At 44.3% G+C, this 40,643-nt stretch carries 37 protein-coding genes and 2 pseudogenes (1 of these 39 only partly in view); 30 read left to right on the top strand and 9 right to left on the bottom strand.

Going from position 1 to position 40,643, the window contains the following annotated elements; all coding sequences use genetic code 11:
- The coding region (locus ACE4RR_RS13510) for an IS3 family transposase (RefSeq protein WP_375535955.1) at positions 1-612 on the bottom strand (612 nt) is incomplete at its 3' end.
- Entirely contained in the window at positions 609-932 is a 324-nt protein-coding gene (locus ACE4RR_RS13505) for a transposase (protein ID WP_375535954.1), read from the bottom strand. The genes ACE4RR_RS13510 and ACE4RR_RS13505, both read right to left, overlap by 4 nt.
- A gap of 337 nt (positions 933-1,269) precedes the next feature.
- Between ACE4RR_RS13505 and ACE4RR_RS13500 the strand changes: the two genes are divergently transcribed.
- Entirely contained in the window at positions 1,270-2,505 is a 1,236-nt protein-coding gene (locus ACE4RR_RS13500) for a S1C family serine protease (protein ID WP_375535953.1), read from the top strand.
- Positions 2,506-2,996: 491 nt separating this feature from the next.
- Positions 2,997-3,191, top strand: a complete 195-nt coding sequence (locus ACE4RR_RS13495) for a YwbE family protein (protein ID WP_375535952.1) — start codon at positions 2,997-2,999, stop codon at positions 3,189-3,191.
- Between the two features lie 140 nt (positions 3,192-3,331).
- Here ACE4RR_RS13495 and ACE4RR_RS13490 read toward each other — a convergent pair whose 3' ends face one another.
- From ACE4RR_RS13490 to ACE4RR_RS13480, 3 genes are all read right to left on the bottom strand, one after another.
- Complete coding sequence (locus ACE4RR_RS13490) at positions 3,332-4,420, bottom strand: collagen-like protein (RefSeq protein ID WP_375535951.1); 1,089 nt, start codon at positions 4,418-4,420, stop codon at positions 3,332-3,334.
- 865 nt (positions 4,421-5,285) lie between these two features.
- A complete protein-coding gene (locus ACE4RR_RS13485; protein WP_375535950.1) occupies positions 5,286-6,128 on the bottom strand; it encodes an alpha/beta fold hydrolase in 843 nt (280 codons plus the stop codon).
- A gap of 87 nt (positions 6,129-6,215) precedes the next feature.
- Positions 6,216-6,662 (bottom strand): MarR family winged helix-turn-helix transcriptional regulator, encoded by a 447-nt coding sequence (locus ACE4RR_RS13480; RefSeq protein ID WP_375535949.1) that lies wholly within the window; start codon positions 6,660-6,662, stop codon positions 6,216-6,218.
- 92 nt (positions 6,663-6,754) lie between these two features.
- On the opposite strand from ACE4RR_RS13480, the gene ACE4RR_RS13475 reads away from it, so the two are divergent.
- The 9 genes from ACE4RR_RS13475 (at position 6,755) to ACE4RR_RS13435 (ending at position 17,243) form a co-directional block, all read left to right on the top strand.
- Positions 6,755-7,693 carry an ATP-binding cassette domain-containing protein gene (locus ACE4RR_RS13475; protein ID WP_375535948.1) on the top strand — a complete coding sequence of 313 codons (939 nt, stop codon included), beginning with the start codon at positions 6,755-6,757 and terminating at the stop codon, positions 7,691-7,693.
- 13 nt (positions 7,694-7,706) lie between these two features.
- Positions 7,707-8,531, top strand: a complete 825-nt coding sequence (locus tag ACE4RR_RS13470) for an ABC transporter permease (RefSeq protein WP_375535947.1) — start codon at positions 7,707-7,709, stop codon at positions 8,529-8,531.
- Between the two features lie 252 nt (positions 8,532-8,783).
- Positions 8,784-10,607 (top strand): sigma-54-dependent Fis family transcriptional regulator, encoded by a 1,824-nt coding sequence (locus ACE4RR_RS13465; RefSeq protein WP_375535946.1) that lies wholly within the window; start codon positions 8,784-8,786, stop codon positions 10,605-10,607.
- A 183-nt stretch (positions 10,608-10,790) separates the two neighbouring features.
- Positions 10,791-11,801 (top strand): thiamine pyrophosphate-dependent dehydrogenase E1 component subunit alpha, encoded by a 1,011-nt coding sequence (locus tag ACE4RR_RS13460; protein ID WP_375535945.1) that lies wholly within the window; start codon positions 10,791-10,793, stop codon positions 11,799-11,801.
- Positions 11,802-11,804: 3 nt separating this feature from the next.
- Positions 11,805-12,839, top strand: a complete 1,035-nt coding sequence (locus ACE4RR_RS13455) for an alpha-ketoacid dehydrogenase subunit beta (protein WP_375535944.1) — start codon at positions 11,805-11,807, stop codon at positions 12,837-12,839.
- 35 nt (positions 12,840-12,874) lie between these two features.
- Positions 12,875-14,107 (top strand): dihydrolipoamide acetyltransferase family protein, encoded by a 1,233-nt coding sequence (locus ACE4RR_RS13450; protein ID WP_375535943.1) that lies wholly within the window; start codon positions 12,875-12,877, stop codon positions 14,105-14,107.
- 16 nt (positions 14,108-14,123) lie between these two features.
- Complete coding sequence (gene lpdA, locus ACE4RR_RS13445; RefSeq protein WP_375535942.1) at positions 14,124-15,521, top strand: dihydrolipoyl dehydrogenase; 1,398 nt, start codon at positions 14,124-14,126, stop codon at positions 15,519-15,521.
- Positions 15,522-15,760: 239 nt separating this feature from the next.
- Positions 15,761-16,408 carry a futalosine hydrolase gene (locus ACE4RR_RS13440; protein WP_375535941.1) on the top strand — a complete coding sequence of 216 codons (648 nt, stop codon included), beginning with the start codon at positions 15,761-15,763 and terminating at the stop codon, positions 16,406-16,408.
- A gap of 1 nt (position 16,409) precedes the next feature.
- The gene (locus ACE4RR_RS13435; RefSeq protein ID WP_375535940.1) at positions 16,410-17,243 is read left to right on the top strand and encodes a 1,4-dihydroxy-6-naphtoate synthase; all 834 of its coding nucleotides are present in this window, start codon (positions 16,410-16,412) and stop codon (positions 17,241-17,243) included.
- 196 nt (positions 17,244-17,439) lie between these two features.
- Here the strand turns inward: ACE4RR_RS13435 and ACE4RR_RS13430 are convergent, their stop codons facing one another.
- Positions 17,440-17,937, bottom strand: a complete 498-nt coding sequence (locus tag ACE4RR_RS13430) for a small multi-drug export protein (RefSeq protein ID WP_375535939.1) — start codon at positions 17,935-17,937, stop codon at positions 17,440-17,442.
- Between the two features lie 267 nt (positions 17,938-18,204).
- Complete coding sequence (locus ACE4RR_RS13425) at positions 18,205-18,429, bottom strand: helix-turn-helix transcriptional regulator (protein WP_375535938.1); 225 nt, start codon at positions 18,427-18,429, stop codon at positions 18,205-18,207.
- 187 nt (positions 18,430-18,616) lie between these two features.
- Here ACE4RR_RS13425 and ACE4RR_RS13420 point away from each other — a divergent pair, with 187 nt between their 5' ends.
- The 11 genes and pseudogenes from ACE4RR_RS13420 to ACE4RR_RS13370 all read left to right on the top strand — a co-directional run.
- Positions 18,617-18,889, top strand: a complete 273-nt coding sequence (locus tag ACE4RR_RS13420; protein ID WP_375535937.1) for an HU family DNA-binding protein — start codon at positions 18,617-18,619, stop codon at positions 18,887-18,889.
- A 194-nt stretch (positions 18,890-19,083) separates the two neighbouring features.
- Entirely contained in the window at positions 19,084-20,601 is a 1,518-nt protein-coding gene (locus tag ACE4RR_RS13415) for an FAD-dependent monooxygenase (RefSeq protein ID WP_375535936.1), read from the top strand.
- Between the two features lie 274 nt (positions 20,602-20,875).
- Positions 20,876-21,823: an ABC transporter substrate-binding protein gene (locus ACE4RR_RS13410; RefSeq protein WP_375535935.1), complete on the top strand. Its 948-nt coding sequence runs from the start codon at positions 20,876-20,878 to the stop codon at positions 21,821-21,823.
- A 28-nt stretch (positions 21,824-21,851) separates the two neighbouring features.
- Entirely contained in the window at positions 21,852-22,901 is a 1,050-nt protein-coding gene (locus tag ACE4RR_RS13405) for a FecCD family ABC transporter permease (RefSeq protein ID WP_375535934.1), read from the top strand.
- A 5-nt stretch (positions 22,902-22,906) separates the two neighbouring features.
- A complete protein-coding gene (locus ACE4RR_RS13400; protein ID WP_375535958.1) occupies positions 22,907-23,917 on the top strand; it encodes a FecCD family ABC transporter permease in 1,011 nt (336 codons plus the stop codon).
- Positions 23,918-23,930: 13 nt separating this feature from the next.
- Positions 23,931-24,716 carry an ABC transporter ATP-binding protein gene (locus ACE4RR_RS13395; protein ID WP_375535933.1) on the top strand — a complete coding sequence of 262 codons (786 nt, stop codon included), beginning with the start codon at positions 23,931-23,933 and terminating at the stop codon, positions 24,714-24,716.
- A 166-nt stretch (positions 24,717-24,882) separates the two neighbouring features.
- Positions 24,883-26,088, top strand: coding sequence for an ROK family transcriptional regulator (locus ACE4RR_RS13390; RefSeq protein ID WP_375535932.1), 1,206 nt, complete (start codon positions 24,883-24,885; stop codon positions 26,086-26,088).
- A 66-nt stretch (positions 26,089-26,154) separates the two neighbouring features.
- Entirely contained in the window at positions 26,155-27,423 is a 1,269-nt protein-coding gene (locus tag ACE4RR_RS13385) for an extracellular solute-binding protein (RefSeq protein WP_375535931.1), read from the top strand.
- Between the two features lie 15 nt (positions 27,424-27,438).
- Positions 27,439-28,362: a carbohydrate ABC transporter permease gene (locus ACE4RR_RS13380; RefSeq protein WP_375535930.1), complete on the top strand. Its 924-nt coding sequence runs from the start codon at positions 27,439-27,441 to the stop codon at positions 28,360-28,362.
- Positions 28,363-29,205, top strand: a complete 843-nt coding sequence (locus ACE4RR_RS13375; protein WP_375535929.1) for a carbohydrate ABC transporter permease — start codon at positions 28,363-28,365, stop codon at positions 29,203-29,205. It begins immediately after the preceding gene.
- Between the two features lie 22 nt (positions 29,206-29,227).
- Positions 29,228-29,336 (top strand): annotated as a pseudogene (locus ACE4RR_RS13370) (glycoside hydrolase family 38 C-terminal domain-containing protein); the annotation flags it as partial.
- A 267-nt stretch (positions 29,337-29,603) separates the two neighbouring features.
- Here ACE4RR_RS13370 and ACE4RR_RS13365 read toward each other — a convergent pair.
- Positions 29,604-30,989 (bottom strand): annotated as a pseudogene (locus ACE4RR_RS13365) (NCS1 family transporter).
- A 262-nt stretch (positions 30,990-31,251) separates the two neighbouring features.
- Here ACE4RR_RS13365 and allB point away from each other — a divergent pair.
- From allB to ACE4RR_RS13325, 8 genes are all read left to right on the top strand, one after another.
- Positions 31,252-32,589: an allantoinase AllB gene (gene allB / locus ACE4RR_RS13360; RefSeq protein ID WP_375535928.1), complete on the top strand. Its 1,338-nt coding sequence runs from the start codon at positions 31,252-31,254 to the stop codon at positions 32,587-32,589.
- Between the two features lie 63 nt (positions 32,590-32,652).
- Positions 32,653-33,003, top strand: a complete 351-nt coding sequence (locus ACE4RR_RS13355; RefSeq protein ID WP_375535927.1) for a Na-translocating system protein MpsC family protein — start codon at positions 32,653-32,655, stop codon at positions 33,001-33,003.
- 262 nt (positions 33,004-33,265) lie between these two features.
- Complete coding sequence (locus ACE4RR_RS13350; RefSeq protein WP_375535926.1) at positions 33,266-34,609, top strand: 5'-deoxyadenosine deaminase; 1,344 nt, start codon at positions 33,266-33,268, stop codon at positions 34,607-34,609.
- Positions 34,610-34,635: 26 nt separating this feature from the next.
- Positions 34,636-35,691: an XdhC family protein gene (locus ACE4RR_RS13345; RefSeq protein WP_375535925.1), complete on the top strand. Its 1,056-nt coding sequence runs from the start codon at positions 34,636-34,638 to the stop codon at positions 35,689-35,691.
- Entirely contained in the window at positions 35,688-36,311 is a 624-nt protein-coding gene (locus ACE4RR_RS13340; protein WP_375535924.1) for a nucleotidyltransferase family protein, read from the top strand. The genes ACE4RR_RS13345 and ACE4RR_RS13340 overlap by 4 nt, the downstream gene beginning before the upstream one ends.
- Complete coding sequence (locus tag ACE4RR_RS13335) at positions 36,287-37,180, top strand: FAD binding domain-containing protein (protein WP_375535923.1); 894 nt, start codon at positions 36,287-36,289, stop codon at positions 37,178-37,180. Before ACE4RR_RS13340 ends, ACE4RR_RS13335 begins: the two co-directional genes overlap by 25 nt.
- On the top strand, positions 37,177-39,435 hold the full coding sequence (pucD, locus tag ACE4RR_RS13330; RefSeq protein WP_375535922.1) for a xanthine dehydrogenase subunit D: 2,259 nt from the start codon (positions 37,177-37,179) through the stop codon (positions 39,433-39,435). Before ACE4RR_RS13335 ends, pucD begins: the two co-directional genes overlap by 4 nt.
- A complete protein-coding gene (locus ACE4RR_RS13325) occupies positions 39,408-39,920 on the top strand; it encodes a (2Fe-2S)-binding protein (protein ID WP_375535921.1) in 513 nt (170 codons plus the stop codon). Before pucD ends, ACE4RR_RS13325 begins: the two co-directional genes overlap by 28 nt.
- Positions 39,921-40,004: 84 nt before the next feature.
- Here ACE4RR_RS13325 and ACE4RR_RS13320 read toward each other — a convergent pair whose 3' ends face one another.
- Positions 40,005-40,643, bottom strand: the 3' portion of a protein-coding gene (locus ACE4RR_RS13320) for a carbohydrate ABC transporter permease (protein WP_375535920.1). 240 nt of this gene lie beyond the right edge of the window; only the last 639 of its 879 coding nucleotides appear in the window; the start codon falls outside the window, past its right edge; it ends in the stop codon at positions 40,005-40,007.

Here is a 40,643-nt window from a genome sequence, read left to right as displayed (position 1 = left end):
GTACTCATGCGAGGCATATTGTTTGCCTCGGTCGGAGTGATGAAGCAGTCCTTCGGGCGGCTTCTTCGCTTCATGCGCGTCTTCCAGGGCATCCAGCACCAGGTGGTTTCTCATATGACGGTATAAGCGCCATCCCACCACTTCCCGGGTGTATAGATCAAGAATCGTTGCCAAATACAATCTTCCTTCCCGACAGGGAATGTACGTGATATCGGCCATCCAGACTTTGTTCGGGGCTGTTGTCTTAAATTGTTGATTTAACCGGTTGGGAGCGACTGGCTGGTTATGGTTGGCGTCGGTGGTGGCCGGCTTGAATTTCTTCACGACGCAGGAACGCAGTCCAAGCGCCTTCATGTACAGCCCTACCGTCCGCTCGGAAATCGTATACCCTTCCTTTCGCAGAAGATGGGTGATCTTCGGGCTGCCATACCGTTTCTCTGAATCATGAAAATGATACGTAATCCGTTCCTGAATCGCCTGTTTCCACTGTTCCTGCCGGCTGGGCTTATGATTCCGCCATTTGAAATAACCACTCCGGGAGACTTTTAACACCTTACACATCTTCTTCACCGAAAATGTGGAGCGATGATTTTCGATGAAACAAAACCTCACGATTTTTGGTTGCTGAAGACATGCACCGCCTTTTTTACAATGGCGAGTTGTTCCTTGTAATCATCGATTTCTCGCTCTTTCTTCTGTAATTCCCGTTCCTTTTTATGCAGCTCTTGTTCCATTTGACGAAAACGTTCTTCACTGGTCACTGGTTCATGTTCAAATTCCCTGTACAGCTTCATCCATTCGTACAGACAACTCGATGGAAGGTGCAGTTCCTCCGCAATATCTGTCATCGATTTCTTTTGTCGTTGTTCCTGGACAAATCGAACCGTTTCTTTTTTGAATTTTTCACTATAACGTTGCCGTTGTTCACCCATGTGAACCCCTCCTTGGTATGATGATGCCATTCCGTTATAGAGGTGTCTACCAATCATACTAACAGCATGACTTCCGCTATTGGCCAAAATGAATGCCAATTACCGCTCCATTTAGGCAATTAGCGAACCTAATGTCCGCCAATCATTAGAAATTATCTAATTTAAATAAATTAACGGATCTCCTGTCCGCGTCTACCACGCCGTATAAATTTTCACAGTCATTTTTTACTTTATTCACATTTTAACGAAAAAGTTTAACACCTTGTTCATAGTTTGATCATAATTAACGAGTAATCTATAAACAACGAAAGGAAAACGTACAGGAGGGGTGAGTCCCGTGGGCTATTATAATAATTATGGAGGATCAAAAAGAGAGGAAGCAGTTCAGGATAAAAAGAAAAAAAGTGGTTATTTTCTATCCAGCTTCGCAGGATTTCTAGCTGGGGCGGTAGTTGTATTTATGTTCAGCTCACAACTTCCTTTTACAGATGCTGCAGAGGACAGGAGCCCGGATCAGGAAGCGAGTGCCAACACAGAAACTGTCTCCTATGATGTGAATTCTGATGTTACAGATGCTGTAGAAAAGTCACGGGATGCAGTAGTCGGGGTAGCGAATATACAAGAAAATAATTCTCAGAACGGAATGTTTCCCGGCCAATCCCAGGATACGGAAGAAGGAGAAGGTCAGGAAGCCGGTGCCGGCTCGGGAGTCGTTTATAAGAAAGAAGGGGATTCTGCTTTTGTCGTAACGAACAACCACGTTATAGATGGAGCCGACCAGATTGAAGTTACACTGTCTGATGGAACGAAAAAAGAAGCAGAGCTTGTCGGTGCTGATGTATGGACGGACCTGGCTGTACTAAAGATGGACAGTGAGGCAGTTGGAAATGTTGCTGAATTTGGTGATTCTTCTGCCTTAACAGCTGGTGAAGCGGTTATTGCGATCGGCAACCCCCTTGGTGAGCAATTCTCAGGTTCCGTCACCACGGGTGTTATTTCCGGTACTGAGAGATCCGTACCGGTGGATGTTAACCAGGACGGAGTTGATGATTGGGAATCAGAGGTCATTCAGACAGACGCTGCCATTAATCCAGGGAACAGCGGAGGTGCTCTAATCAACTCTCAAGGCCAGGTTATCGGAATTAATTCCATGAAAATTACCGAAAGCGCCGTGGAAGGTATCGGCTTAGCCATTCCAGCTAACAGCGCGCTGCCGATTATTGAAGACTTAGAAAACGTCGGAGAGGTAGCCCGGCCGTCCATCGGAGTTCAGTTGCTAGATTTAACATCTATTCCCCAGCAATACCAGCAGCCACTGAATCTGCCGGAGGATGTGACAACCGGGGCAGTAATTCAAGGAGTACAGCCGAATTCAGCTGCATCAGAATCCGGGCTGCAGGAAATGGATGTCATTACGGAGCTGGATGGTGAAGTGATCGAAACAACCGCGCAGCTGCGTCAATATTTATACACTCATAAAGAAGCAGATGAAGAGATGGACGTCACCCTTTATCGGGATGGAGAAAAACAAAAAATAACATTGTCTTTAGGTGAAAGTGAAGACAATGCTTAAATAGATTTGTAATCTGCCGCCAGGTGCCGGGCCACCCCCTTCCCGCACCTGGTTTTTCATTGCACTATAGTAAGCGTCAAAACAAACACACTTCTTTAAGCTCTTGAAGGTGCCATACTTTACTTATCTTCAATAGATACTCTGTTATCTTTTATTGATGATTTAGAAAAATAACCGCTCGTTTTCCAAGGGCGCCGCCTCAGCTCCTCGGGAAAATCACCCGATGATCTTCGGCCGACGCTGGTCCCATAGGAGTCTCGCAGATTTTTCTACAATCAAACAATCACGTATAACAGAGCTAACTAAAAAGGAGGCGGTGGAATGCCAGATGAACATGATTCCTCTCTATCTTTTCTAGTTAGTATAAGAGATCCACATCTTCATTCAAAGGTGTGGATTTTTTGACACTTACGCACTATATGGTAAATACATTTACGAGCGTGGTATGATAACTACATACAAGAATTACAACGGAAATGAGGAAAGGCCAAGTGAATGGACAGAAGCGAAATCAGATTAAACCAGGTGATAAAGTAGACATAGTGTTAAAAAAGGATCAACAGACAGGAGAGCTAACCAGGGGTGTTGTAAAAGACCTGCTGACAAAATCGGCGAATCATCCCCACGGTATTAAGGTGAGGTTAGAGGATGGCCAGGTAGGGCGAGTAAAACATATTGTAAAATAAAAAAGCAGAACGGTAATCATAGAACTGCTTCCCACCAGTCAAGTAAAAAGCTTGAAGGATAAACAGATTTTGAATACCGAGAGTCTATGTATAGAAAAGGAGGGAGGTGAATTTCTCCTCCTCCCTATTCCTTATAATGTCTAATCTAATTTTTTGATTACAATAGAAGCGTTAACGTTTACTACTGTGCCTCCAGCCAGGGTCTGCAGCGTAACTGCAGCAGCAGAGGTGTGATTATGCAAAGTAAGAACATCACCTGCTGCTATAGTAATGATAGACTGACCGTAGTTTTGCTGAGTACCGGCACCAGAACCATAAACAGTATTTGCGACCGGTGCACCATTTAAAAATAGTGTAAACTGGTTCGGCTCTACTCCAGAAACCGAGAACGTAACTTCGTAGTCTCCCGCAGTAGTTACATTAATGTCGGAGGTGCCCGGCGTATGAGTAATTCCAGGTGTTGTTACGCCAGTCGTGTCAAAAAGCACGGGGGCTTCAAGTGCTACAACCTGTGCACTGAAATTATAAATATAACCATATTCGGTTAATCCAACAGCCGGTCCAGTCGGTCCAGTGGCCCCGGTAGCACCATCAGCACCAGCGGCACCTGTGGCGCCAGCCGGTCCAGTGGCTCCGGTAGCGCCATCAGCACCAGCGGCACCCGTGGCGCCAGCCGGTCCAGTCGGTCCAGTGGCTCCGGTAGCGCCAGCTCCCGTGGCGCCAGCCGGTCCAGTCGGTCCAGTGGCTCCGGTAGCACCATCAGCGCCAGCGGCACCTGTGGCGCCAGCCGGTCCAGTCGGTCCAGTGGCTCCGGTAGCACCATCAGCACCAGCGGCACCTGTGGCGCCAGCCGGTCCAGTGGCTCCGGTAGCGCCATCAGCACCAGCGGCACCTGTGGCGCCAGCCGGTCCAGTGGCTCCGGTAAAGCCATCAGCGCCAGCAGCTCCCGTGGCGCCAGCCGGTCCAGCCGGTCCAGTGGCCCCGGTAGCACCATCAGCGCCAGTGGCGCCAGTAGGCCCAGTAGGTCCGATTGGCCCCTGTGGTCCTTGAGGACCGCGTGGTCCACGCGGTCCTCGCTTTAAACATGAACATTTTTCAACTTCAATACACTTAGCAACCTTTTTCTTACAATTTCGTTTTCCAGAACTATATTCATGACAATTGTTACATTCTCTCTTTGAGTTATTTTTTGAAGTTCTGTAATTATTCACTGCTAATTTTCTTTTCATTGGCATATCCTCCTCTCTGTAATATATGAAACTTTAGATTGTTGGCGGCGGCTGATAAACTAGTATTCTTATAAAATCGCTGATTGTTTTTAATATAAAAGTTGAATCAATTTCATAAGTGCTTTTTTGAATATAAAACACGACATTTCGATTGTAGCGTAAGGCGACCAGGAGTCTTCGCATTTTGACTACGCATTGGATCTGTTTTCTCATTCAAAGAATGTAATATTTGTCTTTCATGAAATTGCATGAAAATGGAGTGAGGATTGGACTCATCCTCACTCCATGTTCTTATTGTAAATGACTTTTGTTACAGCCCCGTTAATAGTTAATGAAACCGTACTTCGCTGCAATTTGTGACTTGAATTTAAAACTATAGCCCAAATTTTCTTAATCCATTAGCTTCCATCGGTCCAGTAGCCCGTGAGTACCACGCGGTCCTAAACATGAACATTTTTTATATTCTATACACTTTGCAACCTTTTTCTCACAATTTTTTTTTAGAGAAGTATCTTCATAATAGTTGTGGTTACATTTTCTCTTTGAATTCTTTCTCGAACCTCTGAAATTATTTACTGCTAATTTTCTTTTCATTGGCATCCTCTCCTTTCTGTAATATATGAAACATTAAAAGGTTGGCGGCGGCTGATAAACTAGGGTTCTTATAAAATTATAGCTGTCTAAAAAAGAGAAGCCGGGTCCTTGAAAACTATGAGGTGAGCTTTTACCTGGTTGAATCTATTTCTCCAACTATTTCTTCAAAAATAAACATACTTTTTGCCACAAAAAACAAACTCCCCGCCAGGACAATCTGTCTACCTGGAGGGGAGTTCAGTTTTTATTAAGTCTGTTTGCTTCACTTGTGCTATTTTGATTCCCATAAAAATTCAGCTACCGTTTTGTCGACTCCAGGATGCTCATGAAGGCCAGAGTGAGTTGCCATTTTATCACGAAACATCTCTTCGGAATATTGATCAGTTCGGGCGATGTCCCTAATGCCAAAGGCGCTTTCCACCGTGACAAGATTGTCGGTAGCAGGCTCTATCGTTGTCTGGCCGGCAATCGCAAGGACCAGAGTTTCTTCATCAAATCGTGCTTTATTATCTACCATAGATGTCAGTGCTTCTGACTGTGGGTGCAGATCTTTCGTTGCTTCTCCATAATTCACTTCAAAATACTCTTCCATATGAATTCCTTTAAAAGGACTTCCCATGACCACAAGCTTTTCAACCTCGGGATAATTGCCATCTTCATTATTGAGTAAATAATTTGTAGAAGTAAGTCCCCCCATGGAATGACCGACAAGGTTAACTTGTTGAATATCATGGGTGCTGCGCAGCATGGTCATGGCCTCCTGCAGCCAAATGGTTTGATCGGCCAGTCTGGCACGGTTATTTTCAAAAAGGATCTGGATGGAGGGGTTTTTCTTTCCCGAAAAATCTCCTGTTACCTGTATATCTCCATCGGCGGAGATATGAAAAACCATCCCTTCCGATCCCCACTCTTTTTCTTCAAGGCGATGGATCATTGTCCCAAATGACTGCGGTCCGCCTTTAAATCCATGAACAAATACAGTCGGGGTCAGCTCGGAAGCTGACTGGGAGTTTGTGGGCTTGTCTTCAGACAGAGAAAAAAACCCTGTCATCAAGAAAAAAGCGAAACCGAGAACGATATATTTTTTCTTGATATTACGTAAAGCCGACTTCATAAACGCTTACCCCCTGCGACAATATACTTAAGTTTACCACAGTTTCACATATTCAAAAACAGCCGTACACTCTCTAAAGGTCTTTCGTCAGCTTTCGAGCTTAGAAATAATGAAACCAAGCTGCTGCACAGATTGGCTTAACGTTTCTAGATCATTGTCATCAAGAGGCGCCAGCCGAAGCTGGATTTCATCCTGCAGCATCTGTTTTCTCTCGTCTAAAAAAGCCTTTCCTTTAGCAGTCAGCTGAATATATTTAATGCGGCGATCTTTCTCGTCCGTGCAGGTTGTTACGTATTCCATACTCTTTAGTTTATTTACAAGCGGTGAGAGATTCGATTTTAAAATCGAAAGCTTTTTCCCGATTTCGGTTGTGGGAATCGCCCCGTCTCTTTCGAGTGTCTTTAAAATGAAAAAATGAGTAATATTCAAATTGCTGTCTGGCAGAGTATGAACAGGCGGAAATAGTTTTTTATTGATCAGCGGGAAAATAGCAAGCAATTCTTCAGCGATCATTCTTCTATTATTTTGTTTCATTAGTCACTCCTTAATAAATTGACATTGTTCACAGCAATGGTAATAATATAGTTATGATATCATAACTATCGAGGGGAAGCTCAGGTGATTGTATGTCTAATATTATAGAGGTCCGCGATTTAAAGAAAACGTATAAAGACTTAGATGCGGTGAAGGATATTAATTTTGAAGTAAAACAGGGGGAGATCTTTGGATTTCTGGGACCAAACGGCGCTGGGAAAAGTACCACTATTAATATGATTTGTACGATGCTTGCACCGACGAGCGGTTCCATTCACATTAATGGATATAACGTGAAAAAGCAGCGAAATGAAGTGAGAAAAAGCATCGGCATTATTTTTCAGGAAAACACGCTCGATGAAAAGCTGACAGCGGGAGAGAATTTACTGTTACACTGCCGCTTTTACAATGTACCAAAGTCGGAAAGAAGTAAACGCATCCATGAGGTGCTCGAGATTGTTGATCTTGTGGAAAATAAAGAAAAGCGGGTAGAAACGTTTTCCGGCGGGATGAAACGAAGGCTTGAAATTGCCAGGGGCCTGCTGCATTATCCAAAAGTTCTTTTTCTTGATGAACCGACTGTCGGGCTGGACCCGCAGACGAGAGCGCACATCTGGGAATATATTCTGCGCCTGAAAGAAAAAGAGGGCATTACGATGTTTCTGACTACCCATTATCTCGATGAAGCTGAAATCAGCGACCGGATTGCCATAATGGACCATGGCGAAATAATAACCATTAACACACCGCGCGAACTGAAAAAACAAGTGGGCGGTGACATCATCGAGTTAATGACAGAGGATAATAAACTAGCACTTGAGAAAATAAAGGAACGAGTCGAATATATTGAAGCATATGAAAAGGACGGTGTGATCCGGTTAAAAGTAAAAAGCAGTGACGAGGTTATTTCTACACTGATAAAAGAGCTTGAACTGCCGATTCAGAGCTTAAATATTCGTAAGCCGACACTGAATGATGTATTTCTTACGTTTACCGGCAGGGATATTCATCAAACAGAGAACGAAGGGTGAGGGGGGAAACAGCATGGAAGGTATTTATGCGATCTGGTATCGCGATATGACGAAGTTTTTTCGAGACCGGGCAAGACTATTTGGTTCATTCACAATGCCAATATTGTTTTTATTAATATTTGGCGGCGGTATGAGCGGAACGATGAAGAGCTTGATTGGGAGCGGAATGAACGGTGCGGGGGATTTTAATTACGTTGAATTTGTATTCCCGGGCATTGTAGCAATGACTCTCCTGATGACCTCCGTATTTTCCTCTTTATCCGTTATTCAGGACAAAGAGTTTGGATATATGAAAGAAATTCTTGTTTCGCCGATTTCCAGAGTGAATATTGCGGTCGGCAAGATGCTTGGAGCCTCATCTGTCGCTTTTATGCAGGGTGTGATGATGTTCCTGCTGATTCCTTTTCTCGGGATAAATTATAGTATCGTCTCTATCCTGCAGGTGCTGCCGTTTATGTTCCTCCTTGCATGTGCTCTTTCTTCTCTCGGACTGCTGATTGCGAGCTTTTTAAAATCGACCCAGGGCTTTCAGCTAATCGTACAGGTGCTGGTAATGCCTATGATTTTTTTATCAGGAGCGCTGTTCCCGGTAAACAACATGCCGTCCTGGATGAACGTCATTGTCAAAGTAAACCCTGTAACCTACGGAGTCGATGTGATGAAAAAGCTTATGATAGATGTAGAAAGTCTTTCTCCACTGGTCCGGGACGCAATGGGTTTGAATTTGAGTGTATTTGGAAGACAGGTTACGATATTTGAAGAAATTATATTCATTCTCTGTTTTACTATAATACTTATTCTTTTAGCCACCATAAGTTTTCGAAGAACCAATGCCTGAGACTGCTGCTAAATCAGATGATCCCGATGAATTGTGCGGACATGAGATCCGCTATTCTATTAAAATGAACTGTTTTCCGATCGCCCGGCAGGCTTTTACTTGCACTTCAAGGAAGTTTATTTTTAAAATGTTTGTAACGCCAGGATGCTTATCTTTTTCTTATATAAAAAGAAAGCGCTATCATTTATAATTAGAAGAAAAGCAGACTGTCTCTTCGTATCTGATGCGTTTGAAAGAGGTGACAAATCAGTAATGAATGAACAGGTTACAAAGGAAAATTGGCGGAGGTTTGTGAGGGAAGGGGCATTGGATTCCTCGCGGATGAACAAAAGAATCGCATCGTCCTGGTTTCACTGCAGAAAGCGCGGGGTGGACCCTTATAACGGAAAAGGGACAATGCTTTTGGAACAAAGCGCCCTTGAAAAACGTCGGGAAAACAATCACCGCCTGTTAAGTTTAGCGGAGCCGTTTATGGAAAAATTGTCATCAATGTATGCTGAAACAAGTGTCATACTTCTCTTAATTGACAGAGAGGGGTATGTGCTGAGGATGCTTGGACAAGCGAAAGCTAAAGCATATGCAGAAAGTATTAATTTTATGGAAGGGGTAAAATGGACCGAGGAGCAGGTGGGCACAAACGCTATCGGTACGGCACTATCGATAGGGGAGCCAATTACGGTAAACGGACCGGAGCATTTTTCAGTGGCTTCGCAGAGCTGGGGGTGTTCTGCATCACCGATCCGGGATGAAAATGGAGAAATACTGGGGGTACTCGATATTTCCAGCCAGTATGCCCCGGGTTATCATGAACATTTATTAGGAACGGTTGTCTCTGCAGCCTATGCGATAGAGCACAAATACAAGCAGATGATGAAGGATGAGGAAGTTGCCCTCCTTAACTATGTATTAAAGGAAAAGGTGAAAAACAGCTCCCCCTTTCTTCTCTGTAACCGGAATCACCGGGTTGTCTATTTTTCCCCTTATTTAGAGGACAGGCTGGACATAAAACTAAATGATAAATTGGGGAAGAATATTGACGTAGCCTGTAAAAATCCGATTTATTCGGAATATCAAAAGGACGTTATCGGCTATTGGATTCCTTATCAGCAGGCACCTGCCCTATCGAACTGGAGCGGCTGGAGAAAGAGTCTACATTATCAGGGCGTCAGCGGGCCTAGTAAAGTATTTCAAGCTGTACTGGAAAAAGCAGCACGAGCGGTCCACTCTGAGGTGACTATTCATATAGCAGGGGCTACGGGGACTGGAAAAGAAGTGATGGCACGCTCTATTCATGAAAGCACAAGCCCAGGCGCCCCATTTGTCGCCATAAACTGTGGAGCCGTACCAGAAAATCTACTGGAAAGCGAATTGTTTGGCTATGAAGCTGGCGCATTTACGGGAGCAAGAAAATATGGCTATGATGGGAAAGTGCAGCAGGCTGATGGCGGCACACTGTTTTTAGATGAAATCGGTGATATTTCTCCCTCTATGCAGGTGGTGCTTCTTAGGGTTCTGCAGGAAAAACATGTTGTCCCAGTTGGAGGTACGAAGCCCGTTCCGGTATCCTTCCGATTAATGACCGCTTCGAACCGCTCCCTTGGCGAACTCGTAAAAGAAGGAACTTTCCGGGAGGATCTTTACTATCGAATTTATGTATACCCTCTGCAGCTCCCATCTTTGCAGGAACGCAGGGAGGATATACCAGCGCTGGTGGATTACTATTTTGAAAAAAAGGGATGGGAGGCGGTGTGGAAAAAAGAGGCAGTGCTTGCGCTTCAATCCTATCACTGGCCGGGCAATATCCGTGAATTGTTTAACGCACTTGAAGGTCTTCATGCAGAATATAGGGGAGAATCTCCTTCACCGCATCGTGTTCTTAATCATGTTCAGAATCTGTCTCCGTTTGAAGATGCCAGGGAGACGAAGGTGCAATTTTCCCCGAGAGAACAGATGGAAAAAGATTATATTGAAAAAGCCCTCCGCCAGCATGGGGGCAGGGCATCTCCTGCTGCAGAGCAGCTTGGAATTCCACGCAGCTCTTTTTATCGAAAGCTGAAGAAATATGATCTCAATTAATGAAACAGTACGGGACAAAGTGAGACAATGTCTCATTTCTTATCAAGTTGATAACTAATATGTCATTCAAACGCTTACTTTGTAAGCGTTTTCTTTTTGGCATAAAACTTGCAATGATTAATAAAAGAACGAACGCGGAGGCTCACCCTCTGGTCGTTACCTATTTAAAGGAGGTTGTCACACATGGGAGTTTCGGAAGCGAAAAAACAGATGATCACGTCCGAAAAAGCCAAATGGATGTATCAGAAAATGGCAGAAATCCGCCGATTTGAGGATGAGGTGCATGAAACGTTCAGTCAAGGAGTACTTCCTGGATTTGTACATTTATACGCTGGAGAAGAAGCTGTTGCTGTCGGAGTATGCGCCCATTTAGATGACAAAGACAGCATAACAAGCACACACCGAGGTCATGGACACTGTATCGCAAAGGGCTGTGATTTAAAAGGAATGATGGCAGAGATTTACGGAAAATCGACGGGACTCTGCAAGGGAAAAGGCGGTTCAATGCATATTGCAGATGTCAGTAAAGGGATGCTCGGAGCTAATGGTATTGTCGGGGGAGGGTTTCCGCTCGCTACGGGGGCAGGCTTAACGGCCAAACTGAAAAACACAGGAGGTGTGGCTGTCTGCTTTTTTGGAGACGGAGCAAATAATCACGGAACTTTTCATGAGGGCATTAATATGGCAGCCATTTGGAATTTACCTGTTATTTTTGTCGCTGAGAATAACGGATATGCTGAAGCAACGCCATTTGAATATGCTTCGAGCTGTAAATCGATTGCTGACAGAGCTGCCTCATATAATATTCCCGGTGAAACAGTAGACGGCAAAGATACTATGGCGGTTTATGAAGCTGCCCAGCGTGCGGTGGAACGGGCGAGAAAAGGGGAAGGTCCATCGTTGATTGAATGCAGGACGTACCGGAATTATGGTCATTTTGAAGGGGATGCCCAGAAGTATAAGACGAATGAAGAGCGCGAGGAACACCTGAAAGAACTCGATGCCATCATCCGCTTTCGGCAGCATGTATTATCGAGTGAAACTGTCACAGAGGACGAACTGCATAAAATTGATGAAGACGTGCGGCAGGCGGTCGCCGATGCGGTTGAATTTGCAGAAAAAAGTCCAATGCCGGAAATTGATGATTTAACGACTGATGTGTATGTTAACTATATTTCAGGCGGGGAGGAATAAAAAATGGCGAGAGAACTTTCCTTTTCTGAAGCAATTAATGAAGCGATGAAGGAAGCAATGAGAAGAGATGAGAATGTCATTCTGCTCGGAGAAGATATCGCGGGCGGTGCGGAGGTTGATCATTTACAGAACGAAGAAGCCTGGGGTGGCGTCATGGGTGTCACTCAGGGACTCGTTCAGGAATTTGGCAGAGACCGGGTACTGGACACGCCGATTGCGGAAGCGGGTTATGTAGGAGCAGCAGTCAGTGCAGCAGCTACAGGCATGCGCCCGATAGCTGAACTGATGTTTAATGACTTTATCGGCAGCTGTCTCGATGAAGTAATGAATCAAGGCGCAAAGCTTCGATATATGTTTGGCGGCCATGCCAAGGTGCCGCTGGTCATCCGTACGATGCACGGTGCCGGGTTCCGCGCAGCAGCACAGCATTCACAGAGTCTATATGGCATGTTCACCGCGATTCCCGGCTTAAAGGTCGTTGTTCCCTCTTCGCCTGCGGACGCAAAAGGTCTATTGATTTCCGCGATAGAAGATGATGACATCGTCGTCTTCTTTGAGGATAAAACCCTGTATAACGTAAAAGGAGAAGTGCCGGAAGGGCATTATACCGTTCCTATCGGTAAGGCGGACATTAAACGCGCAGGGGAGGACCTGACGATAGTTGCAATCGGCAAGCAGGTTCAAACCGCACTTGAAGCCGCCGGAAAGCTTGCAGAAAAAGGAATTGAAGCCGAGATTGTGGATCCGCGCAGTCTCTCTCCATTAGATGAGAGTACTATTTTAAAATCAGTACAAAAAACGAGCAGGCTTATTATAATTGATGAAGCCAATCCGCGCTGCAATGCGGCGACAGATATTTCTGCAATGGTAGCAGACAAAGGGTTTGATTTTCTCGATGCTCCGATTAAAATGATTACCGCGCCGCACAGCCCTGTACCATTTTCACCATCGCTCGAGGATGCATATTTACCTTCTCCGGAAAAGGTGCTGCAAGTAGTCGCAGAATTAATAGATGATGAGTCAATTGTCGCTAGCTGACCTAATAACGCTGACACAAAAGGAGTGTGAATGGCATGGCAGAGAAAGTGGTGATGCCTAAGTTTGGAATGAGCATGGAGGAAGGCACCGTCGTGGAGTGGCTGAAGGATAAGGATGAACCTGTCGAAAAGGGCGAGCCGATCGTGACGATTAGTTCCGATAAAATAACGAATGAGCTGGAAGCACCTGCAAAAGGAGTGCTGATCGAAGTTCTTGCAGGAGTGGACGACACGATTAAAGTGGGAAGAACTCTTGCTTATATTGGAGAACAAGGGGAGACAGTGAATACCGAGAGTGATTCCGGTACAGCTTCACAAACGAAGTCTGCGCCGGAAACAGCTGTTCCCAACAGCAATTCTATTCAAAAAAAGAATAAACCGTCTGCTGCAGGTGGAAGAATAAAAATTTCACCGGCAGCAAAAAAACTTGCGAAAGCAAACGACGTAGACTATGAAACGTTGAAAGGCACCGGTCCACAGGGAAGAATTACTAAACAGGACGTAGAGCAGCATGTGGAGAATGGCTCAACCCTGGAAGAGCCGGAACAAAAGCAGTTGTCTCCTGAGACAGAAAATGCCTCGACAGTAACCTCCGTAAAGGGCATGAGAAAAGTTATCGCCGAGCGGATGCATGAGAGCCTTCAGAAAAGTGCCCAGCTGACCTTAATGAAAAAAGCAAATGTAACCGAACTATTGAAGCTGCAAAAGCAGGCAAAGCAGGAAATGCAGGAAAGAGATACGGAGTTTCCCCTTACGGTAACAGCCTTTATTGCAAAGGCCGTGGTCAATGCATTGAAAGTACATCCCTCTATAAACAGCGCTTATATCAAAGGGGAAATCCACACCTTTAAGCATATTCATTTAGGACTGGCTGCTTCTCTCGAAAACGGCCTTGTAGTGCCGGTGTTATTTCACGCGCAGAAAAAATCGGTGTTAGATTTTGCGGAAACTATTCATTCGTTAAGTAAAAAAGCGAGGGATAATCAGCTGAGCAACGATGAAATGAAAGGATCAACATTTACGATAACAAACCTCGGTTCTGCAGGAGTCGAGTATTTCACCCCAATTCTGAACCCTCCGGAAGCAGGAATTTTAGGCACAGGCTCCTTTAAGGAGGAACTGGTTATAGAGGATGGAGAAGTGCGCGCAAGGCAATTTCTTCCGCTGAGCCTGACCTTTGACCACCGCGTCCTTGATGGAGATCCAGCGAGCAGGTTTTTGAATGAAGTAGTTAATCAGCTTGAGCATCCGTACTACATGCTGCTGTAAAAAGGAGGCGTTAAGGATGACATCAACACCCCATACGGATGTTCTTGTTATTGGAGCCGGCCCAGGAGGCTATGTGGCGGCCATCCGGGCTTCACAGCTCGGAAAGCAGGTTACGATAGTAGAAAAAAAACACATCGGTGGCGCATGTCTTAATGTTGGATGTATTCCTTCTAAAGCATTAATAGAAGCAAGTCACTATGCAGCTATTGCTGAAAAATCCGGGCAGACAGGAGTTGAATTTCAGCCGCCGGCAGTAAATTTTGAAAAGCTTCAGCAATGGAAGGGGTCTATCGTAAACCAGCTGACCGAAGGAGTAAGTGGTCTGCTGCAGGCCCGGAAGATAAATATAATAACAGGGGAAGTTTCTTTTATAGACAAGCATACAGTTCAGCTGACAGGAGGAGAAAACAGAGAAATGACCTTCTCTTCCTGTATTATTGCAACCGGCTCATCTCCATTAAGTATTCCTGCTTTTCCATTTGGAGAGCAGATTTTATCCTCAACGGAGGCCCTTTCTCTCAAGGAAAGACCATCTTCACTGGCGATTATAGGCGGAGGGTATATTGGCATCGAGCTTGGTACAATGTTTGCTAACTTTGGCACTGAAGTCACAATCTTCGAAGGGCTGTCTTCGATATTGCCAGGCTTTTCTTCTGATATGGCAGATATCGTTCATCAGCAGCTCGCAGCAAAAAGAAATGTCTCCATTAAAACGGAGACAGCTATTGATTCTGTGGTGAACAAAAAAGAAGGGGTAAAGCTATATTGGGAAGAGAGTGGAGAGAAATCAAGTCTAGAGGCGGACTATGTGCTGGTCACCGTCGGGAGGAAGCCGAACACGGCCTCTCTTGGACTGGTGGACGCAGGAATTAACTGCGAAGAAAGCGGTCTTATACCAGTGGATGGTCAATGCCGGACGAATCAGTCTCATATTTTTGCGATTGGAGATGTGACGCCGGGACCAGCGCTTGCGCACCGGGCATCTCTTCAAGGAAAAATGGCTGCAGAAGCACTGGATGGCGGTGTGGTCGATGCAAATGATTACGTCATACCAGCTGTAGTTTTTTCCGAACCGCCGCTTGCCGCTGTCGGATTGTCCGAAGAAGCCGCCCACAATGAAGGATACAGCGTGGAAGTCCAAATCTTTCCTATGTCTCACAACGGGCGTGCGTTAACTGTCAGCTCTCCGCAGGGTTTTGTTAAGCTGGTCGTAAACAGGGAGGATCAAACTGTTCTTGGTGCCGAAGCGGCAGGGGAAGGCGCTCCTGAATTAATAAATGAACTCGCTGTCTGCGTACAGTCAGAGCTTACAGCCGAAGATATTTCTTTGGTCGTGCATGCACATCCGACGCTTGGAGAGAGCATTATGGAAGCAGCAGAAAAAACACTAGGAGTTCCTATTCACAGTATGTGAGAGGAGAGTGGAAATGAAAGCAGCTCGATGGTACGGAGAAAAAGATATTCGAATTGAGGAAATAGGAGAACCGCCCGCTAGTCGAGCTTCAGCAAAGGAAAAAATCAAATAAAAATTCTCGTTGAACCGACATAATCGCCTCGAAAGCGCCGGAAGTATCCGGACGCTTTCTTTTTGCTCTTCTGTAAGTAAAGGTTCATAATAGGACACAGATAAGAGATATAAAGGAGTCTCAAGTAATGGAAACGGATAAAATATTAATCATAACAGCTGTGGATGCAGAAAGTGGTGCACTGAAACAAGGGATTGGCGATAATCCGCGCTTTCTTGTGAAAGCAGGGGGAGTGGGACAGGCGCAGGCTGCTGCAAGTACTATGATGGAGCTGCAGCGGGATACATATCGTATGGTGATCAATGCCGGCATCGCCGGGGGATTTAAAGAAAAAGCAGGAGCTGGTTCTATTGTCGTCGCGAATGAAATCTGGGCGGCAGATGCAGGAGCGGAGTCAGCGGATGGATTTCAAAGTCTTGAGAAGCTAAAGCTTGGCGAAAGCCGGTACGAGTGTGACACCAGGTTAACTAAAATGCTCTGTGAGGGTCTTTACGAAGCTGGGCTTACTGTGAAGATTGGTCCTGTATTAACTACTTCTACGGTTACCGGAACCACGGAAACCGCAGAAAAACTGGAGGAACGTATTCCGGGAGCGGCGGCTGAGGCGATGGAAGGGTATGGTGCAGCTGCTGCATGCCAGTTAATGAATGTTCCCGTGCTGGAGCTGAGAACCATTTCTAACATTGTCGGCCCGCGCGACAGGGCCAACTGGAAGATAAAAGAGGCGCTTGCTGCTCTAGAAAAAGCAGGAAGTGTTATTCAGGAGGTTTTTTAATATGAAGATTGCGTTTTCTCCATGTCCGAACGATACATTTGTATTTCACGCACTGGTCCATGGCATTGTGCCTGGAGCACCGAAAATAGATGTCACTTATGCTGATATAGATAAAACCAACTACTGGGCAGCAAATTTAGAAGGACCGGAAATTATGAAAATATCGTATGCCGCATTGCCGTGGGTGCTTGAGCATTATCGTCTGATTCCTTGTGGTGGAGCACTTGGCCGCGGCTGTGGACCACTCGTATTAACAAAAGAAGCCGGGCTGGCATCCTCAGATATTTCAAGGAAAACGGTGGCCGTTCCGAGTGACCGCTCCACTGCCTATATCCTTTTCCGGCTCTGGGCAAAACAGAACGTTCCAGGAGGCGTGGGCGAGATTCGAATTTTGCCTTTTGATGAAATTATGCCGGCTGTACAGAACGGAGAAGTCGATGCAGGTCTTGTCATCCATGAAGCGCGCTTTACCTATCAAACATATGGACTTGCTATGCTTCAGGATTTGGGAGAATGGTGGGAGAAAGACACCGGTCTGCCGATTCCTCTTGGGGCGATTATTGCTGAGCGATCCTTAGATCATCAACAGTTGGCAGAATGGGTGCGTACCTCTGTGGGATACGCCTGGAAGCATCCGAATGCCTCCAAAGCCTATGTGATGAACCACGCGCAGGAAATGTCAGAGAGTGTAGCAGAGTCGCATATCGACCTGTATGTTAATGAATTTACGAGAAACCTTGGTGAAGACGGCTATTCGGCAGTAGAGTCACTGCTAGGAAGAGCCGCGGAGGAAGGGCTCGTCCCGGAGTTTGATCTACGCAGATTAAGAGTATAGCTGATAGCCAGAATCGGGGCTGCTCCGGCTCTGGCTTTTATTATTTTGAAGAGGGATCAAGTAAAAGAGCGTCAATGACTGTAAAGGGGCTAACGACTCCGGCGTTCGTCGTCTGCCGGAGGCAGCGCTCGCAATACGACAAAAGGAAACTTTTTGTGGCCGAGGCTGCCCACAAATTTATGAAAAACTCAATTCTTTAATCCACTTCAAGTAAATCTACAAGAAATCCTTCCCGTCCCGTTTGATTGTATAAAAAGTCAATGCCGTAGTAAGAGCCGATACCAACGAGAACCGACCATGAAAAAACACTGATGGTCATCCAAATAGCAATCTGCTGCTTTGTCCCGCCAAAGCCCATAGCAAGCACAGCGCCAAGATGGCTGCCAATCAGAAATGGGGAAAGAAGGGCTACCCCAGGCAGGCCGAATTTTTTCCACAGGCGTTCGGCTCGCTCTGCTCTTTTTTGGGATGGTGCTCTTCCTTTCTTTTCCCGCCGTTTTTGCATCCAGGCTTTCACCTGATCCATTAATAAGATAAGAAGCAGAATTGTAGCAATGTTTCCCAAAAAGGAGAAAATGGTAACGGGAATAACCGGAAGGCCGGCTGCCGCACCAATAGGGATTACACCTACCACTTCAAGAAATGGTGTGGCAGCAAGTATAAAAATAAAGACATACGCAATAATCAGGGTCAAATGACATCCTCCTCTTTGAAATTCTTACGTTCTTCAAACCAATAGATTAAATAGTGGACAACCGCCAGACCGATAAAAAGAAGAAAGGGGACAATTCGATACTGAATAAAAATCATCAAAATAAATAAGCAGTGGCCAATGAGGGAGACGAAGACCACCAATTGATTTATATCAGTGTCCGGAGAAGTCGAGTAATGAGCTTTCCAAAGTACACTTACTAAAATAGCAATAATGACGATCAATGTCAGAGGAGAGCGTATAATTCTTTCAATCTTGTTTCGATCCTCCTTTCTCTTCTTTCTCCAGCCAAAAAACTTTCTCCACCTGTGTATCGAACGCTTCAGCAAGCTTCAACGCGAGTGTAATAGAAGGTGCATAATCACCTTTTTCAATCAGCCCAACTGTTTGTCTTGTGATTCCAGCATGCTTTGCAAGGTCAGATTGTGTCATGTTAAAACGTGCTCTCAGTTCACGAACCCTGTTTTCTAACATACTTATAATCCTTTCTTATAATTACCTTTCTCATTAAATGTAATGGATAATTAACATTTTGTAAATGATTATTTACATTATGAAAAAGTTTATCAATGATTCTATGTTTTTTTTCTTGCCAGAACAGGTATATTTCTTATGAATATAGAAAGAATAGCTGATAGAAATAAATTCAGGAGGGATTCCATTGAATAAAACAGATTTAATTAATAAGGTTGCAGAGAAAACAGAACTCAGTAAGAAAGATTCAGAGGCAGCAATTAATGCGACTCTCGAGTCCATTGAAGAGTCCTTAAAGTCTGGTGATAAAGTGCAGCTGATTGGTTTCGGAAACTTCGAAATTCGTGAGCGTGCAGAACGTGAAGGCCGTAACCCGCAGACTGGTGAAACAATGAAAATTCCAGCATCGAAAGTACCTGCATTTAAGCCAGGTAAGAATCTCAAGAATGCAGTAAATTAATTTGTATAAAAAAAAGCTGAACGGGCCTGCTCGTTCAGCTTTTTTTATTCCTTCCGGCATGGGAAAGAATAATGCAGAGCTTGTGCTTTTGCCGGTGCTGAGTAGAAAGTTTCAGGGTAGTCTCAAGAAAAACAGGGTAAATGACGTATACGTCTTTAGATAGATAAGTTACATATTTTGAAAGGAGGAGTAGGATGAGCCCTCCCATTTTAATAGTCGGCGCGGGTCCGTCCGGTCTTATTCTCGCATTGTCACTGACGAGATACGGCGTACCTGTGCGTATTATTGATAAAGCAGCCGGTCCGGGAGCCTCTTCACGCGCAATCACTGTGCAGGCGCGGATCCTGGAATTTTATCATCAGCTCGGCATAGCCGGGGAAGTAATCGATAAAGGCATGAAGGTGATGAAAAGCCATGTCCGGCAGGCCAGTAGGAAAAAAGCCACACTGGATCTCGGCCACCTTGGAGAAGGGGTTAGTCCTTATCCTTATGTTCTCAGTTTTGCCCAGGATGAACACGAACGTCTTCTTGTCAATAAATTGGTGGAAGAGGGGGTGCAGATAGAATGGAATACAGAGCTTACTTCTTACAAAGATAATGGAAGTCGTGTATTCGTGTCTTTAGTGAAAAGCGGGCTCGAGGAGCAGGCAGAATATGAGTATCTGTGCGGTTGTGATGGAGCCCACAGCACGATCCGCAAGCAGTCAAATATAAGTTTTCCCGGTGGAAAATATGATCAATTATTTTACGTGGCTGATGTGGAGGCAGAGAGTCCCTTTACAAATAACGATATGAATATCTGCATACTGAACGGAGGCTTCTGTTTTATTTTACCGGTTAGAACGACTGGGATGTACCGAATGATAGGAGTCGTGCCCCCTGAAATTGACAAAGATGCATCGACAATCCGCTTCGATGACCTTCTCCCATTTATTAATCGAAGCATTAATTTACAGATAAAAAAGGTCAACTGGTTTTCAGCTTATACCGTCCATCACCGTGTCGCGGATTCATTCCAGAGAAACCGAGTATTCATCAGCGGGGATGCTGCTCATATTCACAGTCCAGCCGGAGGGCAGGGAATGAACACAGGAATCGGGGACGCCATTAACCTTGCCTGGAAGCTTGCCTCCGTTGTCCAGGGAAGAGCATCGTCAGAACTTCTCGATACGTATGAAACAGAGAGAATCACTTTTGCACGTCTGCTCGTTGCCACTACCGATAAAGCATTCAAATTTATGGTTCAGAGAAACAAAGCAGGTCAATTTATCCGTACGTTTCTTCCACACGTTCTCGCACAAATGTTTCATAGTGACATGGTGAGAAAAGCCATATTTGATATTTTGGCTCAAATTCGTATTCAATACCGCAGCAGTCCGCTCAGTAGCGGAAAGGCAGGAAGAATCAAGGCAGGGGACAGGCTGCCCTGGGTGCCGTATGAACACCACGACAACTATGAAGCATTGTCCTCAAGAGATTGGCAGGTTCATGTTTACGGTAATGCAGAAGAGCGTATAAAGAATGCCGCGGAAGCATTAAACCTCCCAGTACACGAATTCCCCTGCTCTGAAAAAGCCAGAAAGTCGGGACTGCAGCTGGATGCACTATATCTTCTCCGTCCGGACGGGTATATTGGGCTGGCGGATGAAGGTCAGAATCTTGCTCGTTTGAAATATTACCTGCGACGTTTTTCAATCACCTCACTTACTTGATGTAGAGGCTGAGACAAAAGTAAATTATTTATTGCAAAATCCAGACGATTCTACTGAATCTGTCTGGATTATTTGTTAATTATGAGTGTACAAAATATGCTCCGTCAAACGCATCACTTTCCGCGGGCACGGCGATCATATCTAAATCGTACGTCATGACACAATCAGACTAATCTTACTCTGAAATCTTTAGAAAAAATAGTTGTCTGATTAGAAATGCTTAGGTATAATCTAAATGATACTAATTATCATTTTCAACAGAGGAGATTACAGGATGAATAAGAAAAATTACATACTACTACCGTTCCTTTTCCTTAGTTTGATGGCCTTGACCGCATGTGGAAGTGATGGGGGAAGCTCGGATGAGGAAGTGGAAACCAGCGGGTCAGAGGAAGAATCAGAGGAAACAGCCTTTTACACAGACGCCCTCGACCGGGACGTGGAAATCCCTGAGGATGCGGAGAGGATTGTCGCCATTAATTACTTCGGGGAACTTACGGCATTGGATATTAAACCAGTAGGCGCGCTTGATTATGATCTAGATAAATATGGAGATGACATCACCGAAGGGATCGAAAGCGTCGGAGGTGAAGAAGCTGACGTGGAAAAAATATTGGAACTTGAGCCGGATTTAATCATCTCAGCTGACTATGTAGGAGAAGATGCGATTGAAAACTACGAAAAGGTGGCCCCTACAGTAGCATTTACGTTTGGCGAACCGGCTCTTGAGCAATTAGAAACGATTGCTGGAGTTTTAGGAGAAGAAGACGCGCATGAAGCGTGGCTGGAAGAGTACAACACGAGTGTGGAAGAGGCCCGTTCAGAGATGGAACCATATATAGAAGAAGGCGAAACTGCCGCCGTCATGCAATTTTTTGGCAGTGATATGTACATGTACCCTACTTCTACGTTCCCGACCGTCTATGATGCAGCTGAGTTTGAACCTTCTGAAAAAGCGGGTTCTCTCGATGAGTCAGCATCTTTATCAGAAGAAGTGATACCGGAATATGTCGGGGATGCTGATCGGATTTTTGTCATGGCAGCGGATCCGACAGCAGAAAATACGCTGGAAGAGCTGCAGAGCAAAGATGTATGGTCCGGACTGCCGGCTGTAGAAAACGAAAAAGTCTACACCGTTGATAATGCTGTCTGGAGCGACTTTAACGCGACGATGATGGAACGTCAGCTTGAAGATATAGTAGAGAAAGTAACAGCCGAGTAATTTCAAGATGAGATAAAGGGATGGAATAATGGTGGAATCGGCAAAAGCAGGCAGCGAGAATAAGCAAACACAAAAATTGCGCAGAAAACCGGCAGGTGCCGCGCTGATTCTTTCTTTAGGAATGGTACTGCTGCTGATCATGTTGTTTTTTTCAATATCCTTTGGTGCCGCAGATGTTGATTTGAAGATGGTCTGGCAGGCTGTCTTTCATTATGATTCCTCGATAACAAACCATCAAATTATTCAGGAGGTCCGGCTGCCAAGGGCGCTTGCTTCTGTGATGATCGGGGCCTTTCTAGCGGTATCAGGTGCGATTATGCAGGGAATGACCAGAAATCCCCTGGCCTCTCCTTCAATTATGGGGGTTACGGACGGCGCAGCATTTGCCATGGCAGTGGCACTGGCTTTTTTCCCGTCTACCTCTTACCTGGGCTTTATGTTTTGGGCTTTTGCAGGGGCCGGTCTCGGTGCGGGGATGGTATTTTCGGCAGGAGCATTTGCACGCGGCGGCATGACTTCGGTAAAACTTGCTCTGGCAGGCGTTGCCGTTGGCACACTGCTGCACGCTTTATCTTCCATCATTGCAATTCATTTTCGTGTGGCTCAGGATCTGACGTTCTGGTATGCGGGAGGGTTAGCCGGTACACAGTGGCTGAGTGTAAAAATAATCATCCCAGTAGCGATTTTCGGCTTTGTGGCAGCGATGATTATTTCTAAATCAGTAACCATTTTAAGCTTGGGAGAAGAAGTGTCCAAGGGGCTTGGTCAAAAGACATGGCTTGTTAAGCTACTCGGTATAATAATTGTTCTGGCTCTTACAGGAGCCGCCGTATCTATAGCCGGATCGATTGGCTTTGTTGGACTTGTAATTCCTCATATAACTAGATTCCTTGTCGGAATGGACTACCGATGGATAATTCCATGTTCGGCTATTTTAGGAGGACTGCTCCTGACAGCTGCAGATTTAGGAGCCCGATTGGTAAATGCGCCATATGAAACCCCGGCGGGAATAATCACAGCAGTAATCGGCGTTCCTTTCTTTCTCTATCTTGCACGAAGAGAGGGGAGGAGCTTATGAATGGCATAAAAAAGCGGAACCGGCGTTTTCTCAGTGTATCTTTCGCTTTAGTGATAATGATAACCATAGTTTCTCTTGTCAGCTTAAACATGGGCACCTTTCAAATTTCGCCGCTTAGTGTCTTAAAAACTCTGTTTGGCAGTGGATCTGAGAATGAAAGTCTTGTTCTATTTGAATTTAGGCTGCCGAGGATTGTGCTGGCATTATTAATAGGAGCCGGCCTTGCGGTTTCCGGTGCTATCCTTCAAGGGGTGTCTCAAAATGGACTTGCAGACCCGGGGATCCTCGGTATTAATGCCGGAGCCGGTTTTGCTGTTGTTTTATTCATTTATTATGTGGAAGGATCTGCAATCGGCCTTGGCGGTTTCTCAGTGTTTGTCATGCCATTTTTCGCATTCAGCGGAGCCCTTCTGGCAGCTGTCCTAATTTATGTTCTGGCGTGGAAGAAAGGTATTTCTCCTATCCGGCTTATTCTTGTCGGAATAGCTGTAAATGCAGGATTTGGCGCAGCACTGCTTTTCTTTCAGCTGCGCATGGAGCCGGAGGATTTTATGCAGGCGACCATTTGGCTGTCTGGAAGTATCTGGGGGGCGGATTGGTTATTTGTTTCAGCCGTACTGCCCTGGATTCTAGTACTTTTACCTTTCGCTATTTATAAAGCCCGTCACTTAAACATACTTAATTTAGGCGATCAGATGGCTGCAGGACTTGGCACCGCGGTAGAAAAAGAAAGAAGGCTGCTGCTTATTGCGGCAGCGGCACTTGCAGGTGCATGTGTCTCCGCGGGAGGAGGCATCGCGTTTCTCGGACTTGTGGCTCCTCATTTGACAAGAAGGCTTATCGGACCCGGACATCAGGCACTGCTTCCTGCATCTGCTTTAATGGGAGCACTTCTGCTCTTATTGGCAGACACGATTGGACGAAATATTCTTGCGCCGTCAGAAATTCCAGTCGGTCTTATCGTATCGGTACTTGGCGCCCCGTATTTCATATATTTACTGATGAAAATCAGATAGAGGAGGATTCATTGTGGCGACGCTGACAACGGAAAAACTGAGCATTGGCTATGGGGAAGCACTTATCGTTAATGACTTAAATATTGATATCCCTGCTAACCAAATTACAACCATTATTGGTCCAAACGGCTGCGGAAAATCTACGATCTTAAAAACCATATCCAGACTTCATCCGTCAAAAAAAGGAAAAGTATACTTAGACGGTAAAGCAATCCACCGGACACCAACTCGGAAAATAGCAAATAAATTGGCGATTCTTCCACAAAGCCCACTTGCGCCAGATGGCTTAACCGTAGAGGAGCTGGTCTCCTATGGAAGATCGCCGAGGCAGACCGGCTTTGGCCGTTTAAAACCTCATGACTGGGACATGATCGAATGGGCACTGGAAGTGACCGGGATGAGCAGCTTTCAAGGAAGAGAGGTCGACTCCTTATCAGGGGGGCAGCGGCAGCGTGTCTGGATCGCTATGGCGCTCGCACAGGAAACCGAGCTGCTGCTGATGGATGAGCCAACCACCTATCTCGATATGGCTCATCAGCTCGATATTCTCCAGCTTCTAGAAAAATTAAATCGAGAAGAAAATCGGACAGTGGTGCTTGTGCTGCATGATTTGAATCATGCCGCCCGTTTTGCGCACTATATGATCGCATTAAACAACGGCCGGGTTATTAAAGAAGGCAGCCCCGAACAGCTGATGACTTCAGAAACGTTGAAGGATGTTTTTCAAATCGATGCCGAGATCATTGAAGATCCGCGCACGAGAAAACCGGTCTGTGTAACGTATGATACAATCAAATAGTTAAAAACGTCTGCTTCTCTTGTATATAAATGAGCAGACTTTTTGTATCTTAAACCTGCGAAATTATGTCTAAATTTTTGTACTATTGACTCAATTTGAAATATTAATTATACTTAAACCAAGTTTTTAAATTCAATTTAAAAAGAGGCGAGGGGGGTGATTATTATTGGCAATTAATAAAATCTCCATGAAAAGTATCAATCGGAAAAAAGTTTTTGAGACCCTATGGCAGTATGGAGAATGTACTCAGTCGGATATATCTAAATTAACAAATCTAACAGTTGCTTCAGTAGGTAAGATCATCAACGAGTTTGAGAAGAAGAAATTAGTCTGCCGCAGTGGCTACGTAGTATCTAATGGCGGCCGTAAACCAATAAAATATGATGTAGACAAAAGCTATTACTATATTCTTGGAGTGAGCATTGGAGTAGGCAAAATTATTTTTGTTATTAGTGACCTGGGAGGTGAAATCAGCTATCAAGAAACTCAACTGTTTGAGCTGAATGAAAATCCTGAAATAGTGCTTGCTGATATTGCTCATAAATTAATTGAAATCATTAACAAAAATCAAATTTCTAACGATCAATTGTTAGGAATTGGAGTAAGCGCTCCTGGCCCGCTGGATTCAATGAAAGGAATTGTTCTAAACCCCCCTAATCTTATAACCTGGCAAAATATTTCAGTAACACGATTTTTGTCCGACTACTTTTCCCAAAACATTTATTTAGAAAAAGATGCTAATTGCATGGCTCTGAGTGAATTATTTTACGGGCCTGCTAAAAATGTAAGTAACTTGCTATATTTAATGGTCGATTCTGGAATTGGAAGCGGCATCGTCATAAACGGCCAAATTTATCGTGGAACCTCACAGGTTGCAGGAGAAATTGGTCACGCTACCATTGATATAAATGGACCAAAATGTAATTGTGGAAATTACGGCTGTTTGGAAGCGGTAGCATCTGGAAATGCCATGATTGAGAAAGCACTAATAGAAATTAAGAATGACAGCATCAGTATATTGACTGCTTTTGAAGATAATCTCACACTAAATGACATATTATATGGATTTTTGCAAAGTGATGCTTTATGTTCTCAGCTTCTATTTGATTCATCCCGTTATGCGGGCATAAAATTAGCTGATAAAATTAACTTTCTTAATCCTGAGCTTGTGGTTATCGGAGGAACAGTGCCAAATAAAGTTCATGAATATGTAACGTGGGTTAAAGATGTCGCTTTTAAAAGAATATTTCAAGAGACCGCCAAAAGCGTCAGAGTCCGCAGTTCGACATTTGGAGAAATTAGTGAAGCACTGGGAGCTGCGACACTAGTTGTGTCTAATATTTTTCAAGCAAAACAGCTTAAAGACAATTAATAATTAGATTCGAACATGATAAATTTTTTTCGATTATTATTAAAGCGCTTACAAGGAGCTGAAATTATGAAAAATTATAAATGGATATTGAGTGCTATTATTTTGTTGTTTATTTTAGGAGGCTGTCAAGAGAGCGGGAATGGCGAAGATGAAATAGAACTTACCTGGTCAACCACTGCAGGGTACTCCCCGGAAGCGCCGACTGCTTCAGCAAGTGAGCATATTTCAGGGAAAATCAGCGAGTTTGAAGAGGAATACCCAAACGTTAATCTAGTAACTGACATCCAAAGCAGCAATATCGATGAAGCTATGGCTAGAATTCTAGAACAGGCAAATAGCGGAAGAGCACCTGATGTGGCAGCTATTGATGGGTATTTACTTGATAGATATAAAGAATATCTTCAGCCATTGAATGATCTTATGGAAGAAAAAGGGATAGAAGCAGATGACTTTTTTCCATTTGCACAGGATGTAATAACAGGGGAAGATGGAGAAATTTATGGATTATATATGGGAACAGATACTAGAGTGTTGTATTACGATAGTGAAGTAATTGAAGAACCCCCTGCCACTTGGGATGAATTGATAGAAACGGCAAATCAAATTCAAGAGGAAGGGTACGAAGGGATTGTTTTACCTGGTGGTAGAGGAGAAGGTGCTTCTGTAACCACGTTGTGGCCTCTGTTCTGGGGACAGGGTGGAGAGCTCGTTGATGAAGAAGGCAATCCTACTTTTGGAGAGGGCGAGAATAGAGAAAAGATGTTAAATGTACTCGAAACAATACACGGAGCAGTAGAAGCCGGCGCCCTGCCACAACGAATGAGCAGCTATGGAGCTGAAGGAGACCTGAACGAAGAAATTGCCGGGGGAAATACAGCGATGTTTTTAGGCGGGAGCTTTCAGGAATCCTTTCTTGAAGAAACGTTAGGTGAAGATTTTGAAAATTGGGAGATAGCTCCGCTGCCACAAATTGAAGGAGGAGAGCCGGCTACCAGCTCAGGCGGATGGACGTGGGGGATCTTTACCGAGGATCCTGAAAAACAAGAAGCTGCGTTTGATTTAATTACCGATACGTTTATTAATGGAGAAGCAATGGATGCTTTAGATCAGCTGCCTGCACTTTCCTCTATATATGATTCAGAAGATTACCAGGGAACTGAATTTACGGATGAATTCAGAGAATCTTTAGAGACTGAGGCAAATGTCAGGCCGGCAGATCCAAGTTATAGAGATATTACAGTAGAAATGCAAACGGCTCTTTCCGATGTTATAGCAGGAAACAAAACACCTGAAGAAGCATTGGATGATGCGTGGGAAGTTGTAAATCCTAACTAAGGCAGGTAATAGTTTATGAATACAGATAAAGGATTTTCAGTAGTTAAACCAGGCAGCAATAAAGGGAATTGGCGAAATTCGCCACTTCCCTGGTTACTTCCTTTAGTTATCGTTCTGGCATTTGTATTTGTTTATCCTATTTTTCAAATTGTTCGTTTGAGTTTTACAGATTCTAATTTAATTGACACGGATTTTAGTTATACGTTAGGTTCCTATATTAGACTGTTTACACTTCCTGGATTTTACCAAATGCTGTCTACCACTGGTTTCTTTGTGTTTTTCAGCGTTGCCTTTCAATTGATTTTCGGGTTTATCATTGCCCTTTTAATTGTACAAGGGGAAAAGCTTAACATAAGAGGAACAGTTATTGTTAGAACTGCTGTTTTGGTCGCATGGGCAATACCGGGAGTGATTATAGGGATCATCTGGAATATCATGTATAACGAAACGGATTCCGGTATTTTTAATTATTTACTGGGTTTAGTAGGAATCGGTTCTCAGCCTTTTTTATCGGACCCTTTATTATCATTATTGTCTGTTACGATAGCAAATATATGGAGAGGTACTGCTTTCAGTATGATCCTGATTTATGCTGGGCTGCAGACGCTCCCAGCCAATATTATTGAGGCTGCCAGAATAGATGGAGCCAATGCCTTCCAACGGTTATTTCGGGTGATTCTTCCTATTTTGTCTCCCATACTGCTCGTAAATTTGATTATTATTTCTATTGATACATTTAACACTTTCGATATGGTTATGGCTCTAACAGGAGGCGGACCGGGCAGAAGCACAGAAGTTATTTCGTTAAGCATTTACACATCTATATTTAACCAATTTAACATGGGTGTTGGTGCGGCTACGGCAGTAGTACTATTACTGATTAATATTATAATGACTGTCATTTATTTAAAAGTATTAGGCAGGGAGGGGACAAACTAAATGTCAGCAAAAACAAGACAAACGTTAACAAAGTTAGGTCTTTATACTAGCTATGTATTTATACTGATTTGTTTTTTGTTCCCAATATTTTGGGTAGTTTCTTTATCCTTAAAAAATCGGCAGGAAATCTTTGAAATCCCTCCCAGGTTGATTCCAAGTGAATTAGCGTTTAGTAATTATGCCCACGTCCTGCAGAACACGTCAGTCGTTCAATATCTTATGAATTCTGGAAAAATTGTTTTAGCGACTGTAGTATTAGCTCTTGCTATCGCAATTCCGGCAGCCTTTGCACTTTCAAGATTTTCCTTTAAGTTTAAAAAGGAATTTCTATTGATTATCCTGATGACCCAGATGATTTCTGCAGTCGTCGTGTCCATCCCGCTATATCGATTCTTTTCTCAGGCAGGGCTTCTCAATAACTTCTATATTCTTATAATCGTTTATGTAGCCGTCGTATTACCTTTCTCTACCTGGTTTCTAAAAGGGTATTTAGATACGATTCCTAAGGAATTAGATGAAGCAGCTATCATTGATGGATGCAGTAGAATTCAAACGCTCACTAAAGTAATATTTCCAGTAAGTTTACCAGGGATTGTGTCGGTGACTATATTAATCGCTGTGCAGAGCTGGTCTCAGTTTGTGGTTCCATTTATTTTACTGGATGACTCGAGTTTATATCCAGTATCCGTTGGAGTAGTCAACCTGCAATCTACTCAAACAAGTGTCACTACTCATTACCTCGCAGCAGGCAGCGTTCTATCGATACTTCCTGTTATTGTACTGTTTGTATTCTTGCAAAGATATATTATTGGAGCTTTAACGAGCGGAGCAGTGAAAGGGTAAGGATTACTGCTGGCTCTTTATCTGGAACACGAGCTGGGATTATGCTCGGATCTGTAGCTCACCAATGGGCTGACCTCTCAGAAAAAAATTATGAAGTCAGCTTGTTAAATGATTTTAAATACGGCCATGATTCAAGAGCTGGGTGATTACTGCTGAGGTAACACCGTATGAAGTTAAAACCTTTAAGGTAAATATGAAAAAATAACATAAAAGCAGGGGGAGAGGTAGCCCCTGCTTTTTGTTTCTTCTCTAGGATCAAAAGACTTCCGGCACTTCCTCAGCCAGTTCTCCGGACATTGGTTCCGTTGTCTGTCGAAAAGTTGGCCTGATTCCCCGCCTTTCAGGCAAAAAGCGTACTTCATGTCCGCTGCCGAACTCGTCACACAGCAATTTTGTAATTACAAATATCCAGAGGCCTCTTTTGGCTGCGCGTCTTCCTCTTTCTCCTTAAATGACTGATCCATGCCTTCGCGTATATAACTTTCATGTTTGATCATCCAGTATTTCATCAGCACATAATAGATAATTAATGCCGGCAGGCCGCCAAGAAACCAGGAAGCGTCGACGTTAATGAAGGACATACCTGTACCTGCTGCAATAGCAATCAAAGCGGCGGGATTCCACCCTTTAAATGCTTGAAACAAACTTTTTTTGTCATATAAACGCTGTACATTATAGTTTCCTTTATGAACTAAATAATAATCAGAGACCATTACACCGAGTATTGGTCCAAGGAAAGCAGAAACTACCGCAATAAACATAGTGAAGTACGCATCTGACATCAGCCACCACGGACTCGTAAACACGGCGAGTATACCAATAATTACACAGGATTTTGCCCAGGAAATTTTGAAAAATTCCATGGCTACGAGAGCAGGGGGCATAATATTTGCAACGAGATTTGTCGTTACCTGGGCCAGAGCGATAAAGAATAAAACGATGATGCTTGCTGCGACAGAAGGAATGTATTCAGAAATAACATCAACAGGATTCCAGATGCCTACTGCTGCAGCCCCGAGCATGCCGATGAACGGAAGCATAATACTTGGCGGCACCAGTCCGATAATATGAGCCCCGACGTAGGTGCTTGTTTTCGATTTTCTTGGAAAATACCTTGTATAGTCTGATACGTTTAACAACAATGCGGCAAATTATCCGATCAGAACCCCCATCGCCATCCACAATGGAATACCCCACGAGCCTTCCACATCAGCTGAGTTCTGTACCTCGAATCCAAACGTCGTCAGGAATAGGAAAATTAAATAAATCACACCGAGCATGATAATCACGGAGCCTATTATTTCTACCCATTTTATGGATTTAATCCCTTTTACGGAAAGCAAAATCTGTACAGCTTGAAAACTGAAAAACCATACCCAGACATTGTCAAAACCAGTGATGCTGAACGCAATTTGGTTAAGAGCTTCTGCCCCAAGCCACGTTTGTATCCCATACCAGAATAGTGCCGGAATACTTCGGAAAAGTGCTGGAACCTTTGCTCCTGCCGGTCCAAACGATGAGCGGAGCTGAACGACCATAGGGATGCCGTGCTTCCAGCCGACTCTTCCATTAAGCGAAAATAACAGTGCTGCTAATACATTGGCCAGCAGCAGAGCCGCAACTGCCTGATAAAGATTAAGATCACCGAATGGGGGAATCAAGCTTGAGCCAAGCATGAACGTACCCACCATAATTGTATCTCCCCACCACATCGCAACATAAGCCTTCGGTCCAAGAATTCTGTCCTTTTCTGAAAGAATAGGTTCTAATTCATGATGCTGCATAAGCTCCTCCTAAATGTTAAATAAGATTACATCAATTTGTAATGTTAAAATACATCATAGAGGATGGTCTGTTTAGATACATTAGCCAATTTAAACGAATTTCTCTTTTAGATTAGTTACTTTAAATAGGAAGAAATCCATTTATGTTAGATTAATTAACGTGTTTAGTCAATTTCTCTAATAATAATAAGTCAATCTAACATTTTTAACGATGATTTCAAAGCTTCAGCTTCGTACAATGAAGAAAAAGGAGGGAACGGTCGTGAAACAATACGATCTAGTGATAAAGAACGGTCTCGCAGTGCTGGAAGACGAAGTGGCACAGCTCTCCATTGCCGTAAAAGATGGAAAAATTGCAGCTGCAGCACCAGAGATCAAGGATGACAAGGCAGAAAAAGTCTGGGATGCGGCCGGGAGCTATATTTTTCCCGGAGCAATCGATACTCATGTTCATTTCAGTGAGCCCGGCCGCGCCCATTGGGAAGGCTTTGAATCAGGTTCCAATATGATGGCGGCAGGAGGGTGCACTACTTATTTTGATATGCCATTAAATGGTATCCCTTCCACAACCTCGATTGATGCATTGGAAGAAAAAGCGGGGATTGGCAAAGAAAAATCTGTTGTTGACTTCGGTCTCTGGGGAGGATTGGTGCCTGGAAATGAACAGGATATTGCTGAACTGGCGGAAGGAGGAGTGATAGGTTTTAAAGCATTTTTATCTCCGACCGGCAATGAAGAATTTGAACGTGCTGACGATGAAACACTGCTGCGCGGCATGAGGGAAATTTCGCAAACTGGCAAGCTTCTTGCGCTTCATTCGGAAAGCGCTTCGATCGTTGAGTATTTGGAGGCATCAGTCGAACAGGCAACCGCCTCCGCTTATTCTGCCACCCGGCCAATTGAAGCAGAAGCAGAAGCGGTTCAGCGTGCTCTTTATTACGCAAAGCTCACGAACTGTCCTCTTCATTTCGTGCATATCAGCAGTGCTGCAGCTGTTTTGCTGATTCAGTCTGCTAAACAACAGGGAATGGATGTAACATTAGAAACGTGTCCGCATTATCTGATTTTTAATGAAGGGGATCTCGAACAAAAAGGGGCAGTCGCCAAATGTGCTCCTCCGCTTCGCAGAAAAGAAGAGCAGCACAAGCTAATTCAACTTTTATGTGATGGAGCAATTGATTTTGTGACGTCGGACCATTCTCCATGTCTTCCAGAAATGAAAGAGACATCAAATCTTTTCAAAGCATGGGGAGGAATAAGCGGCGGGCAATTTACGTTATTGACGATGATCGAAATTGCATTGAAATACAAGCTTCCTTTTACAGAGGTCGCGCGCTTGACTGCTGCTGCTCCGGCAGAGCGTTTTCACCTGGGGGGCAGAAAAGGAAAAATAAAAACAGGCTATGATGCTGATTTTGCCGTGATTTCCTTTGAAAAGTTTGAGGTTACTAAAAATAATTTTCATGCGAAGCACAAAATAAGTCTATATGAGGGCCATACATTTCCCTGCCGGGTGGAAGCCGCATTCTTACGAGGATTTCAGGTCTATTCCACAGCCATACCATCAGGGGGAAAACCACAGGGCCAGTGGATAAAATAACTATATGTGAAGTTTAGTAAAAGAAGTATATAGGAGAAATCAGTACTTCCGGGAGGGGTTCAATTGACTGCGAAGTTAAATACAGAAGACAGAAAAGCATTGTGCCGGGCAGTGGCGCAGATTTATAATAAAATCAATCAGGAAATGTACGGGGTCGGTGTACGAAAGCAGAAGGTAGAAATTATAGATAATAAGGTAATTATCTTTGGAGAGCATCAAAGAGTCCCTGCCCTGAAAGCCATCAATGAAAAATATCCCCAGCTTACGCTCTCTGTCGATACAACATTGATTAAAGAATTTAAAACAAAGCTGAAGAAAGAAGTAGAACAGCAGCTGGAGGTGAAGATAAAGACTGTTTTAAAAGACTTTGACCCGGAGACAGAGGAAGCGGCCGCCGTGATTTATTTGGAGTAAAATAATTAACGCGTGACATTTTCTTACAGTTTAGATGACAAGAAATAAGTCCACCCATTATAATAAATGAACATAAGAAAAGATCACATGCCCGCTTGTACGGATTGTTTTCTTTGAAAGAATAACGGGAGCTTAATCTTTGTTTACGGAGATAGTAAGAAACCGGAGAAGTGATTGTAGTCAGCTGGCTATGCATTTCTCCGGTTTTTTAATACCTTAAGGAGTATTTTTTCTTTAGGGGCAGAGGAAGGGGAGAGCGAAAATGAACCGGTTACTTATTCAGCAGGCTGAAATTATTACGATGAATGAATCAATGGACATTATTTATGGAGATATTCTCATAGAAAAAGAACGGATCGTAAATATCGCCGATGATTTATCAGCTCATATTACACCTGAGACAAAAATCATTAATGCCCGCGGAAAAACAGTGCTTCCAGGTTTTGTTCAGACACATATTCACTTATGCCAGACGTTGTTCAGGGGGCAGGCAGATGATATGGAGCTCCTGGACTGGCTGAAAAAGAAGCTGTGGCCGCTTGAGGCTGCTCATGATGAAGAATCCTTGTATTATTCCGCGATGCTCGGCATCGGAGAGCTGATTCAGGGGGGTACAACAACGATTATGGATATGGAAACTGTCCATCACACCAATTCCGCCTTCAAAGCGATCGCTGAATCTGGAATCCGGGCTTTTTCAGGCAAGGTGATGATGGATCTCGGAGATGAACTGCCTCCCGAACTGCTTGAAAATACGTATGATTCACTGGACGAGAGTGTGGCGCTGCTCGAGAAATGGCACGGCTACGATAATAACCGTATTAAATATGCATTTTCTCCCCGCTTTGTCGTTTCTTGTACAGAACAGCTTTTAACTGAGGTGCGTGATTTATCAAGGAAGCACCAAGTACTCGTGCACACCCATGCCTCTGAAAACAAGGAAGAGGTCAAGATTGTAGAAAAGCGCACCGGTATGCGGAACGTAGAATACCTTGACCACATCGGCCTTACAAACGAGAGGCTCGTGCTGGCCCACTGCATCTGGCTGAATAAGAGGGAAAAGCAAATTATACATGACCGAAAAGTTAAGATGACACACTGCCCTGGATCAAATTTAAAGCTTGCTTCCGGCATTGCGGATGTTTATGAATTATCACAACAGGGTGCTCACATCAGTCTTGGTGCTGATGGTGCCTCCTGTAACAATTCCCTGAATATGTTTCAGGAAATGAGACTTGCCGCTCTGCTTCCCAAAACGTACCATGGGCCGTCGTCCATGCCTGCCCAGGAAGTATTAAAAATGGCGACTGTTGGCGGGGCAAGAGCACTCGGGCTTGAAAATGAAATCGGCAGTCTTGAAGCTGGAAAAAAAGCAGATTTGTTTCTTCTCAATTTAAAAGACTTTCACAGCTTTCCATCGGAAACGGTTGATCCTATTTCAAGAATTGTTTATTCCGCTTCAGCACATGATGTGGAAACCACTATTATAAACGGGGCAATTGTAATGGAAGACCGAAAAATAAAAACAATGGTTAAGGAGGATATACTTCGGGAGTCGAATGCTTCGATCAAGCGACTTACATCAAAAATGGCTGAAAACGTATAACCGCCTGGTTAGGAGGAGTAGAGCAGATGGAAAATATTCATTCTATTCTTGAAGAGGTCATTCTCTGTCCACAGAAGGCTATTCTGGCCACGATTATAAATGTTGATGGCTCGGCTTACCGAAAAGAAGGAACAACGATGCTCGTGAAAGAGGACGGATCCCGTAACGGACTGCTGAGCGGCGGCTGTTTAGAAGAAGACATCGCGGCACGCCTCGAGGAAGTGTGGGAGAATGGCCCGCGGACGATTGAATACGACATGAGAGGTTTTAATGAGCTATCCTGGGGAGAAGCAGCAGGCTGTAACGGTGTTATTTATGTCCTGCTGGAGCCGATATATGGGAAAATGAGAACCTACCTTACGAAGCTGCAGAATAGTCTAAACAATGGGCAGGAAGTGACGGTGGTAAAAAAATTGCCTGAACAGGGAAAACGAGGAGGAACTTTATATTGGACAGAAGATAATCAACTTTATGGAAGCTGGCAGGGAGAGATTTATCGAGATATAAAAGAAGCCATTCAGGAAGCATTTACAGGTGAGTTACCAGCGTTGGGAAAAAGCGGGATGATCCTTCCGAATTTAAGCAGGCAGCCGGTTTTTCTGCAGCATTTTAAACCGAAGCCAAAGCTGTATGTATTCGGCGCAAATCCAGATGCTGTGCCAGTTGTCAAGCTGGCGGCCGAAGTCGGTTTTTCAGTTTTGGTCAGTGACTGGCGCCCTGCATTTTGCACTAAAATTCGCTTTCCATGGGCAGACGAATGTATTGTTGGCTTTCCTGACGAGGTACTTTCCGAACTTACGTTTACTTCACAGGATTATGTGCTGCTTCTCACGCACCATTTTGAAATGGATAAGGAGTTGTTATCTGTTCTGGTTGATCAAGAGCTTCGTTATCTTGCAGTGCTTGGTTCCCGATCCCGGACCTCCAGACTGCTCGAATCAGAGGTTGTGCCTGATAACGTCACTTCCCCGGCCGGACTTTCGATCGGAGCAGAAGGTCCGGAAGAGATTGCCGTAAGTATCGTCTCTCAGCTCATCATGCGTTCAAAAGCCACCATTCCCAGAAATATGGTGATTTCATGAGCGAACCTGCTATTTATGGAGTCTATCTGGCAGCGGGAAAAAGCCGAAGAATGGGATCAAATAAACTCACGATGCCCCTGGGAAATACGACAGTTGGAAGCAAGGCATTATTTACAGCCCTGCATTCCAGATTGAAGCACATCTTCGTTGTCACTGGCGCAGAGGATCCATTGGAATGGATTGATGTCGAATTTTTCTCGCCTGATATAAAAAAACGCTGGTCTCAGGTAGAGTGCAGTAATTCTTCGAAGGGCCAGGCTTACTCGCTCCGCTGCGGCATCGCAGCAGCAGAAAACAGAAGCGCCTCCGCAGCCATGGTATTGCTGGCTGATCAACCATTAATTTCGAGAACGGTTATACATGGATTAATCGATAATATGAATCAAAATGAACAACTTCGGTTTGCGGCAAGCTCCTATCAAGGGCTGAGACGCCCTCCAGTTTTATTGGACCGAATTTTGTTTCCGCTGGTTTCAAAGCTGGAGGGAGATCAGGGCGCAGGAAAGCTGTTGGATTCTATTTCGGATAAGGGAAAGACGATAGAATATAACAATTGGAGAGAATTCTATGATATTGACTCGAAGGAAGATTACCAGTGGATATTAGAAGCAACCATGTAGAAAACGTTCTGACAGTGAACCCGCAGGTGCTGATGCCTGAAACACCGGAAGAAGCACATAAACTGTTCCTGCTCAATCCTGAGTCTTCTTCATTTATCGCAGGAGGCACGGTGATTCAAATGCAGCGGGAACAGGGTATACTCTCTCCTTCCATATTAATCTCTCTTGAAAAAATAATAGAAATGAAAAGGATATATGCAGCGGATCACTACCTGTCCGTTGGTGCTTTTGTCAGCTTATCTGATTGTATAAGCCATTTCTTACTAAAGGACAAAGCATCACTGCTGCTTACCGCGCTGAAGTCGATAGCTGCCCCGGCTGTACGGAACCGGGGAACAATAGGAGGCAATATTGCATACGAAAAGGGGGATGCTCTTCCTGCTTTACTGGCTATGGATGCGCAGGTTCAATTTTTTGATGGAACATATCGTTCGGAAAATATCGACAGCTTTTTAAAAAGAAGGTGGAAGCACCCTTTAATAACAAGCATACGTCTTCCTCTGAAAGAGTCGACAGAAGACAGCTTTTCTTTTTTCAAAAAAGTAGGAATGCGCCAGGCTTTTTCTCTCTCCTTAGTAACGGTGGCAGGACGTCTGTGTTTGGACGAGAACCGCAGGTGCAGCGAAGTTCGTATTGGGATTGGGAGCTCCAATCAGCTTCCGCAGAGGCTGCCCAGGAGTGAAAGTCTGCTCGAAGGAAGCATTCTTACGGTTGAACTGCTCAACAACCTCTTTGATACATTGACAGAAGAGTTTCATCCTTCCTCAGATATTCTGATATCAGGCGAATATCGGAAGACGGCTGCAGCGAATATCATTCTTTTTCACCTGTATCAGTTATGTAGGAGAAGGAAAGGAGAAAAAGGATGAAAAAGACGAAATCAACAAGACCGGATGGGAAACCAAAGGTTACTGGGAATTTAAAATACCTGACAGATATCCGTTTTCCAGGGATGCTTTATGGAAAAATTCTAAGAAGTGCCTACCCTCACGCAGAGATTAAAAGTTTGTCAGTGACTCGTGCTGAACAGCTTGATGGAGTGCATGCGGTTGTCACCCACCAGGATGTCCCAGGAGTAAATGGGTACGGTATCATTATACCTGATCAGCCGGTACTGTGTGATGACAGAGTGCGGTATGTCGGGGACGCGATCGCAGCAGTAGCAGCTGAAACTACTGCAATTGCAGAGGAAGCACTTATGTTAATAGAAGTAGAATATAAGATTCTTCCTATTTTGGATGATCCGGAAAAAAGCATGCAGCCGGATGCTCTGAAGCTGCACCCTGGCGGCAATATCCTTCATCGTGCCGGTCATAGAAGCGGCAATCCGGAGCGGGAGTTTTCCCGCTGTAACGTAATAATAGAAGAAACCTACGAGCTTCCCAGGCAGATGCATACGTATATGGAAACAGAAGGGGGAGTGATTGTCCCCGAATCTGACGGTGGCATAACAGTTTTTATGGGAACTCAGCACGGCTTTAAAGATCAGTTTCAGCTTTCTCGTATTCTAGCGGTACCTGAAGAGTTAATCCGGGTTGTTTCCAGTCCTATGGGAGGTTCATTTGGAGGAAAGGATGAATTGAACGTCCAGCCGTATGCGGCACTCTTAGCTATAAAAAGCGGAAGGCCGGTACAAATTCATCAAACTAGAAAAGAGTCGGTAATCTCAGGAATTAAACGGCATCCCATGAAAATCACCATGAAAACTGGAACGGACGCCGCTGGAAAAATAGTAGCTCACGATGTACGAATTGTGGCTGATACCGGAGCTTATTCCACCTTAGGCCCAGCCATTCTTGATTTTGCCGTGGAACACTCCTGCGGTCCGTATCGAATTCCAAATGTCCAGGTAAAGGGCCTTTCTGTCTTTACGAATAACGGGGTGGCGGGGGAATTTAGAGGCTTTGGAGGTAACCAAATAACGTTTGCTATCGAAGGACAGATCGATCGCATTGCTGAAAAACTTCAAATCCACCCTGTAGAAATGCGGAAAAGAAATCTGAGACACAAAAATGATCCGGGTCCGCTCGGACAGAAGGTTGCACCAACGAACGGGGCTGTGCATGTGCTTGAGGAAATTGAACGTTATCAACCTGGGGACGCCACTGCTTCGTCCTCTATTTGTAAAAAAACAGGCAGCGGCATTGCTATCGCGATGCATGGAGGCGGCCTGGGCTATGGCAGGCTTGACCCGGCAGGAGGAAGGCTGGCTCTTACGGAAAACGGTAAAATTGAAGCAGCCTTTGGTTTTGAGGAAGCAGGCCAGGGGATATTAGCAGTCATCGAAACAATTGTTACATCTGAACTGGGCTGTGACGCGGAGGATCTAATGATCAGTATTGGTGATACTGATAAGGTTCCTGTATCTGGTTCGACTACTGCCTCGCGTGGAACGAGCATGGTCTGGCATGCGGTCGAGCGGATGAAGCATCATTTTCTAAAACAGCTTTCGGAAAAAGCGGGACAACTAATGAAGATTTCTCCGCATGAATTAAAATTGGGAAAAGGCGGATTTTACCAAAAAAGTACAATGGTGCTTTCATTGAAGGAACTGGCGTATGCCTTACAGTCTGAAGAGTTGATTTCTGTTACTACTTCCTTTGATTTTCCAACTACTCCGGACGAGGTAGATGGAGGTCATTTTTTATATACCTTTGCAGCCGTCAGAGCCGAGGTGGAAGTAGATTTGTTAACCGGAATGGTAAAGGTGCTTCGATTAGACCAGGCTGTTTCTGCGGGACCGGTTGTAAACGATCTTGGATATAAGGGGCAGGTAGAAGGCGGCGGAATCATGGCGTTAGGATATACCCTTATGGAAGATGCGTTTATGCTTGAGGGCAGATATACGACGGAAAATCTTGATACGTATATAATACCAGGTATCTCTGATGTACCGTTTGAAATAAATGTTCATGCCATAGAAAAGCTGGAAAAAGGAGACAGTTATGGTCCCAGAGGAGTCGGAGAAATCGGCACCGTAGCAGTTGCACCAGCGATTACGAAAGCCATTCATAATGCTGCTGGATTTTGGACAGCGAAATTACCGATCCATCCTGAAATACTGCTCAGTGAGGTAATGAATAAGGGGGAACATCCATGGAAAAAGACAGCAGGGAAATTGTAACAGAGGAGAATGCTTCCTTAAATAATATTCGATTCTCGATAAATGACCAGCCTGTAGAAGTGAAAGCAGCCCCGGCAGATCGTCTTGTTGATATCCTCCGAGCTTCCCTGGAATTAACGGGCACAAAAATTTCGTGTGGAATCGGCCGTTGTGGAGCGTGTTCGGTACTTATGAATGGAAAATTGATTAACTCCTGTCTAGTTTTGGCCTACCAGGCAAATGAAACATCTATTACTACTATCGAAGGAACTGGCAATGGGAACGTGGATCCAGTTCAGGAAGCATTCTTACAAAAGGGCGGCTTCCAGTGCGGGTATTGTACTCCTGGGATGGTTATGGCGGTAAAAGCTCTTCTTGCAGAACATCCTGAACCTTCAGAGGAACAAATTGCAGAAGGACTGTCTGGTAATCTATGCCGGTGTACCGGCTATACGGGAATAATTCGTGCCGTAAAAAAAGCCACTGCTTCCGGATGCAGGCAGTGACTTAGTGTCATCGGCATTCCAGCGGTCTAGAATGCCTCCGCTCCCTCCATGACATTTTACCTGGAACCGTTTAAACAATTTTAACTAACCTTTGACAGCGCCAATTGAAACACTTCCCATAATACGTTTGGAAAGAATTGAAAAAACAATAATAATGGGAACCACAGATAAAGCTACACCTAAGTACATTAAACCATAATCAGTATTATAGTATCCTTGAATCATTGCCACTAACACTGGCAGCGGGTATTTTTCCTCTGAGAATAATAATACAAGGGGACTTATAAAATTGTTCCATGATCCTATAAAAGTAAAAATTCCAATGGTAGAAAGAGCTGGAACTATCATTGGCAGAATGATACGGTTAAAAATTCTAAATTCTCCTGCTCCATCAATTCGGGCTGATTCAAGTACTTCATCTGGGACGCTCCCATCAATAAATTGTTTCATAAAGAAAACAGCAAAGGTGTTGGCTGCGGCAGGTAATATAATGGCGGCATGAGAATCCAATAAACCAATCATTCCCAACCAACGATAACTCCCAATTAACGATAGCTGCGCAGGTATCATCATTGTCGCTAACATAAATAGAAACAGTACATTATTTAGTTTAAATCTAAATTTTGAAAAACCATACGCTGTCATCCCTCCAAAGTATAAAGTTAATGCAGTAGACCCACCAGAAATAATGAGACTATTCATAAACCCTCTAAAAATATTAAC

This window comes from Alteribacillus sp. HJP-4 (genome assembly GCF_042139015.1).
Classification (GTDB): Bacteria; Bacillota; Bacilli; order Bacillales; family Marinococcaceae; genus JBHIKY01.
This window is presented reverse-complemented; position numbering and strand designations above follow the sequence as displayed.

Excerpts from the sequence above, each read along its gene's own strand:
- ACE4RR_RS13455 (WP_375535944.1), top strand. The coding sequence starts at position 11,805 with ATGGCGAGAGAACTTTCCTTTTCTGAAGCAATTAATGAAGCGATGAAG.
- ACE4RR_RS13450 (WP_375535943.1), top strand. The coding sequence starts at position 12,875 with ATGGCAGAGAAAGTGGTGATGCCTAAGTTTGGAATGAGCATGGAGGAA.
- ACE4RR_RS13345 (WP_375535925.1), top strand. The coding sequence starts at position 34,636 with ATGGAAAATATTCATTCTATTCTTGAAGAGGTCATTCTCTGTCCACAG.
- ACE4RR_RS13480 (WP_375535949.1), bottom strand. The coding sequence starts at position 6,662 with ATGAAACAAAATAATAGAAGAATGATCGCTGAAGAATTGCTTGCTATT.
- ACE4RR_RS13340 (WP_375535924.1), top strand. The coding sequence starts at position 35,688 with ATGAGCGAACCTGCTATTTATGGAGTCTATCTGGCAGCGGGAAAAAGC.
- ACE4RR_RS13435 (WP_375535940.1), top strand. The coding sequence starts at position 16,410 with ATGAAGATTGCGTTTTCTCCATGTCCGAACGATACATTTGTATTTCAC.
- ACE4RR_RS13385 (WP_375535931.1), top strand. The coding sequence starts at position 26,155 with ATGAAAAATTATAAATGGATATTGAGTGCTATTATTTTGTTGTTTATT.
- ACE4RR_RS13475 (WP_375535948.1), top strand. The coding sequence starts at position 6,755 with ATGTCTAATATTATAGAGGTCCGCGATTTAAAGAAAACGTATAAAGAC.
- ACE4RR_RS13415 (WP_375535936.1), top strand. The coding sequence starts at position 19,084 with ATGAGCCCTCCCATTTTAATAGTCGGCGCGGGTCCGTCCGGTCTTATT.
- ACE4RR_RS13410 (WP_375535935.1), top strand. The coding sequence starts at position 20,876 with ATGAATAAGAAAAATTACATACTACTACCGTTCCTTTTCCTTAGTTTG.
- ACE4RR_RS13325 (WP_375535921.1), top strand. The coding sequence starts at position 39,408 with ATGGAAAAAGACAGCAGGGAAATTGTAACAGAGGAGAATGCTTCCTTA.
- pucD (WP_375535922.1), top strand. The coding sequence starts at position 37,177 with ATGAAAAAGACGAAATCAACAAGACCGGATGGGAAACCAAAGGTTACT.
- ACE4RR_RS13465 (WP_375535946.1), top strand. The coding sequence starts at position 8,784 with ATGAATGAACAGGTTACAAAGGAAAATTGGCGGAGGTTTGTGAGGGAA.
- ACE4RR_RS13350 (WP_375535926.1), top strand. The coding sequence starts at position 33,266 with ATGAACCGGTTACTTATTCAGCAGGCTGAAATTATTACGATGAATGAA.
- ACE4RR_RS13505 (WP_375535954.1), bottom strand. The coding sequence starts at position 932 with ATGGGTGAACAACGGCAACGTTATAGTGAAAAATTCAAAAAAGAAACG.
- ACE4RR_RS13490 (WP_375535951.1), bottom strand. The coding sequence starts at position 4,420 with ATGAAAAGAAAATTAGCAGTGAATAATTACAGAACTTCAAAAAATAAC.
- ACE4RR_RS13425 (WP_375535938.1), bottom strand. The coding sequence starts at position 18,429 with ATGTTAGAAAACAGGGTTCGTGAACTGAGAGCACGTTTTAACATGACA.
- ACE4RR_RS13460 (WP_375535945.1), top strand. The coding sequence starts at position 10,791 with ATGGGAGTTTCGGAAGCGAAAAAACAGATGATCACGTCCGAAAAAGCC.
- ACE4RR_RS13440 (WP_375535941.1), top strand. The coding sequence starts at position 15,761 with ATGGAAACGGATAAAATATTAATCATAACAGCTGTGGATGCAGAAAGT.
- ACE4RR_RS13485 (WP_375535950.1), bottom strand. The coding sequence starts at position 6,128 with ATGAAGTCGGCTTTACGTAATATCAAGAAAAAATATATCGTTCTCGGT.
- ACE4RR_RS13375 (WP_375535929.1), top strand. The coding sequence starts at position 28,363 with ATGTCAGCAAAAACAAGACAAACGTTAACAAAGTTAGGTCTTTATACT.
- ACE4RR_RS13405 (WP_375535934.1), top strand. The coding sequence starts at position 21,852 with ATGGTGGAATCGGCAAAAGCAGGCAGCGAGAATAAGCAAACACAAAAA.
- ACE4RR_RS13470 (WP_375535947.1), top strand. The coding sequence starts at position 7,707 with ATGGAAGGTATTTATGCGATCTGGTATCGCGATATGACGAAGTTTTTT.
- lpdA (WP_375535942.1), top strand. The coding sequence starts at position 14,124 with ATGACATCAACACCCCATACGGATGTTCTTGTTATTGGAGCCGGCCCA.
- ACE4RR_RS13380 (WP_375535930.1), top strand. The coding sequence starts at position 27,439 with ATGAATACAGATAAAGGATTTTCAGTAGTTAAACCAGGCAGCAATAAA.